Source organism: Mycobacterium sp. SP-6446, assembly GCF_001954045.1.
Classification (GTDB): domain Bacteria; phylum Actinomycetota; class Actinomycetes; order Mycobacteriales; family Mycobacteriaceae; genus Mycobacterium.
The window spans coordinates 55911-112632 of the sequence record NZ_MBEM01000207.1; the positions used below are offsets into that span (position 1 = coordinate 55911).

Here is a 56722-nt window from a genome sequence, read left to right on the forward strand (position 1 = left end):
TGAATTGTGTTGCGGTGTCGGTCATGGCTGCGTCCATACTTCGAGCAGGTCGTCGGTGGCGGTGATGGTCGCCAGCAGCGACAGAGTGTTGGCGATAATGGCCTCTCCATATTCGGTCGGGATGCCGGTGACGGCATCACGGGGCACGATGACGCGATAGGCGGCGTTGACCGCATCCATGACAACATTGGGTATCGCGATATTCAGCGAAACGCCGACCACCACGATGGTGGATACTCCGAGGTTCCGCAGCACCGCGTCAAGGTCGGTACCGCCCATCGGTCCGACGCCGTGCCACCGACTCAGCACCAGATCCGTTGGTTCGGGACCCAATTCGGGCAGCACCGAAGCGCCGGGCGTGCCGGGGACTATGTCTACCTCGCCGCGCCCGAGCGCAAAGATCTTCGCGTTGTGGCTGGAGCCGAGCCCGTCGGGCCGTCGCTGCACCAGGCAGTGCACGACGCGCACACCGGCCGCCCGCGCCACCGGCAGCAGCCGCACGATGTTGGGCAGCGCGACGCGACGCGCCTCCTTCGCGAGCGCGGCCAGGCCAGCGTGTGGGCCGATGACCGCGCCCTGGCATTCCTGCGTGACGATCGCGGTGTGCGCGGGCGCCGCCAGGTCCTTCAGTGCCATCATGCGGGCACTTCGTAGAATTGGGTCGCCCACTTGCGCAGTGCCATATACCCTTTCGCGTCGACCTTGGAGAGCGGCGGGCGTTCCACGTATTTCTGATAGCGCCAGATCTGCAGATCGTCGAAGACTGTGGACAGGAACTGCTTTTCGATGACCTCGCGCAGCTTGCCCTGCGGCACCCCGGCGGTGTCGCCGGGGATTCGGGGCCACCAGATCGAGTAGAAGAGATCGGAGCACTCGTCGTCGACCGGTGTGCAGGTGAAGATCAGCCGATGGTTCTGCGCGCCCTCGAAGACACTGATCGCCCCGCCCAGACCGAACAGGTGGCTGTGGAATCGCAGCGCGAGGTCCTCCGGGTCGTCGCTGCTGGCGTCCGGCCAACCCGCGACGAATTGCCATTCGTGGTCGACGACCTTCCAGTCCAGCACCCGGGGCGTCACGGTGGCGTGGTGGACGTACTCGAAATGGGCGCTGTCGGGGGCGTTCTCCGCCACGATCTGCGGGTGTACCGGTTCGCGCTCCGCGCGCCGGGAGAACTCCGGATACGCCCGGTAGTAGGCCGCCGGGTCGGTCTCGAATTGAGGGAATTTGCGGAAGATGTCCGGCATCTCCCACTGCGGCTCCTTGCCGTCCGGCTGATGCCAGACGAACACGCAGTCGTACTGCTCCCGCACGGGAAACACCCGCAGCCGCAGCGCGCGGTTGGGCCGCTCCGGCTGATAGGGGATGTGTCGATTGGTGCCGTCGGGGCCCCAGCGCCACCCATGGAAGGGGCACTGCACGCAGTCGCCCACTACCGTGCCGCCGTGGCCGATGTGCGCGCCCAGGTGTTTGCAGTGCGCCTCCAGGACATGCAGCTCACCCGACTCGTCGCGGTAGGCCACCAGATCCTCGCCGAAATAGCGCAGCGGCCGCACCTCGCCGATCGGGAATTCGGGCGACCACCCGACCATGAACCACCCGGTTACCTTCCAGGTGAAGGGCACTTTCACGCGGGTGCCTCCCGTGAGCGTTGATACTAAGTCCGTTACAGTATAGATTTCAGCAGTTCGGTCGGTGCGCGGCAAGGAGCGAAATGACGACAGCGGCTGACGAGCTCGAAGCGATCCGGCAACTCAAGGCGCGCTACTGCAGATTTCTGGACGCCAAAGACGCCGAGGGCTGGCGCGGCGTGTTCACCACCGACGTGGTGGTGCACCTGGATATGGCGGTCTCCACCGGTGGGGCCGACCCCCAGACGGCGCCGCCACTCGAGGGTGTGGACAACTTCGTCCCGATGGTGCTGGGCGGGCTCGAGAACGCGGCCACCATGCACCACTGCCACACCCCGGAGATCACCCTCACCTCGGGCACCACCGCGACGGGCATCTGGGCGATGGAAGATTGGATCGTCTTCGGCGATGGCCACGAATTGCACGGGGCCGGCCACTACCGCGAGACGTACGAGAAGCGGGACGGCAACTGGCTGATCAAGACGCTGCATCTGACCCGAACCATCCTGAAGCTCAGTGATGGCGGTGGCTAAGGCATTGAGCGGTTTGGGCCTCGCAGCCCGCGAGCTGGGCATGGTGCTGCCGCGTACGGTGTCGGGTCTCAACGAGTCGACGGGCTGGGTCCCGGTGTCGCGGCGCGGCGTGCGTCAGTTCGGCGAGGTCATGCTGGACGAGCTGGTGCTGAGTGGCTTCTCGCTGCTGGGCGGGGTGCCCGGTCCGCTGCGGTCGCTAAGTTCGTGCTCCGCGGCGGCCGAGGAGCTGTCGGAGCTGGGCATCGACCATGCGCACGCCGATCCAAAACCGTTGCGGGTGACGTCGTTACGGCGGCGGCGGATCGCGGGACTGGCGTACGAGCGGATGATGTTCGAGCACGATCCGGCGCTGCCGCGGTCGCTGGAAGCCGAGGGTCTGGGTGGCCCGGCGCGCGCGGTGGTGCATGTGTGTCGGCATCGCGACGGTCCGAGGCCGTGGCTGGTATGGGTGCACGGCGCCGGCCAAGGCGGCACGGAAGACCTGTTGTTGTCTCGAATCGGCCGGATCCATCACGGGCTGGGGTTCAACGTCGCGATGCCGGTGCAGCCCGGCCACGGCTGCCGACGCCGCGAATGGCCCGCTTACCCGGACATGGATCCGCTTGGCAACGTCGCAGGCATGATGCGCGCGGTCTCGGAGGTGCGCGCGGTGGTGCGATGGGCGCAGCCGCAGGCCACCGCCGTTGTGGTGGCAGGGATTTCGATGGGCACCCCGGTTGCCGCGCTGGTTTCGCATCTGGAGAGGCAGATCGACGCGGTCGCGCTGTATACACCGATCCTGGGCCTCAACGCGATGATCGCGCGACACCTGGTGCGGTGGGGTCCGTCGCGTAACGGGTTCCGGGAGCTATTGGGGTCCCCCGAGATCGCGCAGCTGACCTCGGTGATCGACCCGCTCGCGGCCGACCCCGCCCCGCCCCCGCACCGCCGGCTCATCGTCGGGGCGTGGCACGACCGAATGGCGATGCGCGAGCCCGCGATTGCGCTGCAGGAACGCTGGGGCGGGCAGCTGCACTGGTACGACGGCGGCCATGTCGGCCACGTGTTCTCCCGACGCGTGCAGCGGGTGACCGAGCGATTCCTGCGCGGGGTCGTCGACGAGGCCGCCGGCTGATGGCGGCCGTTCGGACCGCGCGCGAAGTGGTCGAACTCTACAACCTCGTGGTCTGGAACGAACGCGACCTGACGCTGGCCGAGGAGTTGTTCGCCGACAACGTGATTCGACACGAGGTGGGGGAGGCGCACACCCTGACCCGGGAGCAGGCCGTCAATCGCGTCAAGGACCTCTGGGAGTTGTTCGACAGCTTGCGCTTCGATTTGAACATCGTGGTTGCCGGCGACGACGGTGAGCACGTCGCGATCGTGTACGACTCGACGATGACCACCAAGGACGGGACCGGTACCAACGTCGCCAGCATCGAGGTGTTCCGCGTCGTCGACGGCAAGATCATCGAGGTCTGGAATTGCGGCTACAAGCAAGGGGTTTGGAATTGAGCGATCGTGCGCTGGACGAATTGGGCTACTACCTGCTGGCCGGGGCCGGCGGCGAGGGACCAGCGACCTTGATGGACGAGGCGCGCCGAGGCGAGGAGCTGGGCTTCGGCACCGCGTTCATCTCCGAGCGCTGGAACGTCAAGGAGGCCTCGTCGCTCGTCGGGGCCGCGTGCGCGGTGACCAACCGGATGCAGATCGCCACGGCCGCAACCAATCACAACACCCGTCATCCGCTGATCACCGGATCGTGGGCCACCACCATGCACCGCCTTTCCCGCGGGCGATTCACCCTGGGCATCGGCCGCGGCATCGCCGCAATCTACGGAGCGTTCGGCATTCCCGCGGTCACGACCGCACAGATGGAGGATTGGGCCCGGGTCATGCGCCGGCTTTGGCATGGCGAGGTGATCTTCAACCACGACGGCCCGATGGGCAAGTACCCGATCCTGTTTCTGGATCCGGACTTCAACGAAGACATTCGCCTGGCGTTGGTGGCCTTCGGGCCTCAGACGCTCGCGCTCGGCGGCCGGGTTTTCGACGACGTCATCCTGCACACCTACTTCACCCCGGAGACGTTGCAGCGCTGCGTCAAAACGGTGAAGTCGGCGGCGGAAAAGGCCGGCCGCGATCCCGACAGCGTCCGGGTGTGGTCGTGCTTTGCGACGGTCGGTGACCACCTTCCCGAGCAGTTGCGGCTGAAGAAGACCGTCGCGCGCCTGGCCACCTATCTGCAGGGCTACGGCGACCTATTGGTGCAGACCAATAAGTGGGACCCCGCTGTGCTGCAACGCTTTCGGGAAGACGCGGTGGTGACGTCGATCGCGGGCGGGATCGATCACAAGGCCACACCAGAGCAGATCGAGCACATCGCCACGCTGATACCCGACGAATGGCTGGAACCGTCGGCCACCGGATCTGCGGACCAGTGTGTGGACCGCATCCGTAACGAATTCGACTACGGGGCCGACGCGGTGATCCTGCACGGGGCGACGCCCGACGAGCTCGAGCCCGTCGTCGCGGCGTATCGCCTCACGGCATGATGACGGTTCGGGTCACCGGTTCGGCGGCGGCCTGCCGGCTGGACAGGCCGCGCAGCAGGGCTGCGAGCAACGCGTCACGCGTCTCGCGGGGGTCGATGAGTTCGTCGAATCCCATACCCTCGGCCGACCGGTACGACGCCTGCAGCTCGGCGTTGCGCAGTTTTTCCGACAGGTCCTCGCCGGCGTGCGACGCCCTGCTCAGCGCCGCCGCGCTCATGGCGCCCATCGTCGCGCCGGGGTAGGCGAAGGTCGCGACCTGGTGGTCGAACCCCAGCAGCGACATCACCATCGAACCGAACCCGTAGGCCTTGCGCAGCGTGAGGTGCAGCTTCAACGTGGTGGCCGCCGTCTGCGCGGCGAACATTCGGGCCCCGGCGCGCAGCACGCCGCTGCGCTCGGACCGACTGCCGGGCAGCATCCCGGGGTTGTCGGCGAGGAAGACGATCGGCAGGTGGAACGAGTCGGCCACCATGATGAAGTGCGCCGCCTTGTCCGCGGCGGCGGCGTCGATGGAGCCGGCCAGCACCTGGGGCTGGTTGGCCACCACCGCTACCGGATGGCCGCCGAGATGGGCCAGCGCGCAGATGATCGCCTTGCCGTACTGCGGCTGGACCTCGAACCAGTCCGGCCGGTCGAAGATCACGTCGAGCACCGCACGCATGTCGTAGACCCGTCGGTTGTCGCGGGAGACGATGTCGAGCAGCTCCGGTGTCCGCCGCGGCTCGCTGGTCTGGCCGGCGGTCAGCGACGGCGGGTAGGACCAGGCGCTCGGTGGGAAGTACGACAAGTAGCGACGGATGTCGTCGAGCACGGCTTCGTCGTCCTCGGCGACGTTGTGGATCACCCCGCTGGGCAAAGCGACGTCGGGTCCGCCGAGGTCCTCCTTCGAGATGTCTTCTCCGGTGGACTCTTTGACGACCGGGGGCCCGGCGGTGAAGATCGCGCCCTGCGCGCTCATGATTCGGAAGTCGCACACCGGGGCCACCAACGCGCCATGGCCGGCCGAGGGGCCGAGGACGGCGGCGACGGTCGGCACACGACCCGAGCACTGCGCCTGGGCCAGCAGGTCGGTCGGGCTGCGGCCGTAGTGCCCACCGGTGGGACGAAAGCCCGCGCCCTCGAGCAGCATCACCAGCGGAATTTTGTCGCGCAGCGCCAGTTCGGCGATGCGGTATCGCTTGGAGTTGCCTCCGGGTCCGATGCTGCCGGCCATCGTGGTGAAGTCCTCGGCGCCCAGCATCACCGGCGAGCCATTGATCGCACCGGAGCCCACGACGAGCCCGTCGGCCGCGACCTCACCACCGACGAGGGTACCGAGCTCGCGGAACGTGCCGGGGTCGAGCAGGTGCTCGATCCGCGCGCGGGCGTCGAGCTTGCCCTTGCCGCGGTGCTTGTCGAGGCGCTCCGGGCCGCCCATGGCCAACGTGCGCTGGCGCCGACGGTCGAGATCCTCGAGCGTCTCGTCCCAGTCCTGGGCTTTCGTCATGCTTCTGTCCTACCTCGTGCGGCTGCGATCGCCTAGTTGGAACTTGCAGGGTCACATACTGGATTGCTTACTGTAAAGTTACCCGCATGGCTGACGCCCCCCGCCTCAAGATCGACGGGGGCATCCCCAACCGACTCGCCGGGGCGGCCGAGGCGGCCGCCGCCCTCGAACAGCAGGGGTATGACGGGGGCTGGACCGCCGAAACCAGTCATGACCCGTTCCTGCCGCTATTACTCGCCGCCGAACACACGTCGCGCCTCGAGCTCGGCACCAACATCGCGGTGGCGTTCGCGCGCAATCCGATGATCGTCGCCAACATCGGTTGGGACCTGCAGGCGTATTCGGAAGGCCGATTCATCCTCGGGCTGGGCACCCAGATCCAGCCCCACATCGAGAAGCGGTTCAGCATGCCGTGGAGCCACCCGGCGCGCCGAATGCGCGAATTCGTCGCCGCTCTGCGCGCGATCTGGTTGGCATGGAAGGACGGCACCAAACTCCGCTTCGAGGGCGACTTCTACACCCACAAGATCATGACCCCGATGTTCACCCCTGAGCCGCAGCCACATCCGGCGCCGAAGGTGTTCCTCGCCGCCGTCGGCGAGACCATGACCGAAATGTGCGGTGAGGTCGCCGACGGCCACCTCGGTCACCCGATGGTCTCGAAGCGCTACCTCGACGAGGTGACGCTGCCGGCGCTGCGCCGCGGCATGCAGCGCTCAGGCCGCGACCGCAGTCGCTTCGAGGTGTCCTCCGAGGTGATGGTGGCGACCGGCGACAACGACGCCGAGCTGGAGGCCGCCACCGCCGCGGTCCGCAAACAGATCGCCTTTTACGGATCGACGCCGGCGTATCGGACGGTCCTCGACCTGCACGGCTGGGGCGAGCTGCACGCCGAGCTGCACCGCCTGTCCCTTGCGGGGGAGTGGGACACGATGGGCTCGCTCATCGACGACGAAATGCTGGCCGCTTTCGCGGTCGTGGGGCCGGTCGACACCGTCGGCGCGGCGCTGAAAAGCCGCTGCGAGGGCGCCGTCGACCGGGTCCTGCCGATCTTCCCGACCGCTTCGCAGTCCTGTATCACCGCCGCACTGAAGGAGTTTCGCGAGTGAGCACGCCGACGATGGATGACGCCGCCCAGCTGTTGACGGATCCGCTGGCGTATACCGACGAGCCGCGGCTGCACGCCGCGCTGACACACCTGCGGGCCAACGCCCCGGTGTCGTGGGTCGACGTGCCCCACTACCGGCCGTTCTGGGCCATCACCAAACACGCCGACATCATGGACATCGAGCGCGAGAACATGCTGTTCACCAACTGGCCGCGCCCGGTCCTGACCACCGCGGAAGGCGACGAGATGCAGGCCGCCGCGGGCGTGCGCACGCTGATCCATTTGGACGACCCGCAGCACCGGGTGGTGCGCGCGATCGGCTCCGACTGGTTTCGCCCAAAGGCCATGCGAGCGCTCAAGGTTCGCGTCGACGAGCTGGCCAAGATCTACGTCGACAAGATGATGGCCGCGAGCCCCGAGTGCGACTTCGTTCAGCAAGTGGCGGTCAATTACCCGCTCTACGTGATCATGTCGCTGCTGGGGCTGCCGGAGGCCGACTTTCCCCGGATGCTCAAGTTGACGCAGGAGCTGTTCGGCAGCGACGACTCCGAGTTCAAGCGCGGCAGCACCAACGAGGACCAGCTGCCGGCGTTGATGGATATGTTCCAGTACTTCAACGGTGTGACGGCGGCACGCCGCGAGCACCCGACCGAGGATCTCGCGTCGGCGATCGCCAATGCCCGCGTCGACGGCGAGCCGCTGTCGGACATCGACACCGTGTCGTATTACCTCATCGTCGCCACCGCGGGGCACGACACCACCAGCGCCACCATCTCCGGGGGCATGCAGGCACTCATCGAGAACCCGGACCAGCGTGAGCGGCTGCGCGACAACCTCGACTTGATGCCGCTGGCCACCGAGGAGATGATCCGCTGGGTCACCCCGGTCAAGGAGTTCATGCGCACCGCCGCCGAGGACACCGTCGTACGCGGGGTGCCCATTGCCGCCGGGGAGTCCGTGCTGCTGTCGTACGTGTCGGCGAATCGCGACGAGGATGTCTTCGACGATCCTTTCCGCTTCGACGTCGGGCGCGACCCCAACAAGCACCTGGCATTCGGCTACGGCGTGCACTTCTGCATGGGCGCCGCCCTGGCCCGCATGGAGGTCAACAGCTTCTTCTCCGAGCTGTTGCCCAGGCTCAAATCCATTGAGCTGACCGGTGATCCGGAGCTCGTCGCGACGACCTTCGTCGGCGGCCTCAAGCATCTGCCGGTGCGCTACTCGTTGGCCTGAATCGGGGCGCGGCCGCTGAGCGGTCCGCTTAGATCGCGCTCGCTAGACTCCCCGTGGAGGACCAGGCAATGGCGCGCAGGACGATTCTCATCACCGGTGCCAGCGACGGCATCGGTGCCGCGGCGGCCCGTCGGCTGCACAGCGGCGGCGACAACGTGGTGGTGGTGGGGCGGTCGGAAACCAAGACCGCCGCGGTGGCTACCGAATTGGACGCCGACTATTTCGTGGCCGACTTTTGCGACCTGTCCCAGGTTCGGGCGCTCGCGGACAAGATTCGTTCCCAATACCCGCGCATCGACGTGTTGGCCAACAACGCCGGCGGCATGTTCACCAAGGCCCACGGCACGGCCGACGGTAACGAGACGACTTTGCAGGTCAACTATCTGGCGCCGTTTCTGCTGACCACGCAATTGATGGAGGTGCTCGTCGAGTCGCGTGCCACCGTCATCAACACGACGAGCTCGTCCCACAGACTGCTTCCACGGGTCAGGATCTCCGATCTGGAGAGCACGGCAGGACGCCGACCCAGCGTCGCGTATGCCTTGAGCAAACTCGCAATTGTGTTGTTCACCATGGAGTTACATCGGCGATACCACGCCAGCGGGCTATCAGCCGCGACGTTTCACCCCGGCTTCGTCAACTCGAATTTCGGCGATGCATCGGGATCGCGGTTTCTCACGTTCATGAAGTACCGCGTCCCGATGAGCGCCCGATTCACGGTCACCGCGGACCAAGGAGCCGACCAGCTGGTCTGGTTCGCGTCTAGCAGGCCCGGCGTCGATTGGACGTCGGGCGCGTACTACGCGAAGCACAAGATCGCCAAGCCCAACCGCGCGGCTCATGACCCCGAGCTTGCGCGCGAGCTGTGGGATCGCACCGCCGCGAAACTGGGCTGCGCACAATGACCGCCCCGATCTCCCTGGTGACCGGCGGCGGGTCGGGGATCGGTCGCGAGGTTGCCACGCGGCTGCGCGAGGCTGGTCACGGCGTCGTGGTGTGGGACCTGTCCGGCGGCGACATCGCTTGCGATGTCAGCGATCCCGACGCCGTTTCGACCGCGATGGAACAAACCGTGCGCGATCACGGCGTGCCCACCCGGATGGTGACCTGCGCGGGGATCGGCGCGTCGGGCATGCTGCTCGAACAGCCGCCCGCGGAATGGGAACGGGTGTTGGCGGTCAACCTCACCGGCACCTGGCTCACCATCCGGGCCGGCGCACAGGCTATGGTCGACGCCGGCGTGGGCGGCTCGATCGTCGCGGTCTCGAGCATCAGCGGCACCCTCGCCGACCGCGACATGGGCGCCTACTGCGTGTCCAAAGCGGGGGTGGACATGCTGGTGAAGGTCGCCGCCGTGGAATGGGGCGTGCACGGCATCCGGGTGAACGCCGTCGGGCCCGGTGTCACCCGGACACCGATGCTGGCGAAACCCGAACAGCTTCCCGGCTGGGTGGACGGACTCACCGAGCGCACGGCGCTGGGCGGCGTGGGTGACGCGGGAGACGTGGCCGGCGCCGTCGTGGGCGTCCTCGAATTGCCCTGGGTGACCGGTCAAATCGTGCACGCCGACGGCGGCTTGGCGCTGCACAGCCCGATCGACGCGTACGGTCAAACGCAGCGGGTGATGGGCCGCAAAAAGTAACCTCAGGCGATCCCGAAATCGATGATGCCCCGGACGATTTTGCCGCTGAGGAGATCGTCGTAGGCGTCGTTGATGTCATCGAGGCGATAGCGCCTGGTGATCATCTCGTCGAGCTGCAGCTGCCCGGTTTGGTAGAGCCTGGCCAGTCTGGCGATGTCCGACCTCGGGTTGCAGGAGCCGAATATGGTGCCCGCCAACGTCTTGTTCATCAGGATGAAGTCCTGCAGCTCGAGGTTGACTGACCGAGTCAACTGCGAGGTCATTCCGGTGAGCACACAGGTCCCACCCTTACGGGTGAGCCGCACCGCGTCTCGAACGTCGTCGGCGGTGATCAAGGACGGCGACACCACCACCGCGTCGGCCATCACCCCATACGTCAGACCGCGCACCAGGTCGAGTGCCTCGTCGGCCGTCGCGACGCTGTGGGTCGCGCCGAACTGCGACGCCGACTTCTGTTTGAACTCAACGGGATCGACGGCGACGATCTGCGCGGCGCCGTTGATGCGGGCGCCCTGGATCGCTCCCGTGCCGATCCCGCCGACGCCGATCACGACGACGGTGTCCCCGGCGCGCATGTTGGAGCGGTTCGCGACGGAACCGTAGCCGGTCGGGATCGCGCACGACAGCAGCGCGCTCGGCGCCAGCGGCAGGTCCGGCTCGATCTTCACGAGTGAATTCGTCGATACGACAGTGTGTTCGGCGAACGCGCCGACCTTGGCAATGTGGCCCAGATTTCGGCCGTCGGCGGTGTGATGGCGGAAGGTGCCATCGGTGGGCATTCCCGGGATCATGGTGCCGATGCCGACGTCGCAGATGTACTCCATCCCGGTCGCGCACCAGCGGCACTGTCCACACACGGCGACGAACGACATCACCACGTGGTCACCCGGCTCGACATCGGTTACGCCCTCGCCGACTTCACGCACGACGCCGGAACCCTCGTGGCCGCCGATCATCGGGAACATTGTGGGCAGTCCGAGGGATCGCATCACCTCGTTGGGCGCCGACATGTCGCCCTTGAGGATGTGGTCGTCGGAGTGACACAACCCGGCGGCGGCCATCTCGACCAGAACTTCGCCGGCTTTCGGCGGATCAAGCTCGAATTCCTCGACGCACCAAGGCCCTCCGACATCGTGGAGGATGGCCGCGCGGCTTCTCATGCGGCCGGGCTGAACGTGACCGGAAGCTTGTTGGGCGACCGGAAGGTAAGCCCGACGATTCTCGACTCCTCGCCGGTTCCGTCGTCGGACACGAACGCCAAGTCCTTGACGCGGTCGAAGAGGCTGTTCAGCATGACCTGCGTTTCCAGGCGCGCCAGATGCATGCCGAGGCACATGTGAATCCCGCCGGCGAAGGCGATGTGGGCCTGGCGGGGCCGGCGAATGTCGAACGTGTTGGGGTCGGTCCAGCGGCTGTCGTCGCGGTTGGCCGAGCCCATGCACATCCCAATGGCCGCATCGGGCGGGATTGTCTTGCCGCCGATTTCGACTTCTTCGGTGGTGGTCCGCATGACCGTGGTCAGTGGGGTTTCGTAGCGCAGGCCTTCCTCGATCGCCGCGGGAATCAGAGACCGGTCGTGATAGACCATCGCCAACTGCTCGGGGTGCGTCAGCAGCAGGTAGAGCAGGTTGCCCGACGAGCGATAGGTGGTCTCCAGCCCGGCGGGCAACAGCAGCCGCAAGAACGCGATGATCGCCTCGTCGCTGAGCTTCGCGCCGTCGATTTCGGCGGCAACCAGATCGCCGATGATGTCGTCGGTGAGTTTGCGGCGCCGATGCTCGACCTGGTTGAGGAAGTAACCGTGCAGCTCGGCCGCGGCGTTGAGCCCCGCCTCGATGTCGGTCGGGATCGAGATGAGGTCGAGGGACAGTCGCCGGAAGAGGTCGAGATCCTCGCGGGGAAGTCCGAGCAGCGTGGAGATGATCCGGGTCGGAAACTCGAACGTCACCGCCTTCACCAGGTCGGCGTGGCCCTCGTTTTTGATTTCGTCGACCAGCCGATCGCAGACCGGTCCGATGACCGAGGGCTCCCAGCGCTCCAGCGCAGTGGCGCGGAAGGCCTTGGCCACCAGATTGCGGTGGTCGTGATGTTCCTTGCCGCCCATCGCCAGGATGGTGTGGCCCATTACCAAACCGATGGTCTCGTCGTACTTGTGCGAGCTGAAGATGCGGTCGTCGCGGAACGCCTGGAACAGGGCGTCGTAACCGAACAGCACCCATTCGTCGGTGGGCCGCAGTTCCTCCGGCATCTGTGAGTGGTCCGCCAAGGAACCATGCCATACCGGGTCGGTGCTCCTCATATATTCGAAGAACGGGTATGGACTGGTTTCACCGGTGAGGTCGAGGGTGACGGGCTGGCCGCCGGGGTCGGTGCTGAGCGTCATCGGCGCTCCTCCTGAACAGCCGGTATGGCGGATATGTATCGCAGGGAATATCGCTATCATAGTATAAATAGCAACGAAGCCCAATGGTCTTGTAGTAGTTACCGTAACGGGCACAGTATTGACCCTGGTGTCAAGAAGGCGGTGATTCAGCAGGTGCCCACGCGCCGTTTCGTGTGTTCCCTCGACGAGCTGCCACCCGGCGGCATGAAACTGGTTGACGTCGGGAAGTTCGGCGTGGGTGTGTACAACGTGCGCGGTGCGTTGTATGCGATCGTGAACTATTGCTCGCACGAGGGCGCCCCGCTATGTCTGGGGCTGATCGGCGGCACCAACGAGTCGGCGCCCGAATTGCCCGACCGGATGCGCCGGGCCCGGGACGGCCAAATCGTTCGATGCCCTTGGCACAATTGGGAATTCGATGTCACCACGGGCCAAAACGTCGCCGATCCGCGGCGCCGCGTCCGCACCTACGAGGTCGATGTCACCGACGGTGAGGTTTACCTGACGGCATGATTATCGATACCAACGTGCAGCCGCACTTCCGCTACAACGCCGAGATCCGGCGCTATCTCCCCGATGCCCACAAGCTGCGGGCGATCCCCGACGTCGAGCAGCAGTGGTACCAGGCGCCGGGCGGCGACTACCGCCGAGACCTCTACGGAGAGAACTACCCGGGATCGGATCCCGACACCGTCGGCCGGCATCTGTCCTCACAGGGCGTCCACTACGCGATCCTGAACCCGCTGACCCGCGGAAACATCGCGGATTACCTGCTCAACAGCAGGATCTGCGCCGCCGTCAACGACTGGCTGCTGGACCGGTGGCTGGAACCCGACACCACCGACCGCTTCCGTGGCACCATCCGCGTCAACCCCGAAGACCCGAAGGGCGCGGTCGCCGAGATCGAGCGCCTCGCTGCGCATCCCAAGCTGGTGCAGGTCGGCGTTCCGATGCAGTCACGTGAGCCGTATGGCAAACCGATGTTCGAGCCCATCTGGGAGGCCGCGGCCGCCCAGGGCTTGCCGGTCGTGGTGCACATCAACGGCGGCAACGGCGTCGACTATCCACCCACGTTCGCCGGCCACGCGCACACCTACCCCGGATATGCGGCGTTCATGCCGCTGAACTACTTCGTGCACCTGGCCACCCTCATCGTCGAGGGCGTGTTCGGCCGGCACCCGAGCCTGAAATTTGTGTTCGCGGACGGCGGTTACGACATCCTCACCCCGTTGATGTGGCGCCTGGACACCTTCTGGTTGTCGATGCGCGACCAAACACCTTGGGTGGACCGCTATCCCAGCGAGTACCTGCCCGGCCATGTGCGGTTCTGCTCGTCGGCGTTCGACGGGCCGGTCGACACCGGCGCGATGGCGCGCTGGATGGAGTTCAGCGGCAAGTCCGACCTGCTGATGTACGGGTCGAGCTACCCGCACTGGTCCACCTCGTCGCCGGACGTGATGGCCGAGGGTCTCGACGATGCGCAACGCGACAAGGTGTTGTGGCGAAACGCCAATGAGCTCTACGGGTTTGCGGTGAAGGAGAGTGCGCTATGACCACGATCGAGCGAGTCGATTCCCCAACGGGTCAGGAGGACGAAATCGCGGTCACCATCGTCGACACCGACGTGCATCCGCTGCCCGTCTCGGCCGAGGTGCTCAAGTCCTACGCGCCGGCCGAATGGGTGGACAAGATCTGGCCGACGGGAAACGCCGCTAGCCCGGTGCCGCACTTTTACGACACCCCAGACTCGTACAAGACGATGTCGCTGCGCCTCGACGCGGCCCCGCCCAACGGCGGAGTCGCCGGCAGCGACCCGGATTTCGCCGCCAAGCAGTTGCTGGTCGACGCCGGTGTCAGCATCGCGACGCTGGAGCCGATGTGTGACGCGCAGCTGCCGCAGGCCGAGCATGTGCTGAAGTCGACCTACAACGACTGGCTTGCCGACGTCTGGCTCGACAAATACAACTGGCACGGCCGCTGGCGAGGGTCGATCAGCGTCAGCGCGCAAACGCCCGAGCAGGCGGCCCGCGAAGTCGAGCGGTGGGCCGGGCATCCGTACATGGCGCAGGTGCTGATGACCCCGCAGACGCGTGGAATCCCCTTCGGCAACCCGCATTTCGACCCGCTCTACGAGGCTGCCTCGCGCAACGGGTTCCCGGTGGCCACGCACCTGATGGGTCAGACGCCGTTCGAGTTGATTCCGCTGTACCCCGTCGGCAACCCCGCGCACTGGCATGACTTCTTCGCGTCCTGGCCGCTGCTCTACGTCTCGCACCTGATGAGCCTGGTGTTTGACGGTGCGTTCGATCGCCATCCCGATCTCCGGGTGGTCTTCGTCGAGGGCGGCTTCACCTGGGCGATGCCGGTGATGTCGCGCATGGACAGGATTTGGGAAGCCCGCCGCGGCGACCTGCCGCATGTGCGTCGCCGCCCGTCGGAGTATGTGCGCGAACACGTCCGGTTCACCACCCAGCCGCTCGAGGACACCGACACCGTGCAGTTCCGCGAGTACCTGGAGATGATCGACCTCGGCGACAATCTCATGTTCTCGACCGACTACCCGCACTGGAGCTACGACGCCCCGACCTACGCCATCAACCGGTTCCCCGCCGACCAGCGCGAACGGATCATGCGCGGTAACGCGACAGCGCTCTACGGGCTACCCGCGACGGTCAAGGCGTTGCCCGGGGAACGGTGAGCGATGGCCGATCTGGCCGCCAAGTTGAGCGCTCTGATCGGCGAATACGACGCGAAATGGGCGGCGCTGGACGTCGCCGGCGTCGCCGAATTGTGGGAGCGTGACAATCCGCGGCCGATGTACATCGGCGACGAGTACGCGATGCCGCTGATCGGCGCCGACGCACTCGACCGGCACTGGGCCCGGCTGGCCGGCCGCTTGAAGCGAGCGTCGATGTCGTCGCGGCTGTGGTCCGCCGAGGAACTAACCGGCGGCATTGTTCGCTGCGTCGTGGTGAGCCGGTGGAGCTTCACCGGAGAAGAATCGGACATCCCGCATACCGGCGCCAGCTGGATCACCTGGCTGCTGGCGCCGCGGGGCGAGGGGTACCGCATCTTTCACCACATGGAATCGCAGGTCTACCTTGAAGAGGGTTTCCCGGACGGAAGTTGAGAGGGTATGACACAAACGGATCTGACGCGCCCGCAAGGTCTTAACCGCATCGACCCGGTGCTGCGCGAGGCCGCGATCGATGTGGGCATCGTCGAATTCCAGGCCGAGACGCTTTCTGCCGAGCGGGAACACGCCAACCGGATGGCCGCAAAGCGTGCCGCTGCAGTCGGCACTGACGGCGTGACCATCGAATCGCGATCGATCCCCGGCCCGGGAGGTCAGCAGCTAGACCTCCGGCTGTACCGGGGTCCGTCGCAAGACGCTTCGGGCACGCCCCTGGTGGTCTATGCCCACGGCGGGGGCTTCGTGACCGGAAGTCTCGACACCGATCACGCGCAATGTGTGGAGTTGGCCAGGGACGCCGGATGTCTGCTGGTCTCGGTCGACTACCGGCTGGCGCCGGAAAACCCCTGCCCGGCGGCATTGGACGATGTCGAGGCGGGCTTTTACTACGCCATCCGCAACTGCGCCGAGCTGAACGTGGATGTCGGCCGGATCGCGGTGATGGGCCGCGACGCCGGTGCCGCACTGGTCGCGGGCCTGACGCAGCGCATGTTCGACGACGAAGGTCCGCAGATCCTGGTGCAGATCCTGCATCAGCCGATGCTCGACTCGGACGCCACCCAATCGCGGCGCGAATTCCAGCGCACGCCGGGGCTCAACGGCCACGCGGTGAGCCGGGCCTGGAACCACTACCTCAGTCAGGCCGGCGCCAATGGTCAACACGTTCCGGCGCATCGGGCGAACCTGGAGGGCCTGCCCCCCACGTTTGTCAGCTGCTCCGAGATCGACCCGTGCCGCGACGAGGCGATCGACTACGCCACCAGGCTGCTACACGCCTACGTGCACACCGAGCTGCACGTTATTGCGGCGACATTCAACGGCTTCGATTCGCTGGTTCCGGATTGGGTTGTGTCCCAAGAGAACCGGGCCCTGCACGCGCAGACCCTGCGCCGTGTGTTCGCGATGTAGCGCTCGGGTCACGCGGCTTAGATCGGGTCGAACTTGGTGATCAGCCAGTGGTTGTCGACCCTGGTCAGGCTCACCAGCACGTTGCTGGCCGCCATCGACGGATCGGGTTTGTCCTTGCTCGTGGTGCTCTGGTCGACGAAGACCAGGACCACGGCCGAATTCGGATGCAACTCCGACACCGCCGCGCCCATGATGTGAGCCGTGGTTTTCAGCGACTTTTGCTTCGCGGCCGGAGCCACGATCTCCGAGGTGAACTGGTTGTAATAGGACAGGAAGTCCCCGGTGAGGTGCGACTTGGCGGCCGCGAAGTCCTTGTCCAGCGACTCCGGGGAGTACGACAGCAACGCAACCGTGCCGTCCGACGCCGCGCTGACCACCGCCCGGGCCACGTCGGGGCTGGTCTGCTGCTGGGGCTTGTACTGGTTGAAGTACAGCCACGCCGCCGAGCCGCCGGAGATCAGCAGCAGCACGATCAAAATCACGGGAACGAGTTTCACGTTGCGCAGCATGCGTAACCGGTTCGGTCGCGCGGCGGATTCCTGCGCTGCGGGCTTTTCGGTTGCCTCGGTGGTCTTTTCGGTCATGGCACGAAGTCAACTTTCGACATCTTGTACTGGCCGCCGTCATCGGTCACGGTAACGCGGAGCCGCCACGCGCGCGGTTCGTCCTTGGCGCCCGCGGAATTGGTGATCTTCGAGGTCGCGGAGACCAGTACCGTTCCGGAATGGTCGTCCATGGATTCAAGGGCCGCGCTGTTGACCGTGCCTTCGGTGACGACCTTGGACTGCTGGACGACCGTCGTGAAATCTTTTGCGCGCTGCTGGAAATCGTCCCTGAACTGTCCGGTGGAGCTGTCGATTACGCGCTGGACGTCGTGCTGGGCATTGTTGAAGTCCAGGGAGGTCATGTTGATAACCCCCTGCCTGGCACCGGCGATGAACCTCGCGGCGCGCTGGTCCCGCTCGGTGGCGGAATTGTGTTGCCAGACCATGTATCCACTGGCCGCGCCGAAGCCCACGATCAGGATGATCACCGCCGCCTTCCACGTCGCGGACAGTGACGGCAGCCAGCGCCGCCACCGGGCCGGCCGGGCCGCCGGTTCGGTGGCCTCGGCGGTCTCGTCGGAGGCTTCCTCATCGGCCGTCTCCTCGGGCTCGACCTCTGCGGCTTCCGCATCGTCGGCCTGGGGCTCGGGCTCGGCCTTGCTCTCAGCTTCGGCCTCGGCGGCGGCCTCGGGCTCAGCCTCGGGCTCGTCTTTGGTCTCGGGCTCTGGCTCGGCCTTGGCCAGCGCCTCGCGGCGCAGCCGGGCGGCGCGGGCGCGGGCTCGGGCGGCCGCCGCCAGCGCTTCGGCCTCGGCAGCCTCGGCTTCGGCCTCCTCGAGGAGGGCCATCGCGTCGGCTTTCGATGTGGCCGAATCCTCCGGCGGTTCCTTCGCCTTAGTCATCGCGCTCACCGCTGGTCAACATCATTATCGACTGGACTCCGGTATCTCTTACTGTATTGCTCATTGATAGCATCAGAGTCTCCAGCGAACTCCGACGAGGACCGATGAGGCGGACGATCATCCACCCACACTTTCCACCTTGCATCCCTGGCAGCGGCGATCGAATGCCCAGGAAGGCCCTGCCGACACCATGACCGCCGTCGACTCTCCCGAAAAGATACTCTTCGCTTCGACAACCCAAGCCTTTCTGCAAAAGGAAGCGCCGCTGCGTCATGTCCGCGAGCTGCACGCCGCGGGCGCGTCCTTTGATCCTGCATGGTGGCAGCGGGCCGCCGAACTCGGGTGGACGGGTCTATTGGTTCCGGAGGAATTGGGCGGCGGCAGCGTGTCGGGCAGCGGCATCGCTGACCTCGCCATGGTCGCCGAGCAGCTGGGCAAGACGGTCGCGCCCGGACCGCTATACCCGGTCAGCATCGTCCTCGCGGCACTCGCCGGCTGCGCCGAGGCGCAACCGCACGCCGACACGATCGAGTCGCTGATGTCGGGCCAAACGGTGGCCTCGTGGGCGGTGTCCGAGCCGGGCCGAGGCTGGGCGCCGCTGGATCCGTCCGTGACGGCCACCGAAACCGACGCCGGCTACCGCATCGACGGCACCAAGGACCGCGTCGAGGCCGGCGCCCAGAGTGCGCTGCTGCTGGTGGTGGCGCGCTGCGGCGACGACATTCGCCAATTCCTGGTCCCGACGGACGCGCCGGGCGTACGCATTGTGCCGCAGCAATCGGTCGACCTGGTTAAGCAATACGCGCGGGTGCAGTTCGACGGTGTGGTCGTGGAGCGGTCGGCGGCCGTGGGCGGCGCGGCCGAGACGCCGGCGCTGATCGACCGGCAGAGCCAGATCGCTCAGGTGCTGCAGTGCGCGGAGGTGGTCGGCGTCCTGCAGACGGTGTTCGACTTCACCGTCAAGTGGGCGCTGGACCGGCACACATTCGGTCGCCCACTCGCGTCGTACCAAGCGCTCAAACACGGGTTCGCAGACATGAAGCTGTGGCTGGAGGCGTGCCGCGCCACCACTGCCGCAGCGGTCGCCGACGTGGCCGCCGGCGCGCCCCAGGCGGGCCTGTCGGCCAGCATCGCCAAGTCCTACGTCGGGGAGACCGCGGGGCGCGTCGTTCAGGCCTGCGTGCAGATGCACGGTGGCATCGGCGTCACCTGGGAGCACGACCTGCACCTGTACCTGCGGCGGGTTACGTTGTACCGCTCGATGTTTGGCACTCCCGAGGAGCACAACCTCAGGGTGTACGAGTCGGAGAAGGCGGTCCGGTCGATGGCGAACGCCGGATGACGGCAGCCGAAACGGTCGCGGAATTCGCCGCCCGCGCGCGAGAGTGGTTGGCGGACAACATGCCTGCCATCGACCCCGACTCTCCGCCGGCCGCACCGCGCGACGACGAACAGTCCTGGCTGCGGGCTCGCGAACTGCAAAAGCGGCTCTACGAAGGGGGATTCGCCGGCATCTGTTTTCCCCGTGAATACGGCGGCCTGGGGCTGGATTACGCATACCAGAAGGCATTCGACGACGAATCCCGCAACTACGAGATGCCGTTGATCCTCAACACCCCGACGTTCACCATTTGCTGCGCCACGCTGCTCGATATGGGCAGGGAAGATCAGAAGAGGCAGCACATCGCCGCCGCGCTGCGTGGCGATGAGGTTCTGGTGCAACTGTTGTCGGAGCCCAGCGGCGGCTCGGATCTGGCCGGCGTCCTCACCCGCGCCGAACGGCGGGACGACCGCTGGGTGCTCAACGGCGCCAAGACGTGGAGCACTAGCGCGTTCGCCGCCGATTACGGACTGTGCCTGGCCCGCACCGACTGGGACGTGCCCAAGCACGAAGGCCTGACGATGTTCCTCGTGCCCATCGCGCATCCGGGAATCACGTTGCGGCGCATCACGATGCTGAGCGGTTCCACGGAATTCTGCGAGGAGTTCCTCGACGAGGTCGACGTCGGCGACGACGCCGTCGTCGGGGAGGTCAACGGTGGCTGGGCGGTGGCGTCGCGGCAGCTGTATCACGAACGCCGGGCCGTCGGGCAGGGCTCGGAATTCTCCAGCGGCGCGGGCCATGAAGGCGGTCACACGACCCCGGTCGACTATGCCGAACTCGCCGAGAAGACGGGACAGGCTGACAACGAACGCGTGCACGAAATGGCCGGCCGGGCGCTGGTGCACCGCGCGGTGGCCGAGCAGCTGATCGATCACGTGTACCGCAACGTCAGGGACGGCGTGCTGCCCCCGGCCGGCGGCACGCTCATCCGGCTCTTCCACTCCGAGACCGTGACCCTCGAGATGGACACGGCGCTGGCGATCACGGGGGCGGCCGGTGTGGTGGGGGACATCGGCGAAGGGCTGGAGGCCGGGCTGCGTTATCTGTCGCGGCAGAATGTCGCCATCGGCGGCGGCACCACGGAGATGGCCCGCAACGTCATCGGCGAACGGGTGCTGGACTTTCCACGGGAATACGCCGCCGACCGCGGGGTGCCGTTCAATCAGGTGCGCCACGGCAAGGCCCGCTGACCTAATCTTCGACGAAGACGTTCTCGATGTCGCCACTGACTACGGGGATCTGGACCAGCGATAAGACGTGGTGCGCCGGGCTTCCGGGCGGTGCCACCAGCAGACAGTCGCCACCCTGCATGCGCGCCCGGTCCCGTGCGGCGGCCAGCGCGCTGATGCCCGCCGATCCCAGGTGGGTGACCGCGCTGAGGTCGATCGTCAAAGACGCTATGCCCGAGCGGCTTTCGACTGCAATCTGACGATCCAGGGTGGATGCGGTGTGGGCATCGACATCGCCGCTGACGATGATGTGACCGGCTTCGTCGACCATGGAGACGAATTCGGAGTTGACCGTACGCTGGTATGTCGGCCGGCCGATCATCGGATCGGAGACGAAGTTCGCCGGCCGCGAAAGGCGGTGCGTGAGACTGGCAGTCGTTCCGTCGGCGCCATGCGTGATGAGCGCCCGGGATACCAAGGCTTCGGCCATCGCGAGGCCGCGACCGCGGCCCTGTTCGCCTTCCCGGTAGTCCTTCCACTTGCCGTGGTCGCTGACCGAGGCATGGAGGTTGCCGTCGCCGGACAAAGATGCCTCGACGACAACGCCGTCGGAAACCGTAGTGGCGTAACCGTGTTCGACGGCGTTCTCGACGAACTCCGAGATGGCGTGCACCACATCGGAGATGTCGTCGTCGCAGGCACCGATCTCCGCCAGCCAATCACGGAGCCGGTGGCGCACGGCGCGTGCCGCGTGGATCGTCGCATCCACGGTCATGTGCAACGGCGAGGGTGGCGTACACCGTTGCGCCGCAAGCAGTGTGACGTCGTCGTTGTAGCCGGTCGACCGGAGCAGCAACTCAAGGGTTTCCGAACAGATGCGGTCGATCGGCCGCGCCCCCGCGTCGATGAGAAAACCGCTGCTGCCGCCGGCGACATTAGCGGCCAGGTCGGCGAATTCCGCGGTGCTGGCAACCAGCGGCCGGCCGGGACGCTCGATCAGGCCGTCGGAATACAGCAGGACCGAGTCGCCGACGTCGAGGAGCTCGGAGCACACCGGAAATCCGGCCCCGCTGCCGAGCGGGCCCGCGCCCGACGGCTCCACGTACCGCGACTGCGCGTCGGCGGTCACCAGCAGCGGCGGCGGATGTCCGGCGGTGCAGTACTGGAACTCCCCGGTGGCGTGATCGAGCGAACCGACGCAGATGGTGGCCGACTTCGATCCGGGTACGTGCTCGTGAAAGCGGTCCAGAGCATCGAGGGCCTCGGCGATGGTGCTGCCCGAAATGATCTGCATCCGAAGGGCGGTGCGCAACTGCGACATCACCGCCGCGGCTTCGACACCGTGGCCGACGACATCGCCGACGATCAGAACCAGCCGATCCCCGAGGGCGATTGCGTCAAACCAGTCGCCTCCGGCACCTGTGTCCTCGGCGGCGACAAGGTACTGCGCCGTGATGGCGGCACCGGGAACCACTGGCACCGACGGGGCCAGTAGCGCCTGCTGCATAACGGTGGCCGAATCGCGCATGTTTCGGTAGCGCTCGGACAGCTCCTCGATGCGCGCCTCGGCGGCCAGCCGTGCCCGCACCCGGGAGGTGACATCGTCGAAGATGAGTTGCACACCCATGATTGATCCGTCCTCGCGGCGCCGAGGTGTGACGACGAAGTCGAAGAACTTCTCCTGCAATCCGGAACCGTCGTAGTCGGCCTGCAGCCGCCACTCCGACCCGGATTGGGGTTCACCGGTTTCATACACCCGGTCGAACATGTGGTAGATCTGCTGGCTCTCCAGTTCTGGAAAGACCTCCCGCGCAAGCTTTCCCACGGGGTTGCCGGTCGGATTGAAGGCGCGGTAAGCCGCGTTGACGGCGACGAAACGATGGTCTGGCCCCTCCAGCCCAACGAGCATCGCGGGCACATTCTCGAATATTCGGCGCACCTCGTCGGCCGGGCCCACGGTTTTGTCCCAGTCCTTTTCGGCGACCATATGGCCGTCCCTCCTTTACGGACCGGGCAAAAACCCGCGCGAATCCAATTACTCGCAGGTAATCAGCCTATCAACGGGTAACGGGTGCTCAGCGCAACAGTTTGCTAACGCCCTGCGGGCGCCGTCGACAGGGCGGCATCGGTGGTGGGATGCAGGGACAGAACGTCGCGGAGATTGCATGCTTCTACCACCCGGGCGACGCTAGGATCGCAGCTCACCAGCCGAAGTTCGACCCCACGGCGACGGCACCGCTCCGATTCGGTGGCCAGGACGGCGAACGCGCAGCAACCTATGAAACCGAGGCCGTTGACGTCGACAACGAATGGACCGGGTTCGCTGGCGACCGCGGCCGCCTCGCCGACCAGCCGCTGCCAAATGTGCTCGTTGGAGGCATCGACCTCACCGCCCGCGCGAACGATTACAACCGTTCCGCTGCGTTGGGTGGTTGCCCTCAGCGTGCTGTGCGGATCACCCAGCTCCGACAGCAGTCGAGGGCTCAAAGCGACCTGGGTCGGAAATGACTCCGCGGGAGCCAGATTCATCGTGCGCTCCTAGTCGGCCGCCTCGGCGAGGCCGCGATGGATGCCCGTCTATCTCTGGATACTGACCGTGGTGTTGCGTGGGTTCTTTTCTATAGCAACACGGGCGGGCCCGTCTATAGGACGCATGTTCACCAGGGCAGACAAAGTCGGCCCGTGCGAACGAACCTCGGCGGCGCGCTAGGTGTAATCCGGGAACGCCGTCAGGCGGACACGGGCTTCTTGGCCGGCTTCGAGACCTTCATCAGCTTCATCAGGTTGCCGCCCATGATCTTGGCGACATCGTCCTGCTCGAAATCGGTGAGCTCGTCGACGAAGGAGATGGGATCCTTCAGGCCCTCGGGGTGCGGCCAGTCGGACCCGAACAGCACGCGGTCGGTACCCACCATGTTGACGATCTCGGTGAAGCGGTCCTCCCAGAACGGGGTGATGTAGACGCAGCGTTTGAATGCCTCGACCGGGTCCTCGCTGAACGACTGCGGCATCTTCTTATAGACGCCTTTGAGGCCCTTGAAGAGGTCTGGCACCCAGTCGGCGCCGTTCTCGATGGACAGGATCCGCAGGTCGGGATTGCGCGACAGCGCGCCGTGGCAGACCAGCGCGCCCATGGCGTCCAGGATCGGCCGATGGCCCATCGCGAAGCTGCGGAATGGCGTCGGCTTGAACGGCAGGAACTCGTCACCCGGCTCCCACACGTTCGCGAACTCGGAGTAGCCGCTGTCCGAGGCGTGCATCGACACCGGGAGCTCGGCTTTGATGCAGGCCTGCCAGAACGGGTCGAACTCCTCGAGGCCGAAAGAGCGGCTGCCCTTGAAACCGGGAACCGGCGCCGGGCGCACCAGCACCGTGCGGGCACCGCGCTCCAGCACCCATTCGAGTTCTTCAAGAGCGCGCTCGACGATCGGCAAGGTGATCACCGGAGTCGCGAAGATGCGCCCCTCGTAGTTGAACGACCACGTTTCGTACATCCATTGGTTGAGCGCGTGGATGACGTCGTGAGTCATCTCCGGGTCGTCCTTCATGCGCTCTTCGACGAGGCTGGCCAGCGTCGGGAACATCAGGGCGTAGTCGATGCCGAGCTCGTCCATGACCTCCAGCCGCGGCCCGGGCTCGCGGAAAGCGGGGATGGCCTTCATCGGCTCGCCGAGGATTTCGCGGTAGCTCTTGCCCTGGGCGCCGTTACGGAAATAGTCCTCCTGGGCGCCCGGCTTGGCGACCTTTTCGAACGTCGGGTTCGGGATGTACTCGCTGATGTGGCCGCGCACCACGATCTTGGTGCGACCGCGCACCTGTACGTAGTCGATCACGTGTTTGCGGTTCTCCGGGAGGAACTTGGTCAGCGCTTCCTGCGGTTCGTACATGTGGTTGTCGGCGTCGAACACGGGGAAGGAAAGTTCGCGAGACGGCATGGCGATCTCCTTGCAGCAGTCTTGATTCTCAGTCGGTGGTAATGACGTTACCACTTTTGCGCAACAACGTGTACCCGTGCCCGGACGGCTATGCGTCCGGCCAGCTGGGGAGCTTGGGTGTGGTTCCCTCGATCACCGCGAAGTTCACCGTCGCCGTCGCGAGGAGCTCGTCGCCGTCGCCGTAAATGTCGACTTGCATGACCATCGACCGGCGCCCGGACCGCAGCATCCGGGGCACCGCGAACGCCGAGCCTTGCCGGATCGGCCGCAGGTAGCGGACGAACAGGTCCGCGGTCGTCATCGTGGTGCCCGGTTGCAGGTATTCGAGGCCGAACTGTCCTCCGGCCACGTCCACGAGCGTCGCGATCAAGCCGCCCTGCAGCGCGCCGGAGGTGTTCACGACTTGCGGGCTGACCGGCATCGTCATCGCGAATTCGCCCTCGCGCGAACCCGGCCGCATGCCGATCTGCGCGAACAGCTCCGAGAGGGATGGCGCGGCCGACTCCTCGTCGGTCTCCCGGATGCCGAGGGCGCGGCTGCAGAAGTCATACAGCTGGCCGGCGTCGATCGGCGTTCCGTTCAATTCGCTGCCCAGCCAATGCAATCGCTGCGCGCCCACTATCGTCTGCATGACGATCGCGGCCGCCGCGCCGACGTCGAGTCCAGGGTTGAACACGCCCTCGGTGATGCCTTGCCCGACAATGTCCCGAATCAGTTGGTGCATGGGGGAGAGCACGCGCGCGTATTCGCGCGGACGGGTCTCGGCCAGGTACTGGTTGTAGAGGCCGAGCGCGCGATTGAGGCTGTCCTGGGTGGTTGATTCCGGTTGTTGGCTGACGCGGTCGATCAGCAGCTTGAGTGCGGAGGTGCTGTCCAGGCCGGTGGTCTCGGCGCGCCAGCCCTGCGCGGATTGCGCGATGGTCCTGTCGAACAGCGCCAGCAATAACTCGTCCTTGCTGCCGAAATGCTGGTAGAAGGCCCGCAGCGAGGTCTTGGAGCGTGCCACGACCTCCTGCACGGTGAAGTCGGTGCGTCCGGTTTCGCCCAGTATCGCGACTGCCGTTTTGATGAAGCGCTCGGCGCGCGTCACTTCGGTTTCATCGTTGGGACCGGTCATGAGAATGAGGTTACCGCGCGTTGTGGCATATCCGCGAAGGTGGAAACCGAATATCCTGCCGCCATGGCCGCGACGGTGACAGGGAAGATCGCATTCGTTACCGGCGGAGCGTCCGGCATCGGTGCCGCGTTGACAACAAAGCTGTTCGACGGGGGTGCCGAGGTCTGGATCGCCGATCGGCAGATCGGGCTGGCGCAGGAGCTGGCACAACGCCTCGACAATGGCGGTGCAAGGGCGCATGCGGTCGAGCTCGACGTGCGCGACTACTCGTCGTTCGAGGGCGCCGTCGCCGCAGCGGTAGAGCAATCCGGCCGGGTCGACTACCTGTTCAACAATGCCGGCATCGGGGTCGCCGGCGAGGCCGACTCATACACGCTCGATGACTGGAACGACGTCTTCGATGTGAACCTGGGCGGCGTGGTGCACGGGATTCAAGCGGTCTACCCGGTCATGATCCGGCAGGGCTCCGGTCACATCGTGAACACGGCGTCGATGGCCGGTCTCGTCGCCTCGCCCGGCTCGGTGAGCTACACCGCCACCAAACACGCGGTCGTCGGAATTTCGAAGGCGTTGCGGGTGGAGGCCGAGCGCCACGGGGTGCGGGTATCGGTGCTTTGTCCGGGCGCGATCCGGACGCCGATCCTCACCGGCGGTAAGTATGGACGGGTCGATATGCCCGGCGTCAGTGACGAGGACATCCTCAAATCGTGGGAGCGGCTGCGGCCGATGGCGCCCGAGAAGTTCGCCGAGCGCGCGCTTCGTGCCGTGTTGCGGGGAGACGCGATCATCGTGGTACCGGCATGGTGGAAGGCGTTTTGGTACCTGGAGCGGCTCTCGCCGGCGTTGTCGATGCGATTGACGAAGGTAGCGCTGCAGCGCATGCGTGAATTGGAGTCCGCCGCTTCCTGATTGAACTCTCAGGAAAGCAGTACCGACGGTACGAATAACCGGTCCCTCGGGCGGGTACGCGCTTGAGTGAACAGTTGTTCCGCGGCGCGGCGCCGTTCGCTTCGCTGGTGGCTTGACTGTTCGTTTCGAGGCAACGAAGGAACCGGCGGAGGCGCTTCGTCGGCGGGAGGAGCTTCTCATGCCAGAGGTCCAACTTCACCACGAAGGACACCCGAAGTACCGGCGGATGGTCCGTTTCGATTGGTCGGACACACCCCTTCACTGGGTGCCCGGCGACCCGTTTTCGACCCACATGATCAACGTCCTGCATCTGTTGCTTCCCGAGGGTGAGCGGCACTTCATCAAGGCCGTCCTCGAGGCGTCGTCGCTGGTCGATGACCCCGAGTTGGAGGCGGCCATCAAGCCGTTCATCCAGCAGGAGTCCTGGCACGCCTGGGCGCACCAGATCGTGCTGGACCACCTGGCCGAGCAGGGCATCGACACCAAGCCGTACACCGACCGGCTCGGGAGACTGTTGTCGATAACGCTGGGTGACGCCCCCAAGTGGTTTCCGCCGGCACTGAAACGGTGGTGGCTGTATCGCCGGCTGGCCGATGTGGCCGCGCTGGAGCATTACACCGCGATGCTGGGCCAGTGGGTGCTGACCAACCGAGGCCTGGACTACGCGAAGGCCGATCCCATGATGCTGGACCTGCTGCGCTGGCACGGCGCCGAAGAGGTCGAGCACCGCTCGCTGGTGTACGACGTCTTCCAGCACGTCAGCGGCAACTACTGGATCAGGGCGTTCTCGATGTTCTTCACCACACCGTTGTTCGTCGGCTGGTGGATCGCGGGCGCTCGCTACCTGATGGCCCAGGATCCGACCATCGACCAAAAGTGGCGGTGGCGGGACTGGCTGTGGGCCGCCCGCGAGTACCGGGTGGTCGGCCCCTGGAAGCTCATGGTGACGACGCCGGTCCGGTATCTGCGGCCCAGCCACCATCCCAACGACGAGGCGTCCACCCAGATGGCGGTCGACTACCTGAACTACTCGCCGGTGGCGAAGGCGGCCCAGGAGCGGGCGCGCGCTCAGGCCAAGTCGGGCGGACCCGACGGTTCCCGCGGGGTTTCCGGCGTAGCAGCGGAAAGGGCTGAGGTTCGATGAAGGTTTCGGTGGATCTGGACACCTGCGACGGCAACGGCGTCTGTATGAGCATTTGCCATGAGGTGTTCGACGTGCGAGAAGACGGGCTCCACCTGCTCCAGGACGAGCCGCCCGCGGAGTTGCGCCAGCAGCTGATTGGCGCCGAAGTGTCTTGTCCCACGCAGGCGATCAAGGTGGAGGAGTGAGCCGATGCCGAGTCGTCAGCTGAAGGACGTGGTCGTGGTCGGTGCGGGCGTGGCTGGCACGCGGGCGGCCGAGACCCTGCGGCAAGAGGGCTACGACGGTGCGCTGACCATCGTGGGTTCCGAGCGGCAAGCCCCCTACCATCGCCCGCCGCTGTCGAAGAAGTTGCTTACCGGCGAGGTGCACCGGGCGGGTGTCGACCTGGCTCCGCAGTTCGACTTCGAGGCGCGTGTGCTGCGAGGGGCATCGGCGCTCAAGTTGGACATGGCCGCGCGGGTGGTCCACGTGCGCGACGAAAACCAGGATCTGGCAGTGCGATTCGACGGGCTGGTGATCGCCAGCGGCGCGGTCCCACGCCAATGGCCGGGCCCGGTTCCCGACGGTGTGTTCGTGCTGCGCACGGTCGAGGATTGCCTGGCGATCCGCCAGCGGTTGGGCTCGCGGCCCCGGGTCGTGGTGGTCGGCGGCGGGTTCATCGGTGCCGAGGTCGCCGCGAGTTGCCGGTCGTTGGGCCTGGACGTGGTGCTGATCGAGAAGGCCACGAGCCCACTACTGGCCGCCTTGGGCGGCGAGCTGGCACCTCGCTGGGCGGACCTGCACCGCGACCATGGAGTGGACTTACGGGTCGGCGTGGGTGTCGACGCGTTCGTCGGCGACGGCCGCGTGGAGGCGGTTCGGCTCACCGATGGTTCACAGGTTCCGGCCGATCTCGTCGTCATCGGACTGGGCGTGACTCCGGTCACCGATTGGCTCGAGGGCTCGGGAGTGCCTGTGGACGACGGCGTGGTCTGCGATGCCACAGGAGCGGTCGAGGGCGGCACTGACGTCGTCGCCGCCGGCGATGTCGCGCGGTGGTTTCATCCGCTGTACGAACGGCACCTGCGTACCGAGCACTGGGACGATGCCGGACGTCAGGGCGCATTCGCCGCCCGGACGCTGCTGGCGGGGCCGGACGACGCGGAGGCGTACGTCGACGTGCCATATTTCTGGTCCGATCAGTACGACGTGAAGGTGCAAATGCTGGGCGTACCAACCGATTACGATGCGCTCGAAGTTATCGAAGGCGATCCCGATACCTGGGAATTCCTCGCGGCGTACGGACGTGGCGGCCGCACCATTGCCGTGCTGGGGACGGTCTCGAATCGGGTGTACGCCTACCGCGATGCCATCGCGCGGCGCGCCGAATTCCCACCGCAACGGCCTGACTAGCCGCCCCGGGCCGCGATCATCGCGGAGCGATTGACCTTGGTCGCCGCGGTGCGGGGAATCGCGTCGACGAACTCGACGGTCTTGGGAGCCTTGTAGTGGGCGAGCCGGCTTTTGGCGTACTCGATCACCTGCTGCTCGGTGAGCCCATCGTGGCCCTCGGCGAGTTGCACCACGGCATGCACGCGGCGTCCCCACTGCGGATCGGAGAGCCCGATGACCACCACGTCGGCGATGCCCGGGTGGCCCGCGAGTGCCGACTCCACCTCGGCGGGAAAGACATTCGCGCCGCCGGTGACGATCATGTCGACGCGGCGGTCGACGATGTAGAGGTAGCCGTCGTCGTCCAGGTATCCGATGTCGCCGGCCGACACGAAGCCGTCGTCGGTCGACGGCAGTGGCGCCGCGCCGCCCAGGTAGCGGGATCCCGCGCTCATCGGCGCGCGCAGATAAACCTCGCCGTGTTCGCCGGGACCGAGCGGTTTCTTGTCGGCGTCCAGGATCCGGATCTCGGTGTCGCGGAAGCCGCGGCCGACGCTGCCCGGGTGAGCGAGCCACTCGTCGGCCCGCAACGCGGTCAGCCCGAGGTTCTCGGTCATGCCGTACGCCGTCACGATCCGCTCGGGGCTGAGCAGCTCGCACCAGGTGTGCATGAGCGACGGCGGCATCACCGCTGCGCCCTGCAGGATGAACACCACGCTGGACAGGTCGCGCTGCCGGACGTCGGGCCGGGCCGCGATGCGTGACAGCATGGTTGGCGTGGCCGTGAAGTTGGTGATCCGATAGCGTTCGATCACATCCAAAACCAGTGCCGCGTCGAACTTTTCGAGCACCACCAGATGGTCGCCGGCGAGCAGGAACAGGAAGGTGGCGAACCCGTTGGTGTGATACATGGGCGCGGGCACCATGATGGTCTGGGGCTGGGCCACCGGCGTCCAGTTCGCCAGAAACGGTTCACCGTGTTGCGGCGTCCACAGCGACGGCGCGAGGCTGAGGATTACCTTCGGCACACCGGTCGACCCGCTGCTGCAGATGCCGTTGGAGTGGGGGGCAACGGCCTCGGGCAGCGGGCTCGAGGACTCGACGCCCGCGCGCGCCTCTAGCTCCCAGCGGGTGGTTTCGTCGACGACGACGGCGGGATCGATCACCTCGCGCACCCGCTCTCGCTCCCACTCGGGCAGGTCCCAGTGCATGGGTACGGGAACCGCGCCGATCTTCCAGCATCCGAGGGTCCCCAGCACGAGGTGTACCGAATTCGGGATAGCAAGCGCGACAAGGGAACCCGTCTCGCCGCCGCTGGCCGCCAGCGCACGTCCCCACTGGTTGGCGCGGGCGTCGAGCTCACCGAACGTCAGCGACTGTGCGCTGCCGTCGAGCGCGACGACCGTCACCGCCGTGTCGTCGCGCCGCTCTTCGGCGAGCTGCGCCAGTTTGGTCCCGAACGGGATTCCGTCTTCGAGCGGGTTGGGTGTTGCCGAAGGCGCGACGGGCTGGGTGCTCATGCCGATACCGGACCGCTGAACAGTGTCTCCAGCGAGCCGTCCGGCACACCGGGTATCAGCCGCAGCGTCAGCTCCTCGGTGCTCAGCGGCAATCGGATCAGCGGCTGGGTGTGCCGGTCGAGCACGCTGACGTCGGACTCGTCGCAAAAGCCCAGCGCGCCGAGCAATTGATGGGAGGTCCGCAGCACCTGCCGCGCGGTGTCGGATGCCTTGAGTCGAAGGACGAGCGCGTCGGCCGAACGGGCTTGCGGTGCTACCGATTCCGGACGGGAGATGGTGTATTTGGCCAGCTCGTGGAGCCCGCGCACCGCAACGGCGGCGTCCGCGACGGCGAAACGGACCGCCTGGAAGTCTGCCAGCGGCTTGCCGAACTGGATGCGGGCGCGCACGTGTTCGGTGACGATTCGCAGCGACTGTTGCACCGCTCCCAGAATCCGCCATGATCCCAGCACGAGATGAAGATTAACGTCGGCGGCCGGGACGGTTCCATCCGGTGCGCTCAGGGTGGCCGGCACCAGAAACGGCCCCAGTTTCGCGTTGGTCCGCGACCCGGGCTGCGGGTGGTAGCGGTTGCCGTCCAGGTCCGCGGCGATCCAGTCGCCGGGCAGATCGCCGTGATCGATGCGCGGCGCGTCCGGATTGACCAGGGCCAGGCGGGCGCCGTCGATTGTCAGCAGCTCTTCGACGAGCGGATAGGGCAGCGCCGTCGCGCCGGCGGCCTGACAGAGCACCGCGGCGGCCAGCAGATCGTCGGCCGCCGAGCGGACGTCGAGCTCGAACGCGCCGACCTCGCTCAGCGCCGCGCGCGCCGACCGCCGAACCTCGTCATCTGTCTCGGCGCGCAGCGCCGCAGGCGGCCCGCCCAACCGAGTGAGCCGCTTGGCGGCAACGTCGGCGAAGTCGCTGATATCTTGTGGCAGATCGGTTTTCACCGGTGCCCTCCCAACACGTCACGCGCCACCAGCATTTTCTGCACCTCGATGGTGCCCGATGCCACGGTGGCCGCCTGTGCGTACCGCCAATGGTCTTCGATCGCTCCGTGCAGCGGTGCCGAAGCACCGCTGTCCAGCGCGGTGGGGCCCAGCACGTCGAACAGCAGCTCGGCCACCTGCTGATCGCACGTCGTGGTGACGATCCGAGCGGCGCTGGCGGCCGCGCCCGCCGCGGCATCGTCCTGCAGCGACACCGCCCGATAGGCCAGCAGCCGCGCCACCCGGAGGTCCACCAACGCACGTACCCAGCGGGCGCGAATCGATTCGGGCAACGCATTCCAGTCGTCGCCGAGCTCGGTGCGCATCCGGTCGAGCAGCGATTCACAGCGGGCGTACCGCGCGATGCCCACCCGCTCGAATGCGAGCGCCTCGCGCATCACCCGCCACCCGTCGCCGATCTCGCCGAGGACGTCGCCGGGGTACGCCGGCACGTCGTCGAGGAACATCTCGTTGAGGTGGTGCGGTCCGAGCATCGATCCGATGGGCCGGACGGTGAAACCGGGCCGGTCCATCGGGATCAGAAACAGGGTGAGCCGCTTGGGCTTTGGGGCGTCGGGGTCGGTGCAGGCCGCCAGCACACACCAGGACGCCATCAGCGCGTACGACGTCCAGACCTTCTGGCCGGTGATGCGCCAGCCGTCGCCGTCGGGCGTGGCGCGGGTACGCAACGATGCGAGGTCGGTTCCGGCCTCGGGTTCGGAAAAGCCTTGGCACCAGATCACGTCGCCGGAGGCGATGGCCGCCAGGTGCTTGGCCTTCTGTTCGGCGGTGCCGTAACGCATCAGCGCCGGACCCACCCAGTTGATCCCCATGTACTGCGGACCGCGCGGCTCGTGTTGGGCCCACATTTCCTCGCGCAACACCGTCTGCTGCCACACCGAACCACCGCCGCCCCCATGCTCTTTCGGCCAGGCCAGGGCCAGCAGCCCCTCCGAGGCGAGCAGCTTGCAGAATGTCTCGGTGGTTGCCAGGTCGCGGGGATCGTCGGTGCAGGCGCCCAGGAAGTCGGCGGGAATGTGATTGGCTATCAGCTCCCGCAAGTGGTTTCGCAGTTGGCCGGCATCGTCGCCGAGGTCGTAGTCCATCGTGCTCATCCCTTCGGCAGCCCGAGCACCCGCTCGGCGATGATGTTGCGCTGGACCTCCGACGTTCCGCCGTAGATGGTTGCCGCCAGCGCATCCTGGCGTTCGAAGAGCAGATCGGGGTCGCCTGCCGAACGCGGACCCGCCGCGGTGGCGCTGAGCTCCCAAACACGTTGCAGGGTAACCGATCCGAGCAGTTTCAGGATGTCGGCTTCGGGGCTGGGCCGTCCCGCCAATTCGTCGCCGAGCGCGCGGTAGCCGGTGGCCCGCAGGGCTTCGGCATCGGCGAGCAGCGAGCCGAGCTCGGTGTAAAGATCGTCGTCGTGGGCGCCGCGGACCGAGTCGAGGCCGCGCTTGATCTCGACCCAGTTCATCACCCAGATCATCTGGCGCTCGTGCTGCAGCGAGGCCAGCGCGACGTTCCAACCGCCGTGCAGTGGCCCCAGCAGGTTTTCGGCGGGCACCTCGACGTCGTCGAGGAAGACCTCGCAGAACGTCTCGTCGGAGATTGACGCCATCCGGATGGGTTCGATCCGCACCCCGGGCGAGTGCAGGTCGAGGATCAGGCACGAGATGCCGCGGTGTTTCGGTGCGTCCGGATCGGTGCGCGCATACAGCGTGCACCACCGCGACTCGTGTGCCTGGGTGGTCCAGATCTTGTGACCGTTGACCCGGAACGCGTCTCCGTCGCGCTCGGCGCGAGTGCGCAAGCCGGCGAAATCCGACCCGGCTTCGGGCTCGGACATGCCCAGCGCCCACCATTCGTCGCCGCGCAGCAGGGGCACCAGCAGGCGGTCGATCTGCGCGGGCGTGCCGAACTGGCGAATGCCGGGCGCGGCGACGTTGGGGCCGGCGATGTTGGGCAGCTTGGGCGCCGAGCGCATCGCCCCCTCGAGTCGCACTTCCATGGCGTCGCGCAGGCCCAGTGATCGACCGCCGTGTTCGCGGGGCCACGTCGGTTGTATCCATCCGGCCTCGAACGCGGCCCGTTGATAGTCGCGCCGCAGGGCGAGGTCCCAGCGGTACTGGCGATACCTCTCGTAGTAGTCGTTCGGCAGGAATTCCGTCAGCCAGGCGGCGAATTCCTGCACGACGGCGCTCACGCCGCGCCCCCCGCAAAACGGCGGCCCACCGCGTGGTAGAGCGCGCGACTGTCGCCGAGTAGTGCGGCGCCTTGCCACGCACGCCGGACATAGAGGTGGATGTCGTGTTCCCAGGTCTGCGCCAGCGCGCCGTGCACCTGCACCGCGGTGCGCACGCAATTGGCCGCCGCGTCGCCGGCCGCCGCCTTGGCCAGCGCCGCTGCGGTCCAGGCGTCCGCGGGCGCGACGCTAGGGTCGCCGAGGCGGGCCGCCGCCGCATACGTGAGGCTGCGGGCGCGTTCCAGGCCGACGTAGTTGTCGGCCAGCGCGTGTTTGATCCCCTGGAAGGCCCCGATCGGGGTACCGAACTGACGGCGCGCCTTGGCGTGCTCGACGGATCGATGCAGGGCGGCGCTGGCCACGCCGACAAGGTCGGCCGCGGCGGCTACCAACGGCGCCGTCAGCGCCGACCCGACGCCGACCGGTGCGGTCGCCAACGGCTCGACGTCGATCTCCACGTCGGCCACCGGTTGGGCGGGGTCGGTCGACTCGCCCGACGGCACCGGCGTCACCCCGTCGCCGCAGCGGGCCACGGCCACCAGGACGCCGTCATCGGATCGGGCCAGCGTGACGATCAGCTCCGACCGGGACAGGTTGGGCACCGCGACGGCCCGTCCGCGCAGGCGCCCGTCCCGCAGGGTCATCGGGGCCCCGGGCAGTCGGCGGCCGGGGCAGTGCACTGCCAGGGTGGCGACGACGCCGCCGGCGATGTCGGCCAGTGCCGCGTCGAGGCCACCGGCGCGCAACGCACCCGCGGCCAGGCCGACGCTGCTCAGCAACGGGATCGGCGCGATTGCGGCGCCGCACTCCTCGAGAACAACCGCCAGCTCGACGGGCCCGTAATCGCCGCTAGCCTCGGGTGCGGCAAGTTCTGTCCAGCCGAGGTCGACCACCGTCTTCCACACGGCGCGCCAGCGTTCGGGGTCGGTCGTCGCTTGCCGAGCGGCGTCGGGGGGACACTCGGTGCGCAGGATGTCGCGCACAGTGTCGCGCAGCGACAGCTGCTCCGAAGTCAGACCGACGTCCATAAGACCCCTAACATAATAAAAATAGTAAACTAGCGACGCTGTTGCAATCGGCGCGAGCATTGGGTGGGCGCATGGTCGAGTGGTATCTGTTCCTGCCGCAGGTGAGGTTGTCCGCGGCCGACATCGCCGATCGGGCGCTGCACGCCGAGGCCAGCGGCTTCGACGGAATCGCCTTCATCGATCATCTGGAAGCTCCCGGGCTGCCCAACGAAAGTATTTGGGAGGCAATGGCGATTGCGACGTGGGTGGCGGCCAAGACCCAGCGGCTGCGCATCGGTCACCTGGTGCTGTGCGACGCCTTCCGGCATCCCGCCGTGCTCGCCAAGCAAGCCGTCACCCTGTCGGAGGCTTCCGAAGGGAGATTCGACCTCGGCCTCGGCGCGGGATCCTGGCCCGCGGAATTCAGCAGATTCGAAGTGGGCCAACAGGATCCGGTGGCCCGCGTTGCGCAGCTCGGCCGTCACCTGGCCCTGCTCCGCCAGTACTGGGGCGACGGCGCCGACGAGGGCGGCCCCGTTCAGCTACCCAACCGGAACCATCCGATACCGCTGGTCCTGGGCGGCAGCGGACCGCGCATGATGGAACTCGTTCGTAACTATGCGGATTGGTGGAATCTGCAGGCGGATCGCCTCGACCGGCTGCCGAAGCTGGCCCCGCGAACGGGATCCGCGCGGGTCTCGGTTCAGCAGATGATCGGGTTCGCCCGGTCGGGCGACGATCCGAACGCCGTCCGCGAGGTGAGCACCCGACGATTCGGCACCCTGGGGTCGGGCCTGGTGTGCGGCGACGCCGACGAGCTGATTCGGCACTTCGGCGGTCTGGCCGGCCAGGGCGTCGAGCGGTTCTATGTGTGGTTCGCCGATTTCGCCAAGCCCGATTCGCTGCGGGAGTTCGGCGAATCGGTGATCAAGGCGTTCCCTGACGCCGGCGCCGCGCTTCGGTAGGCACCACCGGCGGGCGGGCATACGGGCCCCGCTGCACGGCGGAAAGCCGTATCTCCGGTAGGTCGACCGACGGGTCGACGGTGTCCAGCCAGGCGACCGCATCCGCGACGTCGGACACGCGAATTGCGTACATCTCGAAGGGAACATCCTGCAGCATCTCGGTTTCCACCGGGCCGGGCGTGACGATGTGCACGGCGATGCCGTCGCGGTCGACCTCGAGCGCCAACGCGCGGGCGAACGCGTTCATGCCGGCCTTCGACGCGGAGTAGGCGGTGCGGGCCATCATGGGCTCGTGCGCCGCCGACGACGAGATGAACACGAACCGCGAGCCCGCGCGCATCCGGGGCAGTGCCGCGGCGGTGACGACGAAGCACGAATCCAGGTTGGCCGAAATGATCGTCCGCCACTGCTCGAAGGTCTGCTTGCGCGCGTAGGTTCCGCCCAGCGTGCCGGCCGCGTGAACGACGAGGTCGATCGTGTCCAATGTGCTTATCGCAGAAGCAAATCCGTCCGGGTCGGACGCATCGGCCACGACGTATCGCGCACCGAGCTCCTCGGCGGCCGCGCGCAGCGGGCCCTCGCGCCGGGCTACCAGCACCACGTCATAATCCAGCTCGCACAGCTTGCGACCGCATCCCTTGCCGATCCCGCCGCTGCCGCCGGTGACCACTGCGGTTCGCATGGACTTGCCGCTCACCCAGCAGGCTGCCTCTCAGGAGTGCCGGATATCCCGCGGGCGTGACCCTGAACGGGACTGGGCCTGCGGTGAAAGCGCGTAGATCCGTTGATCGGGCCGGCCGGACAGCACATACGTTTGCGTGTCGGCGAGGTGGCGGCCCGCGATGCGACGAGCCCGGTCGACGTCACCCTCCGCGATCGTCTCCGTCAGCTTGGTGTGGGTGGCCAGAACCGCGCGGCGCTGCGCCAGCGACGGGTAGGTGCCTCGTGCGGCGCTCTCGTCGGCCCACTGCTGTTCGTGGCTGGTCCACAGCGTCTCCAGGCTGCCGACGACCGCGATGATGGTGTGGTTTCCGCAGCCGCGAACCATGAGATCGTGGAATTCCCGGCCGATTTCGGTGAAAAGCCGACCGTCGTCGAGGTGTTCGGCCATCGAATCGTTGACCCGCTTGAGCTCCGGCACCAACGTGTCGGCGCGGTCGGGCCGCTGGGCGGCCAGCGCGGCGCAGGCCGGCTCGAGTTCCTGCAGCGCCATGCCCAGATCGGCGACCGCAACGGACTCGCTCTGCAGAAGCAGGCCAAGCATGTAAGCAGCGCTGGTCTTCGCCGGTGCGTGCACGACGGCGCCGCCGCGGTTGCCCCGGCGGACCGAGACGAGTCCCTCGGTCTCGAGGATCCGCAGCGCCTCGCGCAGGGAGACCAGGCTGACGTTGAACTGTTCGACCAGTACCTCCTGGCGGGGCAGCAGATCGCCGTCGGCGAGCTCGCCGTCGATGATCTGACGGCGCAACTCGTCGGCTACGATTTCGGCGATCCGCGGCGCCGACAACCGGCGCCTTGCGTCGGTCCCAATTCCCAAGGCGGTCATCCGATCCTCGATACAAGCAACTGGCTGGCTTAGCTATCTTAGCAGTAATGGTATAAATAGCTGGGTGAGTCGCGGATCCGACGCCCGGCCGACACCGCTGCACGACCTGCGTGTCGTCGAGATCAGTGACCGGATAGCCGGCAGCTACTGCGGCAAGTTGTTGGTCGACGCCGGGGCGCAGGTACGGAAAATCGAACCACCGCAAGGGGATTCGTTGCGGCGGTATTCCGCCACCTGTTCGGCGGTGCCGGAGGGCTCCAGTTCGCCGTTGTTCAGTTACCTCAACGCGGGCAAGCGCAGCATGACCATCGCCGGGGACGCTGAAGATTTGGCGCGCTATCACGCCGAATTGGCCGCCGCCGATGTCGTGATCGTCACCGCCGGCCGGTCGCGGGCGGCGGCGCTGGGGATCGATCCGGATGTGCTCCTGGCCGACTCGCCGCGGGCGGTCATCGTCACCATCTCCGACTTCGGCTGGACCGGACCGTACGCCGACCGCGCCGCCAGCGAGTTCACCCTGCAAGCGTGGGCCGGCTCGCCCGGCTTCCGGGGCGACCCCGCCGGGCCCCCGATCACCATCGGCGGCGACCTCGGCGAGTACATGGGTGGTGTGTTCGCCGCGTTCGGTGCGCTCGCGGTGCGCCGACGCGTCGAGCGCGGCGGGCCCGGCGAACATCTCGACTTGTCCATGCTCGAAGCGATGACCCTGATGCAAAGCAGCGAGTGGCTGCATTCGCAGTTGCTGCGGGTGCCTCCCATCAGCCGCACCACCGAGGTGCCGTCGATCGAACCCGCCAAGGACGGCTACGTCGGGATCACGATGGTCACCGGCCAGCAGTGGCTCGACTTCCTGGCAATGGTCGAATGCCCCCGGCTCGAGGAGATCGAGCAGCTGCGTTTTCAAATCGGCCGATGGGAGTACCGCGACCTGATCCGCGAGCAGATTCACCCGTGGCTGGCCGAACGGACCGTCGCGGAGATCGTCGAACTCGGGCAATTGTTCCGGCTGCCGATCGCCGAGCTGGGCAACGGCTCCACCATCCGGGACATGGAGTACATGACGCAGCGTGGCGTGTTCGTCCACAACCCCGCGGGCTTTCACCAGCCGCGCGCGCCGTGGCTGATGGCTGCGTGCGCCCCCGCGCCACCGGGCCACACCGCTGCCGTCGGCGCGGACAACGACGAGCCGCCTTGGCGGAAAAGCGAATTCGAGCCCGAGCCTGCGCCGAGGACGCGACCACTCGAAGGCGTTCGCATCGTCGACCTGACCGCGTTCTGGGCCGGGCCGGCCGCAACCCACCTGCTGGCCGCCTTCGGCGCCGACGTCGTCAAAGTCGAGTCGATCCAGCGGCCCGACGGCATTCGTTACTCCGGCGGGATGCGCAAAGACGTCGACGACTGGTGGGAGTACGGGTGGGTGTTCCACGCGATGAACACCAACAAGCGTTCCGTCACACTGGATTTGGGTTCCGATGAGGGTCGCCGCCTCTTCAAGAAGCTGGCGGCCGGAGCCGACGTCGTGATCGAGAACTTCTCGCCACGCGTGATGGACCACTTTGGGCTGACCGCCGAGGTGCTGTTGGAGGTCAACCCCAAACTCGTCGTCGCCCGGATGCCCGCGTTCGGGCTGTCCGGTCCGTGGCGCGACCGCGTCGGATTCGCCCCGACGATGGAACAGATCGCCGGGCTGGCCTGGGTGACAGGACTGCCCGACGCTGCGCCGGTGGCGCCGCGGGGAGCGTGCGATCCGCTGGCCGGCGTGCACGCCGCCTTCGCCGTGCTGGCTGCGCTGAACTTCGCCGAGCGCACCGGGACGGGGCAGCTCGTCGAGCTGCCGATGCTGGAAGCCGCGTTGAACGCCACCGCGATACAGGCGATCGAATCCGAGGTCTTCGGGGCGACGCTGAGCCGCCGTGGCAACCGCGGGCACTGCGACCTGATCCAGAACCTCTATCGCTGCGCCGGCTCGGACGATTGGATCGCGGTCACGGTGCAAGACGACCGGCAGTGGCGCGCCCTGGTCGAGCTGATGGATCGTCCCGCGTGGTGTGACGAGGGCCTGTGCACCGTCGCCGGCCGGCGCGAGCGAGCCGACGACATCGATCGACGGCTGGCTGAGTGGTTCGCCGCCCAGCCCCTGGACTCCGCGGTGGAACGGCTGGCCGGCGCGGGCATTCCCGCGGCACCCGTCGTGTCGCCGTCGCTGGTGACCGACAACCTCCAACTCCGTCATCGGGGATTCTTCGAGGCACTTGACCATCCGAGCACGGGGGCCGGTCTCTATCCGTGCCCACCGTTCGCGGCGCTGGCCGGTCAGGAAAGGTGGCTGCGGCGTCCGGCGCCGCGGCTGGGCGAGCACAATGGGGAGATACTGCGCGATCGGTGCGGGCTGACCGACGACGAACTAAAGAAACTTGCCACCGACGGGGTGATCGGGACCCGTCCCAAAGGCCTCTAGGAGTAAGGGGACATCTGATGCGCGTCACCGTTGACGAGAACCTGTGTGAAGCCAACGGCTTCTGCGAATCCATCGCCGCCGACATATTCGAACTGGGCGACGCCGACGTCGTGCAGATCGCGGACGGACCGGTGTCGCCCGAGCGGGAGATCGACGTCCGCGCCGCCGTCGACCAGTGCCCGAAGGCCGCCCTGCGGCTGGTCGACTGATCTATCGCCCGGTCAGCGATACCGCCATCTCGTCGTAGATCGACATGTTGGTGGTCAGATTCGGATAGGTCACTGTGGCCGGACCGATTTCGATGTCGCCGCAGCGCAGCAGCAGCTCGTCGAACACCGCGCGAAGTTCGGCGCGCGCCAGCATCGCGCCCAGGCAGTGGTGTGGGCCGCCGCCGCCGAAAGCCACATGCGGGTTGGGCTGCCGGCCGATGTCGAAGGTGAACGGCGAGGCAAAGACGTCCTCGTCGCGGTTGGCCGAACGCAGCATCGACACCACTCGGTCGCCCTGCGGGATGTGCTGACCGTCCATCTCCACGTCGACCTTGGCGGTGCGCGTCCAGTACGCCACCGGCGACGCCCAGCGCAGCACCTCCTCGACGGCGGTGGGCCGGAGTTCTTCGTGTTCGCGATACCGTTGCGCCTGTTCGGGATTGGCGACGAAGGCCTGTAGCCCGATGGCCAGAGCGTTCTTGGTGGTATCGCTGCCGGCGAACGTCAACACGAAGAAGAAGAATTCGAGTTCGTTGGCGGGCAGGCTGAACTCTTCGCCGTCGTCGCCGGTGATCACCGCGGAGGCCAGCGTGCTCCAGATGTCGTCGGCGGGATTGCGCCGCTTTTCGGCGGTGAGCTCCATCGCGTACCCGAAGATGGTGGCATAGAGATCCGTATAGCCCTGGCGGCTTGGCCGCGCCCCGGGCGAGTTGGCCTCCAGGATGCGGTCCAGGGAGTCGAAGATTCGCGGCCGGTCTTCGTCCGGTATGCCGATGATGTCGCCGATGACCGTCATCGGCAGCGCGTCGGCGACGTCGGAGATCCAGTCCCCGCCGCCCTCGGCGAGTAGGTCGTCGATCATCCGCGCCGCGCGCGCCCGGATGCCGTCCTCGAGTTTGGCGATCGCGCGTGGGTTGAACGCGTGGGAGATGAGTTTGCGGCGCTTGTTCAGTCCCGGCGGGTCCATGTTGATGATCGTCGGATACGACGAAAACATGCCGACCGGCTGGATCAGCGGGCCGTCGACCGCAGTGAACGAATCGGTGTCCCGATGCAGTCGGACGGCGTGACGGTGCTTGGTGGTCACCCAGAAATCGCGCTGCACGCCCCCGGAAAACAGTGTGGCGACGCCCGGGGTCAGTTCGTGGCGGAAAAGCGGCCTGGTGCGGCGCAGCTCGGTGAATAGCTCGTCCGGAAAACCGTTGCGCCACAGGGCGAGATCGGATAGATCCACCGCCGCAGCAGTCATTTGCAACCTCGCTCAGTCCGGACGTGCCTCGCGCCGCGTTGACGTTCAATGCTTAAGATAGTAAAAATAGATCCAGACGTCGAACCGCGGTCGGCCCAGTAGCGCACGGCTCCTGCTGGTCCAGGCGGGATACGGAGTACTCGTGACGCATACGATTTCAGACCCAACCGAGTCCGATCCGTCGGAACGGGAGTTCGGACAGGGTGGCATCGCGCTGTCGACCTACCGGTTCCCCACGGGCTGGTTCATCGTCGCCTTCGCCTCCGATCTGCAGGCCGGCCAGGTCAAGCGGCTGCACTACTTCGGCGAGGAGCTGGTGCTGTTCCGCACCGAGTCCGGCGAGGTCCATGTGATGGACGCCTATTGCCAGCATCTCGGCGCGAACCTGGGCGTCGGCGGCACCGTCGAGGGCGAGAACATCGTCTGCCCCTGGCATGGTTGGCGCTGGCGCGGCGACGGCACCAACGCGCTGATCCCGTACAGCAAGATCGGATGCAAGAACAACGTCCGCATCCGCACCTACCCGAGCCAGGAGTGGTACGGCTTCATCGTCGTGTGGCACGAGCGTCACGGCCGGGCGCCGTACTGGCAACCGCCGGTGCTGCCCGAGCTGGAAACCAACGAGTACTACCCACTGCACCCGCACACCCAGATGCTCAACCGCGTCAAGGTGCACCCGCAGATGATCATCGAGAACGCGGCCGACCCGTACCACGTGCAATACGTGCACAAGGCCGCCAATCCCGCGACGACGGCCTCATTCGAGGTATCGGGCTATCACCTGCACGCCACCGTCAACGCGCATTTCGGCGGCGGCCGGGCATCGACCTGGTTGACCCCGAACGGGCCGGTCGACGCGAAGATCATCTACGACAACTACTCGCTGGGACTGGGCATCGTGCGGTTCCCCAGCGACCTGGTCGGCACCATCCAGGTCACCGGGCAGACGCCGGTCGACGAGGATTACACCGACTACTTCTACACGCAGGCGTCCGTTCGCGAGCCGGGCGACACCGGCGACGTGCCCACCGGGCGTGCCGCCAAATTCCTGGCCCTGCAGCAAGAAGTCATCAAACAGGACTTCTTCACCTGGGAGAACATGAAGTATCTGGAAAAGCCGAACCTGGCGCCCGAGGAGGCACACGACTACGCCGCCCTTCGCCGCTGGGCCCACCGCTTCTACCCGGGAACCGAACCTTCGCCCACCGACTTCGGCTACACCGTCGCGGGTGAGCCCGACCCGGCGGCTGCCAAGGCCTGAGACTTGCTCGGGCCCTCCGATTTCGGCGTCGATCGTTTCACCGTGCCGGCCGTGCTGGATCGCCGGGCCGAGCAGTATCCCGACCGGGTGATGATGTCGATCGCGGGCGTCGACGTGACCTTCGAGCAGATGCGCCGACGATCCTGCGCCGCCGCGCGTGTGCTGACCGAAATGGGCGTCGGCCCAGGGGAATGCGTGGCGCTGTTCACCGCCACCTGCCCCGAGTGGGTGTACTTCTGGCTGGGCGCGGCGCGCATCGGCGCGGTAAGTGCGGCGGTCAACGCCGCGAACAAGGGCGACTTCCTGCTGCACACCCTGCGATTGGCCCAGGCCAAGGTGATTCTCACCGACCCCGAGCGACGTTCCCGCGTCGACGAGGTCACCGACGGGTTGGACACGGTTACTCACGTTGTGGTGCAAGATGATTCACTCGCCGAGGCGCTGAGCGCCGCGCCGGCGGGCGACGGCGTTAGGCCCGGCATAGCCACACGCGCCGACCAGCTGGGATCGCTGTTTTACACCTCGGGCACCACCGGGCCGTCGAAAGCGGTTGCCACGACGTGGCATTACCTGTTCTCGGTGGCCGCGACCGCCGCCGCGGCATGGGAATTTCGCGCCGGCGAGGTGCTGTGGACGGCGATGCCGTTGTTCCACCTCAGCGCCGCGCCCAGCGTGCTGGCCCCGATGCTGGTCGGCGGAACGACCGTGCTGGCGCAGGCTTTCCATCCCGGCGAGGTGTGGGATGACATCCGCGCCCGCGGCGCCATCGGCTTCGCCGGCGCCGGCGCGATGGTCTCGATGCTGCAGAACCTGCCGGCCGATTCGCGCGACGCGCAGCTGCCGCTGCGGTTCATCTCGGCCGCCCCAATCGACGCGAAGTCCTACCGTGCCATCGAAAAGCGTTACGGCTGCCGCATCGTCACGATGTACGGGATGACCGAAGCGTTTCCGATCGCCGTCAAGAACGTGGCCGACGACGGGGTTCCCGGGACGTCGGGCCGGCCCAACCCCAACTTCGAGGTGCGCATCGTCGACGAGGACGGCAGCCCGGTGCCCGCCGGCACCGTCGGGGAGATCACCTGCCGGCCCAGGCACCCGCACGTCATGAGCGAGGGCTATGTGACCGAGGGCCTGCAGGTTGCACCCCACCAAGAGTGGTTCCGCACCGGCGACCTCGGCCGGCTCGACGCCGACGAGAACCTGACCTATGTGGACCGCATCAAGGATTCGCTGCGCCGGCGCGGCGAGAATGTCTCCTCGGTTGAAGTGGAGGCCGTCGTCATGGGTCATCCCGCGGTGGCCGAAGCCGCCGCGATCGCGGTGCCCAGCGAGCTGGGCGAGGACGACATCCTGCTGATCGTGACGTTGCGTCCCGGCGCGACATTGGATTACGCGGAGTTGCTCGACTTCTGCGCCGCCCGCATGCCGTACTTCTGCGTGCCGAGGTTTGTCGAGACCGTCAGTGAACTTCCGAAGAACGTCATCGGGCGAATACGTAAAGATCTGTTGCGATCTCGGGGATTGAATCCCGGCGCCTGGGATCGTGAAAGGCACGGTTATATCGTTGCGCGTTGAATTGAGTTAGCGTTACATGCAGGCAATTTGCCCCGCGATTTCCAGAAAGGCTGGAGAGCCAAGATGACCCTGACATACCAGCAAGAGCAGTTCCTCCACGCCGCGATTGCCCGGGCAGCCATCCTCGACCTGACCGCCCGGCACAACCGGGCCTACTCCAACGGCGACCGTGACCGCTGGATCGCGACGTTCCGCCATTCCGGTGGCCGCTACACCCGAGATGGCGAGGTGTTCACCGATCTGCACGCGGCCTTCGATGGCGGCGACGGGCAGCGCCTGGTGAGCGTCGATCACGAGATCCGCGTCGACGGGGTTCACGCCACGCAACGCTGTGTTGCCGTGCTTTACGCCGCCATGTACGGCGACACCACGCTGCGCGCGACCGGGATGTTTCGGGACCACCTGATCTACGAGCGCGGCGGCTGGTATTTCGAATCCCGGGAGCTTTCTTGGGATTCGGTGCCCAGCCGGCACCCGCTGGTGATGTAAAGCGGCACCGATACGTGGACTCCGACCTCAGCTATCAGCTGACCTTCGGCACCTACGAGGATGCGCTGCGCATGGTCGGCGCGGCGGGCGAACCGCGAACCGCGAGGACCCCCGTCAGCGGCGCGCGCATCCAATTGTTCGCCGCGATGGTGCACGACGGCAATCGCTCGTATTGGGATGCCGAGTTCGCCCGGCAGAAGTGGGGCGGCCTGCTCGCCCCGCCGGCCCTCTTGATGGGCTGGCTGATACCTCCGCCGTGGGAACCGGCGGGCAGACCGCCGGCCGCCTCGATGGTGCTGAGGGTGCCGTTGCCCGGCACCACATTCATCAACGCGGCCAACGACGTCGAGTTTTTGGAGCCGATCGTCGAGGGCGATCTGCTGACCGTCGTCGAGGAGCTGGTTTCGGTGTCGCCGGAAAAGCGGACTCGACTCGGCGTCGGGCATTTCGTCGAAACGCTGGAGACCTATCGCCGTCAGGACGGGACCGTCGTCGCCACGTGTCGCAATACGTTATTTCGGTTCACTCCGGGCGGCGCCTCGTGACCGATCTGGACTGGAACGACATCAGCGTTCCCATGCAGCTGCCGGAGGTGGTCGACCACATCAGCTACCAGCGGGTCGTGGAGAACGCTGGGGCAACGTGGGATTACTTCCCGGGCCACTTCGATCCGAACTACGCCCAAAACCAGGGCAACCCAACGATTTACGTCAACACCATGCACCTCGCAGGATTCGCCGACCGCGTCGCAACCGATTGGGCGGGCCCGAGCAGCCGCGTGGTGCGCCGCTCACTGCGACTCGCCAGCCCGGTCTATGCCGGCGACACCATCACCGGCCGCGGCCAAGCGGTGGCCAAACGCCGGGACACCTCGGTGCGGCCGGCGCGCTGCCTGGTGGACATCAAGGTCGAGGTCACCAATCAGCATGGCGCCCTGTGCTGTCCGGTGGAGCTCACGGTGCAGTTTCCCAATGGCTGACGGCGTGGCCGAACTGCATCTGGCGGTATGCCGGCGGTTCGGCGAGGCGGTTCGGTCTGCCGATGGCAAATGGGACCGCCGCTCGCCGTGCGAGCAGTGGGATGCCAGGGCAGTGCTGGAGCACGTGATCGGCTTTCACGACGTGCTCATCCTTCGCCCCCTCGGGCTGAAACCCGTTCGCCCCCGCGAAGATCCGCAGGCGCGATGGCAACTCACCTATGACTCGCTGACGAAGGCCTTCGGCTCCGGCAGGATCACTGAGCTCGTCGCGTACAAGCTAATACCGAGCCTGACCCGCGACGTCTTGGTGCACACCTGGGACCTCGCGCGTGCGGTGGGCGCCGACGATCGCCTCGACCCGGGATGGTGCGAGCTGTTCTACGCGGAATTGCCCGCGGATCTCAAGGCCTTGGGCCCGCCCGGAATGTTCGGCGCCCCGGTCGCGGTGCCCGACGAAAGCGACGCGCAGGCAAGGCTTCTCGCGCGGCTCGGCCGCGATCCGTCCTGGCGATGGCTGCACTGACGCGCCGAGCGTGAAGTGGTTGCGAAAAATCGGCCGAATTTTCGCAGTGGCTTCACGCTCGCCGTTCTTTGGGGGACGGGGAACCCAACTTTTATAGCGGCGGCAACTGCCCTTTGCAGACCAACGTCTGCAGCTCGACGTACTCGTGCAGCCCCTCGGGACCGAACTCGCGTCCGATGCCCGATTGCTTGAAGCCGCCGAACGGCGCACCGATGTCGAGGGTGTACATGTTGATGCCGTAAGTCCCGGTGCGAACGCCCGCCGCGACCTCGAGACCATGCGCGATGTCGGCCGTCCACACGGAACCGGCCAGGCCGTAGTCGCTCTCGTTGGCGATGCGGATCGCGTCGTCCTCGTCGCGGTAGCGCAGCACGGTCAACACCGGGCCGAAGATCTCCTCCCGGGCGATGCGCATGTCATTGGTGGCGTCGGCGAACAGCGTGGGCCGCACGTACCAACCGCGATCGGCCGGGCTGTCCTCGCCGCCGAGGACCAGGCGGGCGCCCTCGCTTTGGCCGGACCGGATGTAGTCCTGGACGCGGCGTTGTTGCCGTTGGGCCACAAGCGGTCCGATGTCCGTCGACTCCTCGGCCGGGTCGCCGACGTTCAGGCCCGACATCATGCCGGCCAGCGCGTCGACGACCTCGTCATGGCGCTTCTCGCTGACCAGGATGCGGGTCTGGGCGACGCACGCCTGCCCGTTGTTCATCAGGCCGGCGGTCTTCAGGCCCGCTACCGTCTTGTCGACGTCCGCGTCGTCGAGGATGATCGCCGCCGACTTGCCGCCCAGTTCCAGGCTGTAGCGCTTCAGCTGCTCGCCGCACAGGGTGGCGATGCGGCGCCCGACGGCGCTGGACCCCGTGAACGCGACCTTGTCCACACCGGGATGGCGAACCAGCGCCTCGCCGACGTCGGTGCCGCCGGGGAGCACGGACACCACGCCTTCGGGCAGGTCGATCTGCTCGATCATCTCCGCCAACCACAAAGCGTCCAAAGGCGTTTCGGGTGCCGGCTTGACGATGACCGCGCAGCCCGCGATCAGCGCCGGGATCAGCTTGGGCATGATCAGGAATTGCGGCACGTTCCACGGCACGATCGCCGCGACCACACCGACCGGGGCCCGGCGCAGATGCACTTCGCCCAGCACGCCCTGGCGGCGTTCGACCCATGGGAAGTCGCGTGCGGCGGCCAGCGCGAGGTGGATCAGCGTCGCCGCGGCCGCCCCCTGGCCCATCCGGCTGAAGCTGCGCGGAGACCCCATCTCGTCGGTGATCAGGTCGGCCATCTCGTCCATGTGGCCGGCGTAGATCGCAGCGAGCTGTTCGACTTTGGCCATCCGGTCCGCGTGGCTCATCCGTGGCCAAGGGCCGTGGTCGAAAGCTTGCCGCGCCGCGGCGACGGCGGCGTCGACGTCCTCGGGTCCGGCCACCTGGATATGGCCGACCGGCTCCTCGGAGTGCGGTGAGATCACGGCGAGCTGCTGCGGGTTGGCGGGCTTGCGCCACTGCCCTCCGATGAAGAGTTCGTCATAGGAACGATGGTCGGATTTCTCTGTCATCGGGGCACTTCCTCGGGGATGGGACCGCGACCGCAACTTCGCTATTGACGCTAACATAGCGAAGAAAGCAGGATTGCGCCGTGGCAAGGAAGCGCACATCGTGAGCGACGACTGGCGCAGTTACCCGTTTCGGTTGGTGCCCGCCGACAGCCAGTTGGAGTTTCCCGCCGCCGAGGGCGAACACCCCGACCAGGAATCTGACACCTGGTTCATCGCCGGACAGCTCGACGCCACCGAGAGCGGCCGTTCGTTCGCCTTCCTGACCATCTTCAACAAGAACCGGCCCGGGGGCACGATCGTCGCGGACTTCTACACGATGGCGCTGTTCGACCTGGATTCCGGCGACTACGGCACCTATACGGATTACGACATGCCGCCGGCCAACATGGAACCGGGAGCGCAGCGCAAGCTCGCGATGGCGGTGGGCCATCTGGACATCAGCTATCACTGCAGCGCGGGCACCGCGTCGTGGACCGCCTGCCGCGACGCCGACGGCGAATTGCTGCCCTACACCTATCGGGTCAGCCTGGTCGGCGAGGACCACCACGGCCGGTCCATGCGACTGGATTTGGCCGTAACGCCCACGCGGGCGCCGACACCGGTGGGCGCGTCGACCTACAACGGGAAGATCGTGTGTTTCGGCCAAAGCGAGACCTACTCCTACTTCCAGACCGGAATGGCGATGACCGGAACCTTGCGGTGGGGCGACGTGGTCGAGCAGGTGTCCGGCAGCGGCGGGCATGTCGACCGGCAGTGGTTTCCGAAATATGCCGGCGGCGGCGGAAGCGGGGGAGACCCGCGGGCCCGGTCGCACGAATGGCGCACCATCAATCTCGACAACGGTATCGACCTGAGCATCTGGCGGCAGTTCGACCGCACCAACGGCAATGCGCTGCAACCGTTTACCGGGGTGACGACGAGCTATCCCGACCCGGCCATGGCACCGGAATGCGCCGAGGACGTCGAGGTCACCGTCAGCAGCTACGTGCGATGGCCGGAAACGGTGCGGCCCCTGGTGCGCCCGCTTGCGCGCGCCCGATACCTGCCCGATCGGCACCGGATCACCTGCGCCACACTGAAATTGGATCTCGTCGGGGAGCCGCTGGTAGCGGCCCCCGCCCACGGCCTGCCGATCGAATACATGGAAGGCCCATACCGCTACCGCGGGACCCTGCGGGGCGAGTCGGTGACCGGCTTCGCGTTCAACGAGCGTTCGCTGGCGCTGTACCGGGATTGGGAGCTGGTCGAGGTGCTGGCCACCACCGTCGCGAACGCCGAACCGCCGATCCCCGAGGCGCAGGCGACGGTGAATCAGCTGGTGCCGTTGATAGCCGCGGGAAGGCGGGGCGAAGCGCTGCAACTCCTGGCCGGCGCGCGTCCCAGCCAAAACGAGGCGCTGACAACCCTTTTCGACGACCTTGTCGCGGCGCTATCCGACTGACCTGTGCGCCGAGCGGGCCAGCGCCTCGGCCCATGCGATATGGCGATGCTGCAGTCCGGGTTCGTTGCGCCCGAACCGAAGCCGATCGCGCGCGCCCGATTCGAGGTTGGCCTGCAGCCCCTCGACCAGCTTGTAGTCCTCGTCGCGCACGGTGGCGTGCGCGTACTCGAAGACGGCCTGCGCCCCGGCGGCTACGGATTCCTCGGACAGATCCAGCGGCGTCGAGTTCTGGTGCACGGTGATAGACCGGCCCGGTCGGTCGCCCGGGTAGATACGGAACAGCTCGCCGTTGGCGATCGTCACCGACAGCACGATGTTGGGGAACAGCGCGTAGATGACGACCATGTTGTGGAAGGGATCCCACTGCTCTTCGGGAACATTCTCCAGCTCCAGAATCGTGTTGAGCGGGAAGATCAACCGGTGATGCGGCCCGTACGAGTCGAACACCGTGCAGTTGCTGCGAGCGATCCTGGCGAAGGTCTGCTGATGGACGGTGGCGAAATGGTAGTTCTCCGCGAAGGTGTCGACCGCCAGCTTCCAGTTGATCGGGCAGTCGAGGACCTTCTCGCCCAGCGGCGACCACCGTCCGATGCCCCACGAGTCGAGTTCGTCGGCCAGCGGCCCCAGATGCGCGGCCACATCCAGGGTGGCGCCGGGATCCATTGCCACCCAAAGGAATCCGGCGAATTCGGCGGCCGGAAGCTCCGTCAAACCGTCGGACTTGACGGCTACCCCCGGGAAGCCCTCGCGGCCCGGCAGCCCGACCAGCGTGCCGCTGTTGTCGTAGGTCCAGGCGTGGTACGGGCAGGTGAACCGCTTCGCGCTGCCGCATCCCGTGACCACTTGCGACTGCCGGTGCAGGCAGACATTGTCGAACGCCTTGACCGTTGCGTCGGATGTTCTGGTCAGCAGGACCGAACGCCCCATCACCGTCTTGGTGCAGTACGCGCCGGGAGCGGGGAGCTCCGAGACGTAGCCGACCAGTTGGGGAGTGGCCAGCAGCAGGTCCCGATCGCGGTGGTGCCGCTCGAGTGACGTGTAGTCGGCCGCGTCGACCGTGTGCTCGCCGGGCGCGAGGTCGGTGGTCTTGTCGCGGGCCAGCTTCAGGGCTCGTCGGGTCAGGTCGATGAGCTGATCACGGTCCATCGTCCCAGTACAGACCTTGCGACGGTTGTAAGGTCAAGGGGTGGCTGAGCAGTTGCTGATCGGCGACGTCGCGGCCTTGACCGGGATCGCCTCGGGTCGCATCCGCCACTATGAGAAGATCGGGCTGCTGCGCGCGGAGCACCTGTCGAACGGGTATCGGGTCTTCGACGTCGAGCAGGTCCTCGACCTGTTGCGCATCGACCTGATGAGAAGCCTCGGCGTCAGCATCAACGACATTCAGCGGCTGGTCGAGGGTGGGCAGACCACGCTGGCCGGCCTGCTCGACGAGCACCGCGCGTTGCTGGTGCGGCAGCGGGATCGGCTGGACCAGCTGATCGCGGCCATCGACGAAGCCACCGAGCCTGGCGCGGCGGCCGTCAACGAACACATCCTGCGCCGCCTGGCCACCACGCACCGGGACAGCATCGGCGTCATCGGGCGGCTCAGCGCGCCGTTGTCCGCGCCCGTTGCCGCGATGTATGCCGACCTGTTCGACGAATTGCAATTGCCCGTGCCCGCCTTGTTCGGCCAGATGGTGCTGCCACCCGCGGCCACCACGCTGCTGGAAGGGCTCGCCGCGACGCCGGGACGCCGGGTGCTGTTCGACCGGTTGCGCAGCCTCGCCAGCGATGTCGTCGCGTTGGGCGAAAACCTCACGGCCGCACAAGAACTCGCCCACGCCTGGATCGATCAGCAGGTGGCCGACCCGCTGCCCGACGACGTGGTCGGCGCGCTGCGCGGCGTGCGACCGCTGCTGGAGCACGACCCGGTGATCGTGCAGGGCTTCCGCGCCTGGGCGGCGTCGATAAACCCGGCGGCCGCGCACTTCATCGACGAAATCGCCGTCCAGACAGCGCGGCGCGGATTGGAGGCGGTCAGCGTCATCGTGCTGCCCGCCTCGGATTCGACCAGCCCCAGCGCCGACGTTGCTGCAATGTGATACAGATGTGACTGGTGTGGTCAGTGTGTCTGGTGGTGTTTGTGCCGTACCCTGTGGCTTGTGTCATCGGTTTCGCGACGTGACCTGCTCAAATTCGCGGCCGCCACCCCAGCCTTAGCCAGCCTGGGCGTCGCGGTGTCGTCGTTGCGCGCCGCTCCGGCCCAGGCTTCTCAGGCGTCGCTCGGAACTCTGTTGGACTACGCGGCCGGCGTGATCCCGGCGAGCGAGATCCGGGCCGCCGGCGCCGTCGGGTCCATCAGGTACGTGTCCGATCGGCGGCCCGGCGGCAACTGGATGCTGGGCAAGCCGATCCAGGTCGCCGAAGCGCACGACCTCAATAGCAACGGGCTCAAGATCGTGTCGTGCTATCAGTACGGCAAGGGCAGCACCGCCGACTGGCTGGGCGGTGCCGCCGCCGGGCAGCAGCACGCGCAGCGCGGGATGCAGTTGCATGCCGCGGCCGGCGGGCCCGCCAGCGCCCCGATCTATGCGTCGATCGACGATGACCCGTCCTATGACCAGTACAAGAACCAGATCGTGCCCTACCTACGGTCCTGGGAGTCGGTGGTCGGGCATCAGCGGACGGGCGTTTACGCCAATTCGAAGACGATCGACTGGGCCCTGCACGACGGCCTGGGCTCGTATTTCTGGCAGCACAACTGGGGCTCGCCGAAGGGATTCACGCATCCGGCCGCCAATTTGCACCAGGTGGAGATCGATAAGCGCAGCGTCGGCGGGGTAGGGGTGGACATCAACGAAATCCTCAAGCCTCAGTTCGGACAGTGGGCGTAGCCGTCGCGGGCGACCCCTACGGCACCTCGGCCCGATAATCGGCCCCAAGCGGGCTTCGCCGCCGTGCGATCCAGCAAACACTCGTTCGCCGTTCGTTCGGTGCCGTATTCGTCGAGCCTGGTGCGGCGGGCCGCCGCACGGGCCCTGGGATGCCCGCCGCGAGTGCGAAATTTTAATATAACGATTTGATAACAAAACTGCGTTAACCAGCGCAGTTATAGCTACTCGACCGTAACCACCTGCATGCAGGACGTTTGATTGCGCCGTTCGCGGCCGGGGTTGCGCGGGGTGTTACCCATGACACGGTTACCCGTGCGTAGAACTCACCAGTAACTGCTCAGCATGCGAAAAGGGCCTTGATTCTTATGACACTCTTAGTACAGCCGATGCAGTCCGTCGCGCCGCTCGGATCCATTCGTTTCAAGGGGGCGGCCCGCCGACAAGACACCGGTCAGCCATTTTTGGCTTGCGATTCGACGCGGAATCGCCTGGAAGCGACAGGCCACGCGCGCCGGTGGGGAACCGGCCAGCGAACCGAGACGTAAAGACGCATACAGGGAGAAATAGAACGTGACGATCCACGAGCCCGACCGGGTGTCCGCTGACCGCGACGGGAACAGCCCCCAGGCCACGCATGCCCTGGTCGACCGGCTGACGGCTGGCGAGCCGTACGCCGTCGCCTTCGGCGGCCAGGGCAGCGCCTGGCTGGAGACCCTGGAAGAACTGGTGTCGTCGGCCGGCATCGAAACCGACTTGGCAACGCTGGTCGGTGAGGTGGAGCTGCTGCTCGAACCGGTGGCAAAGGAACTGGTCGTGGTGCGTCCGATCGGTTTCGAGCCGCTGCAGTGGGTGCGCGCGCTGGCGGCCGAGGATCCCGTTCCGTCCGAGAAGCACCTGACATCGGCCGCGGTGTCGATACCGGGCGTGCTGCTCACCCAGATCGCGGCCGGGCGTGCCCTGGCGCGACAGGGCATGGACTGGGTCGCGACACCGCCGGTGGCCGTCGCCGGACATTCGCAAGGTGTGCTGGCCGTCGAGGCATTCAAGGCGGCGGGCGCGCGCGACGCCGAGCTGCTGGCGATGGGCCAGCTCATCGGTGCCGCGGGCACCCTGGTGGCCCGCCGGCGCGGCATCTCCGTCCTCGGCGACCGTCCGCCGATGGTGTCGGTCACCAACGCCGACCCCGAGCGCATCCGCCGGCTGCTCGACGAGTTCGCACAGGATGTTCGCACCGTGCTGCCGCCGGTGCTATCCATCCGCAACGGCCGGCGCTCGGTCGTGATCACCGGCACCCCGGAGCAGTTGTCCCGATTCGAGCTCTACTGCCAGCAGATCTCCGACAAGGAAGCGGCCGACCGCAAGAACAAGGTCCGCGGCGGCGACGTCTTCTCGCCCGTCTTCGATCCGGTGCAGGTTGAGGTCGGCTTCCACACACCGCGGCTGGCCGACGGCATCGACATCGTGGGGACCTGGGCCGAGAAGATTGGCCTCGACGCGGCGTCGGCCCGGGAACTGACCGAGGCCATCCTGGTCCGCGGCGTCGACTGGGTGGACGAGATCACCCAGGTCCACAATGCCGGGGCGCGCTGGATCCTCGACCTGGGGCCCGGCGACATCCTCACCCGGCTGACCGCGCCGGTGATCCGGGGCCTCGGCATCGGCATCGTGCCGGCGGCGACCCGCGGCGGTCAGCGCAACCTGTTCACCGTCGGGGCGACCCCCGAGGTGGCCCGGGCGTGGTCGAGCTACGCCCCGACTGTGGTGCGCCTGCCCGACGGCCGGGTCAAGCTGTCGACGAAGTTCACCCGGCTGACCGGGCGGTCACCGATCCTGCTGGCCGGCATGACGCCGACCACCGTCGACGCGAAGATCGTCGCCGCCGCGGCCAACGCCGGCCACTGGGCCGAGCTGGCCGGTGGTGGGCAGGTCACCGAGGAAATTTTCGCCGACCGGATCGAGGAGCTGTCCGGGCTGCTCGAGGACGGCCGCACCTACCAGTTCAACGCGCTGTTCCTCGACCCATACCTGTGGAAGCTCCAGGTCGGCGGCAAGCGTCTGGTGCAGAAGGCCCGCCAGTCCGGCGCGGCGATCGACGGCTTGGTGATCAGCGCCGGCATCCCGGATCTCGAGGAGGCCGTCGAGCTGATCGATGAGCTCAACGAGGTCGGCATCAGCCACGTCGTGTTCAAGCCGGGCACCATCGAGCAGATCCGCTCGGTCATCCGCATCGCTACCGAGGTGCCCACCAAGCCGGTGATCATGCACGTCGAGGGCGGGCGCGCGGGCGGCCACCATTCCTGGGAAGACCTCGACGACCTGCTGGTGGCAACGTATTCCGAGCTGCGTTCGCGCCCCAACATTACCGTTTGCGTGGGCGGCGGGATCGGCACCCCCGAGCGGGCGGCCGAATACCTGTCCGGACGCTGGGCGCAGGCCTACGGCTTCCCCCTGATGCCGATCGACGGGATCCTGGTCGGCACCGCGGCGATGGCCACGCTCGAGTCGACCACGTCGCCGTCGGTCAAGCGCATGCTGGTCGAGACGCAAGGCACGGACCAGTGGATCAGTGCCGGAAAAGCCCAGGGCGGTATGGCTTCCAGCCGCAGCCAGCTCGGCGCGGACATCCACGAAATCGACAACACCGCCTCGCGTTGCGGTCGGCTGCTCGACGAGGTCGCCGGCGACGCCGACGCCGTCGCGGAGCGCCGCGACGAGATCATCGCGGCGATGGCCAACACGGCCAAGCCGTACTTCGGCGACGTCGCGGACATGACCTACCTGCAGTGGTTGCGGCGCTACGTCGAGCTGACCATCGGCGAGGGCAACTCGACCGCCGACACCGCTTCGCCGGGCAGCCCCTGGCTGGCCGACACCTGGCGCGACCGCTTCGAGCAGATGCTGCAGCGCGCCGAAGCTCGTTTGCACCCAAAGGATTTCGGCCCGATCGAGACGCTGTTCGCCGATCGGGCGCTGCTGGAGAACCCCGACCAGGCCATCGCCACCTTGCTCGAGCACTACCCGGACGCCGAAAAGGTGCAACTGCATCCGGCCGACGTGCCGTTCTTCGTCACGCTGTGCAAAACGCTGGGCAAGCCGGTCAACTTCGTGCCGGTCATCGACAAGGACGTCCGGCGGTGGTGGCGCAGTGACTCGCTGTGGCAGGCCCACGACGCCCGCTACGAAGCCGACCAGGTGTGCATCATCCCGGGCACCGCGTCGGTCGCCGGCATCACGCGGATGGACGAACCCGTCGGTGAATTGCTCGACCGCTTCGAGCAGGCCGCGATCGACGAGGTGCTGGAGAGCGGGGCCGAGCCGCAACCCGTCCGCTCACGCCGGCTGGGTCGCCCCGACGTCACCGGACCCTTGGCCGTCGTGCTCGACGCCGCCGACGTGTTGTGGGCCGGTCGCACCGCCACGAACCCGGTTCACCGCATCGCCGATCCGGCCGACTGGCTGGTGCACGACGGGCCCGAAAGCCTCCGTGCCACACACTCATCCACTGGCGCGCGGCTTCAGGTGAAGTCCGACGACGGGGCCGGCACCGAGCAAGTCGTGCTCAGTGTGCCGGTGTCCGGCGTATGGGTGGATATTCCGTTTACGTTGCATCCCAACACCCTTGACGGCGGTATTCCGGTGGTCTCCACCGAGGCCGCCGCGACCGCGATGCGCGCGGTCCTGGCGATCGCCGCCGGCGTCGACGGGCCGGAGTTCCTGCCGCGGGTCGTCGACGGGACGGCGACCGTGAGCGTCGACTGGGATCCCGAGCGGGTCGCCGACCACACCGGCGTCACGGCCACCTTCGGTGAGCCGCTGGCGCCCAGCCTCACCACCGTGCCGGACGCGCTCGTGGGTCTTTGCTGGCCCGCCGTTTTCGCGGCCATCGGCTCCGCGGCCACCGACGCCGGTGTCCCGGTGGTCGAGGGGCTGCTGAGCCTGGTGCACCTCGACCACGCTGCCCACGTGGTCGGTGAGCTGCCCGGTGTCCCGGCGCAATTGACGGTCACCGCAACGGCTTCGTCGGCCACCGACACGGACATGGGCCGCGTCGTCCCGGTCTCGGTGACCATCGCCGATGCCGACGGGACGGCGATCGCCACCCTCGCCGAGCGTTTCGCGATCCTCGGTCGAACCGGTACGGCCGAGCTGACCGACCCGGTGCGGGCGGGCGGCGCGGTCTCCGAGAACGCGACCGACACTCCGCGACGTCGCCGCCGCGATGTCACGCTGACCGCACCCGTCGACATGCGTCCGTTCGCGGTGGTGTCCGGCGACCACAACCCGATTCACACCGACCGGGCCGCCGCGCTGCTGGCCGGCCTGGAATCGCCCATCGTGCACGGCATGTGGCTCTCGGCCGCCGCGCAGCACGCGGCGACGGCCACCGACGGCCAAGCCCGCCCACCGGCCCGGCTGATCGGCTGGACCGCGCGCTTCCTGGGCATGGTGCGCCCGGGTGACGAAGTGGACTTCCGTGTCGATCGCGTCGGAATCGACCGGGGCGCAGAGGTTTTGGAAGTGGCGGCGCGCATCGGCTCGGATCTGGTCATGTCGGCCACCGCCCGGCTGGCCGCGCCCAAGACGGTCTACGCGTTCCCCGGCCAGGGCATCCAGCACAAGGGCATGGGCATGGAGGTGCGCGCCCGGTCCAAGGCGGCCCGCAAGGTGTGGGACACCGCCGACAAGTTCACCCGGGACACGCTGGGCTTCTCGGTGCTGCACGTGG

General features: G+C 66.9%; 54 protein-coding genes (2 of these 54 only partly in view). 32 read left to right on the forward strand and 22 right to left on the reverse strand.

Features of this window, described 5'->3' with window-relative positions; genetic code table 11:
- The 3 genes in view from A5736_RS18540 to A5736_RS18550 are tightly spaced (each overlapping or abutting the next) and all read right to left on the reverse strand, a layout consistent with a single transcriptional unit that may run on beyond the window.
- Positions 1–25, reverse strand: partial view of an acyl-CoA synthetase gene (locus A5736_RS18540; protein WP_076247941.1) — the 5' portion only. It extends 1628 nt beyond the left edge of the window; only the first 25 of its 1653 coding nucleotides appear in the window; it begins with the start codon at positions 23–25; its stop codon lies beyond the left edge, outside the window.
- The gene (locus tag A5736_RS18545; RefSeq protein WP_076247855.1) at positions 22–639 is read right to left on the reverse strand and encodes a cysteine hydrolase; all 618 of its coding nucleotides are present in this window, start codon (positions 637–639) and stop codon (positions 22–24) included. Before A5736_RS18545 ends, A5736_RS18540 begins: the two co-directional genes overlap by 4 nt.
- On the reverse strand, positions 636–1628 hold the full coding sequence (locus tag A5736_RS18550) for a Rieske 2Fe-2S domain-containing protein (protein ID WP_076247857.1): 993 nt from the start codon (positions 1626–1628) through the stop codon (positions 636–638). The genes A5736_RS18545 and A5736_RS18550 overlap by 4 nt, the downstream gene beginning before the upstream one ends.
- Positions 1629–1711: 83 nt before the next feature.
- Here A5736_RS18550 and A5736_RS18555 point away from each other — a divergent pair, with 83 nt between their 5' ends.
- The 4 genes from A5736_RS18555 to A5736_RS18570 are packed head-to-tail and all read left to right on the forward strand — an operon-like array spanning position 1712 to position 4695.
- Complete coding sequence (locus A5736_RS18555; RefSeq protein ID WP_076127139.1) at positions 1712–2161, forward strand: nuclear transport factor 2 family protein; 450 nt, start codon at positions 1712–1714, stop codon at positions 2159–2161.
- Positions 2154–3275, forward strand: coding sequence for a PHB depolymerase family esterase (locus tag A5736_RS18560; RefSeq protein ID WP_083667544.1), 1122 nt, complete (start codon positions 2154–2156; stop codon positions 3273–3275). Before A5736_RS18555 ends, A5736_RS18560 begins: the two co-directional genes overlap by 8 nt.
- Positions 3275–3655: an ester cyclase gene (locus A5736_RS18565; protein ID WP_076247859.1), complete on the forward strand. Its 381-nt coding sequence runs from the start codon at positions 3275–3277 to the stop codon at positions 3653–3655. The genes A5736_RS18560 and A5736_RS18565 overlap by 1 nt, the downstream gene beginning before the upstream one ends.
- Positions 3652–4695 (forward strand): TIGR03857 family LLM class F420-dependent oxidoreductase, encoded by a 1044-nt coding sequence (locus tag A5736_RS18570; RefSeq protein WP_175611329.1) that lies wholly within the window; start codon positions 3652–3654, stop codon positions 4693–4695. Before A5736_RS18565 ends, A5736_RS18570 begins: the two co-directional genes overlap by 4 nt.
- Here the strand turns inward: A5736_RS18570 and A5736_RS18575 are convergent.
- Entirely contained in the window at positions 4685–6181 is a 1497-nt protein-coding gene (locus A5736_RS18575; protein WP_076247863.1) for an acyl-CoA carboxylase subunit beta, read from the reverse strand. The two genes, A5736_RS18570 and A5736_RS18575, sit on opposite strands and share 11 nt — an antisense overlap.
- Before the next feature lie 86 nt (positions 6182–6267).
- Here A5736_RS18575 and A5736_RS18580 point away from each other — a divergent pair, with 86 nt between their 5' ends.
- The 4 genes from A5736_RS18580 to A5736_RS18595 all read left to right on the forward strand — a co-directional run bounded on the left by A5736_RS18580 (position 6268) and on the right by A5736_RS18595 (position 10164).
- Complete coding sequence (locus A5736_RS18580) at positions 6268–7290, forward strand: LLM class F420-dependent oxidoreductase (RefSeq protein ID WP_076247865.1); 1023 nt, start codon at positions 6268–6270, stop codon at positions 7288–7290.
- Positions 7291–7301: 11 nt separating this feature from the next.
- A complete protein-coding gene (locus A5736_RS18585; RefSeq protein WP_076247943.1) occupies positions 7302–8522 on the forward strand; it encodes a cytochrome P450 in 1221 nt (406 codons plus the stop codon).
- Positions 8523–8590: 68 nt separating this feature from the next.
- Positions 8591–9427: an SDR family NAD(P)-dependent oxidoreductase gene (locus tag A5736_RS18590; protein ID WP_076247867.1), complete on the forward strand. Its 837-nt coding sequence runs from the start codon at positions 8591–8593 to the stop codon at positions 9425–9427.
- A complete protein-coding gene (locus A5736_RS18595; RefSeq protein WP_076247869.1) occupies positions 9424–10164 on the forward strand; it encodes an SDR family NAD(P)-dependent oxidoreductase in 741 nt (246 codons plus the stop codon). Before A5736_RS18590 ends, A5736_RS18595 begins: the two co-directional genes overlap by 4 nt.
- A 2-nt stretch (positions 10165–10166) precedes the next feature.
- Here A5736_RS18595 and A5736_RS18600 read toward each other — a convergent pair whose 3' ends face one another.
- Complete coding sequence (locus A5736_RS18600) at positions 10167–11324, reverse strand: Zn-dependent alcohol dehydrogenase (RefSeq protein WP_076247871.1); 1158 nt, start codon at positions 11322–11324, stop codon at positions 10167–10169.
- Positions 11321–12547 carry a cytochrome P450 gene (locus A5736_RS18605; protein WP_076247873.1) on the reverse strand — a complete coding sequence of 409 codons (1227 nt, stop codon included), beginning with the start codon at positions 12545–12547 and terminating at the stop codon, positions 11321–11323. The genes A5736_RS18600 and A5736_RS18605 overlap by 4 nt, the downstream gene beginning before the upstream one ends.
- Positions 12548–12700: 153 nt before the next feature.
- Here A5736_RS18605 and A5736_RS18610 point away from each other — a divergent pair, with 153 nt between their 5' ends.
- The 5 genes from A5736_RS18610 to A5736_RS18630 are packed head-to-tail and all read left to right on the forward strand — an operon-like array spanning position 12701 to position 16649.
- On the forward strand, positions 12701–13060 hold the full coding sequence (locus A5736_RS18610) for a Rieske (2Fe-2S) protein (protein WP_076247944.1): 360 nt from the start codon (positions 12701–12703) through the stop codon (positions 13058–13060).
- Positions 13057–14100: an amidohydrolase family protein gene (locus A5736_RS18615; protein WP_076247875.1), complete on the forward strand. Its 1044-nt coding sequence runs from the start codon at positions 13057–13059 to the stop codon at positions 14098–14100. Before A5736_RS18610 ends, A5736_RS18615 begins: the two co-directional genes overlap by 4 nt.
- Positions 14097–15245: an amidohydrolase family protein gene (locus tag A5736_RS18620; RefSeq protein ID WP_076247877.1), complete on the forward strand. Its 1149-nt coding sequence runs from the start codon at positions 14097–14099 to the stop codon at positions 15243–15245. The genes A5736_RS18615 and A5736_RS18620 overlap by 4 nt, the downstream gene beginning before the upstream one ends.
- A 3-nt stretch (positions 15246–15248) precedes the next feature.
- Positions 15249–15677 (forward strand): hypothetical protein, encoded by a 429-nt coding sequence (locus A5736_RS18625; RefSeq protein WP_076127163.1) that lies wholly within the window; start codon positions 15249–15251, stop codon positions 15675–15677.
- Positions 15678–15683: 6 nt separating this feature from the next.
- Entirely contained in the window at positions 15684–16649 is a 966-nt protein-coding gene (locus A5736_RS18630; RefSeq protein WP_076247880.1) for an alpha/beta hydrolase, read from the forward strand.
- A gap of 17 nt (positions 16650–16666) precedes the next feature.
- On the opposite strand, the gene A5736_RS18635 is transcribed toward A5736_RS18630, so the two are convergent.
- Together A5736_RS18635 and A5736_RS18640 are read right to left on the reverse strand one after the other, a co-directional pair.
- Positions 16667–17233 (reverse strand): hypothetical protein, encoded by a 567-nt coding sequence (locus A5736_RS18635; protein WP_076127167.1) that lies wholly within the window; start codon positions 17231–17233, stop codon positions 16667–16669.
- Positions 17230–18093, reverse strand: coding sequence for a hypothetical protein (locus A5736_RS18640; RefSeq protein ID WP_076247882.1), 864 nt, complete (start codon positions 18091–18093; stop codon positions 17230–17232). The genes A5736_RS18635 and A5736_RS18640 overlap by 4 nt, the downstream gene beginning before the upstream one ends.
- A gap of 190 nt (positions 18094–18283) precedes the next feature.
- Between A5736_RS18640 and A5736_RS18645 the strand changes: the two genes are divergently transcribed.
- Both A5736_RS18645 and A5736_RS18650 read left to right on the forward strand, forming a co-directional pair.
- Positions 18284–19435, forward strand: a complete 1152-nt coding sequence (locus A5736_RS18645) for an acyl-CoA dehydrogenase family protein (RefSeq protein ID WP_076247884.1) — start codon at positions 18284–18286, stop codon at positions 19433–19435.
- Entirely contained in the window at positions 19432–20667 is a 1236-nt protein-coding gene (locus tag A5736_RS18650; protein ID WP_076247885.1) for an acyl-CoA dehydrogenase family protein, read from the forward strand. The genes A5736_RS18645 and A5736_RS18650 overlap by 4 nt, the downstream gene beginning before the upstream one ends.
- Position 20668: 1 nt before the next feature.
- On the opposite strand, the gene A5736_RS18655 is transcribed toward A5736_RS18650, so the two are convergent.
- From A5736_RS18655 to A5736_RS18670, 4 genes are all read right to left on the reverse strand, one after another.
- Positions 20669–22633 carry a SpoIIE family protein phosphatase gene (locus A5736_RS18655; protein ID WP_076247886.1) on the reverse strand — a complete coding sequence of 655 codons (1965 nt, stop codon included), beginning with the start codon at positions 22631–22633 and terminating at the stop codon, positions 20669–20671.
- 104 nt (positions 22634–22737) lie between these two features.
- Positions 22738–23175 carry an anti-sigma factor antagonist gene (locus A5736_RS18660; protein ID WP_076247888.1) on the reverse strand — a complete coding sequence of 146 codons (438 nt, stop codon included), beginning with the start codon at positions 23173–23175 and terminating at the stop codon, positions 22738–22740.
- Positions 23176–23375: 200 nt separating this feature from the next.
- The gene (locus tag A5736_RS18665) at positions 23376–24581 is read right to left on the reverse strand and encodes an amidohydrolase family protein (protein WP_076247890.1); all 1206 of its coding nucleotides are present in this window, start codon (positions 24579–24581) and stop codon (positions 23376–23378) included.
- A gap of 88 nt (positions 24582–24669) precedes the next feature.
- Positions 24670–25698 carry a hotdog fold thioesterase gene (locus A5736_RS18670; RefSeq protein WP_076127182.1) on the reverse strand — a complete coding sequence of 343 codons (1029 nt, stop codon included), beginning with the start codon at positions 25696–25698 and terminating at the stop codon, positions 24670–24672.
- Between the two features lie 63 nt (positions 25699–25761).
- On the opposite strand from A5736_RS18670, the gene A5736_RS18675 reads away from it, so the two are divergent.
- The 4 genes from A5736_RS18675 (at position 25762) to A5736_RS18690 (ending at position 29143) form a co-directional block, all read left to right on the forward strand.
- Positions 25762–26607, forward strand: coding sequence for an SDR family oxidoreductase (locus A5736_RS18675; protein ID WP_076247946.1), 846 nt, complete (start codon positions 25762–25764; stop codon positions 26605–26607).
- Between the two features lie 178 nt (positions 26608–26785).
- Entirely contained in the window at positions 26786–27751 is a 966-nt protein-coding gene (locus A5736_RS18680) for a metal-dependent hydrolase (protein WP_076060439.1), read from the forward strand.
- Positions 27752–27759: 8 nt separating this feature from the next.
- A complete protein-coding gene (locus A5736_RS18685) occupies positions 27760–27936 on the forward strand; it encodes a ferredoxin (protein WP_254848403.1) in 177 nt (58 codons plus the stop codon).
- Between the two features lie 4 nt (positions 27937–27940).
- On the forward strand, positions 27941–29143 hold the full coding sequence (locus tag A5736_RS18690) for an NAD(P)/FAD-dependent oxidoreductase (protein ID WP_076247892.1): 1203 nt from the start codon (positions 27941–27943) through the stop codon (positions 29141–29143).
- Here the strand turns inward: A5736_RS18690 and A5736_RS18695 are convergent.
- From A5736_RS18695 to A5736_RS18715, 5 genes are read right to left on the reverse strand one after another with little or no spacing between them, the layout of a single operon-like run.
- Positions 29140–30642, reverse strand: a complete 1503-nt coding sequence (locus tag A5736_RS18695) for a class I adenylate-forming enzyme family protein (RefSeq protein ID WP_076247893.1) — start codon at positions 30640–30642, stop codon at positions 29140–29142. The two genes, A5736_RS18690 and A5736_RS18695, sit on opposite strands and share 4 nt — an antisense overlap.
- The gene (locus A5736_RS18700) at positions 30639–31574 is read right to left on the reverse strand and encodes an acyl-CoA dehydrogenase family protein (RefSeq protein ID WP_076127191.1); all 936 of its coding nucleotides are present in this window, start codon (positions 31572–31574) and stop codon (positions 30639–30641) included. The genes A5736_RS18695 and A5736_RS18700 overlap by 4 nt, the downstream gene beginning before the upstream one ends.
- Positions 31571–32728, reverse strand: a complete 1158-nt coding sequence (locus A5736_RS18705) for an acyl-CoA dehydrogenase family protein (protein ID WP_175611330.1) — start codon at positions 32726–32728, stop codon at positions 31571–31573. The genes A5736_RS18700 and A5736_RS18705 overlap by 4 nt, the downstream gene beginning before the upstream one ends.
- Positions 32725–33819 (reverse strand): acyl-CoA dehydrogenase family protein, encoded by a 1095-nt coding sequence (locus tag A5736_RS18710; RefSeq protein WP_076247895.1) that lies wholly within the window; start codon positions 33817–33819, stop codon positions 32725–32727. The genes A5736_RS18705 and A5736_RS18710 overlap by 4 nt, the downstream gene beginning before the upstream one ends.
- Entirely contained in the window at positions 33816–34886 is a 1071-nt protein-coding gene (locus A5736_RS18715; protein ID WP_076247896.1) for an acyl-CoA dehydrogenase family protein, read from the reverse strand. Before A5736_RS18715 ends, A5736_RS18710 begins: the two co-directional genes overlap by 4 nt.
- Before the next feature lie 71 nt (positions 34887–34957).
- On the opposite strand from A5736_RS18715, the gene A5736_RS18720 reads away from it, so the two are divergent.
- Positions 34958–35830 carry an LLM class flavin-dependent oxidoreductase gene (locus A5736_RS18720; protein ID WP_076247898.1) on the forward strand — a complete coding sequence of 291 codons (873 nt, stop codon included), beginning with the start codon at positions 34958–34960 and terminating at the stop codon, positions 35828–35830.
- On the opposite strand, the gene A5736_RS18725 is transcribed toward A5736_RS18720, so the two are convergent.
- Together A5736_RS18725 and A5736_RS18730 are read right to left on the reverse strand one after the other, a co-directional pair.
- A complete protein-coding gene (locus A5736_RS18725; protein WP_076127334.1) occupies positions 35793–36512 on the reverse strand; it encodes an SDR family oxidoreductase in 720 nt (239 codons plus the stop codon). The genes A5736_RS18720 and A5736_RS18725 overlap by 38 nt on opposite strands.
- Positions 36513–36542: 30 nt before the next feature.
- Positions 36543–37376 carry a FadR/GntR family transcriptional regulator gene (locus A5736_RS18730; RefSeq protein ID WP_076127199.1) on the reverse strand — a complete coding sequence of 278 codons (834 nt, stop codon included), beginning with the start codon at positions 37374–37376 and terminating at the stop codon, positions 36543–36545.
- A 64-nt stretch (positions 37377–37440) separates the two neighbouring features.
- Here A5736_RS18730 and A5736_RS18735 point away from each other — a divergent pair, with 64 nt between their 5' ends.
- Both A5736_RS18735 and A5736_RS18740 read left to right on the forward strand, forming a co-directional pair.
- Positions 37441–39834: a CoA transferase gene (locus A5736_RS18735; protein WP_076247900.1), complete on the forward strand. Its 2394-nt coding sequence runs from the start codon at positions 37441–37443 to the stop codon at positions 39832–39834.
- Positions 39835–39851: 17 nt separating this feature from the next.
- Entirely contained in the window at positions 39852–40043 is a 192-nt protein-coding gene (locus A5736_RS18740) for a ferredoxin (RefSeq protein WP_076247901.1), read from the forward strand.
- A gap of 1 nt (position 40044) precedes the next feature.
- Here the strand turns inward: A5736_RS18740 and A5736_RS18745 are convergent, their stop codons facing one another.
- Positions 40045–41292, reverse strand: coding sequence for a cytochrome P450 (locus tag A5736_RS18745; RefSeq protein ID WP_076247903.1), 1248 nt, complete (start codon positions 41290–41292; stop codon positions 40045–40047).
- 142 nt (positions 41293–41434) lie between these two features.
- Here A5736_RS18745 and A5736_RS18750 point away from each other — a divergent pair, with 142 nt between their 5' ends.
- The 6 genes from A5736_RS18750 to A5736_RS18775 all read left to right on the forward strand — a co-directional run bounded on the left by A5736_RS18750 (position 41435) and on the right by A5736_RS18775 (position 46119).
- Positions 41435–42553, forward strand: coding sequence for an aromatic ring-hydroxylating dioxygenase subunit alpha (locus A5736_RS18750; RefSeq protein ID WP_175611331.1), 1119 nt, complete (start codon positions 41435–41437; stop codon positions 42551–42553).
- 3 nt (positions 42554–42556) lie between these two features.
- The gene (locus A5736_RS18755) at positions 42557–44128 is read left to right on the forward strand and encodes an AMP-binding protein (protein ID WP_076247906.1); all 1572 of its coding nucleotides are present in this window, start codon (positions 42557–42559) and stop codon (positions 44126–44128) included.
- A gap of 63 nt (positions 44129–44191) precedes the next feature.
- On the forward strand, positions 44192–44617 hold the full coding sequence (locus A5736_RS18760) for a nuclear transport factor 2 family protein (RefSeq protein WP_076127213.1): 426 nt from the start codon (positions 44192–44194) through the stop codon (positions 44615–44617).
- 71 nt (positions 44618–44688) lie between these two features.
- A complete protein-coding gene (locus A5736_RS18765) occupies positions 44689–45162 on the forward strand; it encodes a MaoC family dehydratase N-terminal domain-containing protein (RefSeq protein WP_139333416.1) in 474 nt (157 codons plus the stop codon).
- Between the two features lie 32 nt (positions 45163–45194).
- Positions 45195–45596 carry a MaoC family dehydratase gene (locus A5736_RS18770; RefSeq protein WP_076247950.1) on the forward strand — a complete coding sequence of 134 codons (402 nt, stop codon included), beginning with the start codon at positions 45195–45197 and terminating at the stop codon, positions 45594–45596.
- The gene (locus tag A5736_RS18775) at positions 45589–46119 is read left to right on the forward strand and encodes a maleylpyruvate isomerase family mycothiol-dependent enzyme (protein ID WP_076247908.1); all 531 of its coding nucleotides are present in this window, start codon (positions 45589–45591) and stop codon (positions 46117–46119) included. The genes A5736_RS18770 and A5736_RS18775 overlap by 8 nt, the downstream gene beginning before the upstream one ends.
- Before the next feature lie 91 nt (positions 46120–46210).
- Here the strand turns inward: A5736_RS18775 and A5736_RS18780 are convergent, their stop codons facing one another.
- Positions 46211–47677: an aldehyde dehydrogenase gene (locus tag A5736_RS18780; protein WP_076247910.1), complete on the reverse strand. Its 1467-nt coding sequence runs from the start codon at positions 47675–47677 to the stop codon at positions 46211–46213.
- Positions 47678–47777: 100 nt separating this feature from the next.
- Between A5736_RS18780 and A5736_RS18785 the strand changes: the two genes are divergently transcribed.
- Positions 47778–49118 (forward strand): lipocalin-like domain-containing protein, encoded by a 1341-nt coding sequence (locus tag A5736_RS18785; RefSeq protein ID WP_076247951.1) that lies wholly within the window; start codon positions 47778–47780, stop codon positions 49116–49118.
- Here the strand turns inward: A5736_RS18785 and A5736_RS18790 are convergent.
- The gene (locus tag A5736_RS18790) at positions 49107–50264 is read right to left on the reverse strand and encodes an aromatic ring-hydroxylating dioxygenase subunit alpha (protein ID WP_076247911.1); all 1158 of its coding nucleotides are present in this window, start codon (positions 50262–50264) and stop codon (positions 49107–49109) included. The two genes, A5736_RS18785 and A5736_RS18790, sit on opposite strands and share 12 nt — an antisense overlap.
- Positions 50265–50304: 40 nt before the next feature.
- On the opposite strand from A5736_RS18790, the gene A5736_RS18795 reads away from it, so the two are divergent.
- The 3 genes from A5736_RS18795 to A5736_RS18805 form a co-directional block, all read left to right on the forward strand.
- Positions 50305–51204 (forward strand): MerR family transcriptional regulator, encoded by a 900-nt coding sequence (locus tag A5736_RS18795; protein WP_076247913.1) that lies wholly within the window; start codon positions 50305–50307, stop codon positions 51202–51204.
- A gap of 60 nt (positions 51205–51264) precedes the next feature.
- Positions 51265–51996 (forward strand): glycoside hydrolase domain-containing protein, encoded by a 732-nt coding sequence (locus A5736_RS18800; RefSeq protein WP_076127225.1) that lies wholly within the window; start codon positions 51265–51267, stop codon positions 51994–51996.
- Positions 51997–52566: 570 nt separating this feature from the next.
- A protein-coding gene (locus A5736_RS18805) for a type I polyketide synthase (protein WP_076247915.1) crosses the window boundary here: on the forward strand, positions 52567–56722 show its 5' portion. 5090 nt of this gene lie beyond the right edge of the window; only the first 4156 of its 9246 coding nucleotides appear in the window; it begins with the start codon at positions 52567–52569; its stop codon lies off the right edge, out of view.

Excerpts from the sequence above, each read along its gene's own strand:
- A5736_RS18765 (WP_139333416.1), top strand. The coding sequence starts at position 44,689 with ATGGTCGGCGCGGCGGGCGAACCGCGAACCGCGAGGACCCCCGTCAGC.
- A5736_RS18675 (WP_076247946.1), top strand. The coding sequence starts at position 25,762 with ATGGCCGCGACGGTGACAGGGAAGATCGCATTCGTTACCGGCGGAGCG.
- A5736_RS18595 (WP_076247869.1), top strand. The coding sequence starts at position 9,424 with ATGACCGCCCCGATCTCCCTGGTGACCGGCGGCGGGTCGGGGATCGGT.
- A5736_RS18760 (WP_076127213.1), top strand. The coding sequence starts at position 44,192 with ATGACCCTGACATACCAGCAAGAGCAGTTCCTCCACGCCGCGATTGCC.
- A5736_RS18555 (WP_076127139.1), top strand. The coding sequence starts at position 1,712 with ATGACGACAGCGGCTGACGAGCTCGAAGCGATCCGGCAACTCAAGGCG.
- A5736_RS18655 (WP_076247886.1), bottom strand. The coding sequence starts at position 22,633 with ATGGTCGCCGAAAAGGACTGGGACAAAACCGTGGGCCCGGCCGACGAG.
- A5736_RS18725 (WP_076127334.1), bottom strand. The coding sequence starts at position 36,512 with ATGCGAACCGCAGTGGTCACCGGCGGCAGCGGCGGGATCGGCAAGGGA.
- A5736_RS18780 (WP_076247910.1), bottom strand. The coding sequence starts at position 47,677 with ATGACAGAGAAATCCGACCATCGTTCCTATGACGAACTCTTCATCGGA.
- A5736_RS18650 (WP_076247885.1), top strand. The coding sequence starts at position 19,432 with ATGACGGCAGCCGAAACGGTCGCGGAATTCGCCGCCCGCGCGCGAGAG.
- A5736_RS18645 (WP_076247884.1), top strand. The coding sequence starts at position 18,284 with ATGACCGCCGTCGACTCTCCCGAAAAGATACTCTTCGCTTCGACAACC.
- A5736_RS18575 (WP_076247863.1), bottom strand. The coding sequence starts at position 6,181 with ATGACGAAAGCCCAGGACTGGGACGAGACGCTCGAGGATCTCGACCGT.
- A5736_RS18745 (WP_076247903.1), bottom strand. The coding sequence starts at position 41,292 with ATGACTGCTGCGGCGGTGGATCTATCCGATCTCGCCCTGTGGCGCAAC.
- A5736_RS18545 (WP_076247855.1), bottom strand. The coding sequence starts at position 639 with ATGATGGCACTGAAGGACCTGGCGGCGCCCGCGCACACCGCGATCGTC.
- A5736_RS18680 (WP_076060439.1), top strand. The coding sequence starts at position 26,786 with ATGCCAGAGGTCCAACTTCACCACGAAGGACACCCGAAGTACCGGCGG.
- A5736_RS18630 (WP_076247880.1), top strand. The coding sequence starts at position 15,684 with ATGACACAAACGGATCTGACGCGCCCGCAAGGTCTTAACCGCATCGAC.
- A5736_RS18775 (WP_076247908.1), top strand. The coding sequence starts at position 45,589 with ATGGCTGACGGCGTGGCCGAACTGCATCTGGCGGTATGCCGGCGGTTC.
- A5736_RS18625 (WP_076127163.1), top strand. The coding sequence starts at position 15,249 with ATGGCCGATCTGGCCGCCAAGTTGAGCGCTCTGATCGGCGAATACGAC.
- A5736_RS18600 (WP_076247871.1), bottom strand. The coding sequence starts at position 11,324 with ATGAGAAGCCGCGCGGCCATCCTCCACGATGTCGGAGGGCCTTGGTGC.
- A5736_RS18705 (WP_175611330.1), bottom strand. The coding sequence starts at position 32,728 with ATGAGCACGATGGACTACGACCTCGGCGACGATGCCGGCCAACTGCGA.
- A5736_RS18695 (WP_076247893.1), bottom strand. The coding sequence starts at position 30,642 with ATGAGCACCCAGCCCGTCGCGCCTTCGGCAACACCCAACCCGCTCGAA.
- A5736_RS18590 (WP_076247867.1), top strand. The coding sequence starts at position 8,591 with ATGGCGCGCAGGACGATTCTCATCACCGGTGCCAGCGACGGCATCGGT.
- A5736_RS18665 (WP_076247890.1), bottom strand. The coding sequence starts at position 24,581 with ATGCCGTCTCGCGAACTTTCCTTCCCCGTGTTCGACGCCGACAACCAC.
- A5736_RS18565 (WP_076247859.1), top strand. The coding sequence starts at position 3,275 with ATGGCGGCCGTTCGGACCGCGCGCGAAGTGGTCGAACTCTACAACCTC.
- A5736_RS18790 (WP_076247911.1), bottom strand. The coding sequence starts at position 50,264 with ATGGACCGTGATCAGCTCATCGACCTGACCCGACGAGCCCTGAAGCTG.
- A5736_RS18730 (WP_076127199.1), bottom strand. The coding sequence starts at position 37,376 with ATGACCGCCTTGGGAATTGGGACCGACGCAAGGCGCCGGTTGTCGGCG.
- A5736_RS18770 (WP_076247950.1), top strand. The coding sequence starts at position 45,195 with ATGCAGCTGCCGGAGGTGGTCGACCACATCAGCTACCAGCGGGTCGTG.
- A5736_RS18715 (WP_076247896.1), bottom strand. The coding sequence starts at position 34,886 with ATGGACGTCGGTCTGACTTCGGAGCAGCTGTCGCTGCGCGACACTGTG.
- A5736_RS18615 (WP_076247875.1), top strand. The coding sequence starts at position 13,057 with ATGATTATCGATACCAACGTGCAGCCGCACTTCCGCTACAACGCCGAG.
- A5736_RS18720 (WP_076247898.1), top strand. The coding sequence starts at position 34,958 with ATGGTCGAGTGGTATCTGTTCCTGCCGCAGGTGAGGTTGTCCGCGGCC.
- A5736_RS18640 (WP_076247882.1), bottom strand. The coding sequence starts at position 18,093 with ATGACTAAGGCGAAGGAACCGCCGGAGGATTCGGCCACATCGAAAGCC.
- A5736_RS18585 (WP_076247943.1), top strand. The coding sequence starts at position 7,302 with ATGGATGACGCCGCCCAGCTGTTGACGGATCCGCTGGCGTATACCGAC.
- A5736_RS18620 (WP_076247877.1), top strand. The coding sequence starts at position 14,097 with ATGACCACGATCGAGCGAGTCGATTCCCCAACGGGTCAGGAGGACGAA.
- A5736_RS18690 (WP_076247892.1), top strand. The coding sequence starts at position 27,941 with ATGCCGAGTCGTCAGCTGAAGGACGTGGTCGTGGTCGGTGCGGGCGTG.
- A5736_RS18670 (WP_076127182.1), bottom strand. The coding sequence starts at position 25,698 with ATGACCGGTCCCAACGATGAAACCGAAGTGACGCGCGCCGAGCGCTTC.
- A5736_RS18605 (WP_076247873.1), bottom strand. The coding sequence starts at position 12,547 with ATGACGCTCAGCACCGACCCCGGCGGCCAGCCCGTCACCCTCGACCTC.
- A5736_RS18740 (WP_076247901.1), top strand. The coding sequence starts at position 39,852 with ATGCGCGTCACCGTTGACGAGAACCTGTGTGAAGCCAACGGCTTCTGC.
- A5736_RS18580 (WP_076247865.1), top strand. The coding sequence starts at position 6,268 with ATGGCTGACGCCCCCCGCCTCAAGATCGACGGGGGCATCCCCAACCGA.
- A5736_RS18660 (WP_076247888.1), bottom strand. The coding sequence starts at position 23,175 with ATGAATCTGGCTCCCGCGGAGTCATTTCCGACCCAGGTCGCTTTGAGC.
- A5736_RS18635 (WP_076127167.1), bottom strand. The coding sequence starts at position 17,233 with ATGACCGAAAAGACCACCGAGGCAACCGAAAAGCCCGCAGCGCAGGAA.